The sequence below is a fragment of the Limnohabitans radicicola genome (assembly GCF_014837235.1).
GTDB classification, from domain to species: Bacteria; Pseudomonadota; Gammaproteobacteria; order Burkholderiales; family Burkholderiaceae_C; genus Limnohabitans_A; species Limnohabitans_A radicicola.
In genome coordinates, this window is sequence record NZ_JACYFT010000001.1 from 1,020,535 (window position 1) to 1,074,568 (window position 54,034).

A 54,034-nucleotide genomic window follows, 5' to 3' on the forward strand; every position below is an offset into this window, starting at 1 on the left:
CAAGGGGAGGAATTTTTTGTGGCGAGACGTCAGCGCCAGGGAAACCTGCTGCTGCCAGAGGATGAGGCCGACCACCAAAGCGGTGACGCCGCTGCGAAAACTCACCGCCGTGACCACATCGACCCCATGGTTGAAGGCCAAACGGGCCGACACATGGTTGGCGCCCATCATCAGGGCAATCAGCAAGAGGGTGAGGAAGGCGGTGGCCGACAGGGCCGGGCGTGAGGGGGACTCGGTCATTCAGAGAATTTAACCGCCTGCCCCCTGGAGGCGGTGACATGCTGGCGACTGCAGCTTAGCGCCAGCGTTAGAAACGAATCAGGCGCCAGCCCACTCGCGGGACTGGATGTGCTGACGGAAACGCTCGGTGCGCGCCATCGCTTCTTCTTTTTCTTCTTGCTGGATATCACGCACCGTTTTCAGATACAGCGCCAAAACCACCAAAGACAACAAGACAACCACAACAACAGACATCCACATGATTTTTCTCCTCTGACCTCGCGTTTTGCGATGTCGATGGCTGAATTATTGCAAAAACCAGTTTTACTGTCTATTAAAGAATCTTATTTAAAATGGTGATTTTAGATTTTTTAACAACACATATGTACTAATTTTGTAAATTTTTAACGAATACCCGAGTTAAACCCATCAAAGCGTCGGTGAATGGCGTGTGGACACCCGTCATTTGCCCCAATTCGCGCACCGCGCCCACCAAAGCATCCAGCTCAATCGGCTTGCGGGCCTGAACATCCTGGAGCATGGAAGTCTTGAAAGCCCCCAGTTTGCGGGTCACGGCGTGCCGGTCTTCCGGGCTCTGATCGATTGGGATGCTGATGCGCTCGCCAATGGCCTTGGCTTCGAGCATCACGCTCGAAATGAAACCGCGCACCAGTGCGTCGTCTAGGATCTGGTCGGTGGTGGCCCCAGTGATGGCGCTGACCGGGTTGACGGTCATGTTGCCCCAGAGCTTGTACCAAATGTCTTTTTGAATCTGTGGTGAGAGCGTGGCATTGAAACCTGCTTGCTTGAGCAAGGCATGCAAGGCCTGCGCGCGTGGCGTGGCTTGCCCGGAGAGCTCACCCACGATCAGGCCATCGCCAAAGTGGTGGCGGATCACGCCCGGTGCATCGACCGAGCAGCTGGCATGCACCACGCAGCCGATGATGTGCTGCGCGGGCAAGGCGCGGGAAATGGTGCCCTCGGGGTCCACGCACTGGAGCGTGCGACCCGCCACCGGCCCGCCAAAGCCTTGCAAAAACCACCAGGGCACACCGTTCATGGCCGTGAGCACGACGGTGTCCGGGCCGATCAGCGGCCCCACCTGTGCGGCCACCGAAGACAGCGCAGGGGCTTTGACCGAGATCACCACCAAGTCCTGCACGCCCAAGACGGCCGCATCGTTGGACGCCTTCACCGACACCGTGTGCAGGGTGCCGCCCTGGTGCAGTTGCAGACCGTGCTGTTGCAGGGCCGCCAGGGTGTCGCCACGCGCCAGCACGCTGAGCTGCGCGCCTGTGCGTGCCAAGTGCACCCCCATCCAGCCGCCGATGGCGCCCGCGCCGACGATGGCGATTTTTTGAAATGCCGGTGTGCTCATGCGCGCCACCCACTGTCGATGCGATCCACCTGACGGACCAAGGCATCGAACACGTCTTGCCCCGCCCCGTGGTTGGGGTTGAACTGCAACGCATCGCGTGTGCACTTGGCAGCAATGGCTTCAGGCACCGGGATCGGCGCACCCATGCTTTGTGTGGCCAGCTGAATCTCGCAGGCACGCTGCAGCGTCCACAGGATCGCAAATGTCTGCGGCAAAGTGGTGCCCCAGGACAACAGGCCGTGGTTGCGCAGGATGACGGCGGGCTTGTTGCCGATGCTTTGCAAGACACGCGGCCCCTCTTCGGCATGGATGGTGATGCCCTCGAAGTCGTGGTACGCCACCATGCCGTGCAGTTGCGCCGAATAAAAGTTGCTTTGCGAGAGGCCGTCTTTGAGACAAGCCACCGCCACACCCGCGGTGGTGTGGGTGTGCATCACGCAGTGCGCGCCCTCAATGCCGCCGTGCAGCGTGGCATGCACCACAAAGCCAGCGGGGTTGACCTTGTGGGACGAGCCGTCCAGCACATCGCCTTGCATGTTGATCTTGACCAGATTGCTGGCGGTGACTTCGCTGTAGTGCAGCCCAAAGGGGTTGATCAAAAATTGCTTGTCGCCACCGGTCACGCTGTCGGGCAGGCGCAGCGTGATGTGGTTGTAGATCATCTCGGTCCAGCCGAGCATGGCAAACACGCGGTAGCAACTGGCCAGCTGGAGCCGCGCCTGCCATTCATCGGGGTGCATGTGTGCAGGTGCAGGGACATGGGTGGACGCGGGTTTCAAAACGGCATTCATGGCGCGAACTCCAGACAGGATCAAAGACTCAAGCCTCGGCGGTGAAGCCGATGGTCTTGACGATGGGTGCCCACTTGGCGGTGTCCTTGCGAATCAGCTCGGACAATTCGGCAGGGGTGCTGGACAGGGCTTCCAGACCGAAGGTGGCCAAACCGTCCACCACGTCCTTGGAGGCCAGTGCGGCCTTGACCGCGGCGTTCAGGCGCGCCACCACATCGGGCGCAGCCTTGGCGGGCAGGAAGAAGGCGAACCACTCGCTGTGCACCATGTCCTTGAGGCCCTGCTCGGCGTAGGTGGGCACATCGGGGGCAAAACGGTTGCGCTTGGCGCCCGACGTGGCCAAGATGCGCACCTTGCCCGTGGGCAGGTGTTGAGTGATGTCACCAATGGGGCCACTGACGGCCGCGATCTGGCCACCCAGCAAATCGAGCATGGCCGGCTGTGTGCCGCGGTAGGCCACATGCTTGATCTCGACACCCGCGTGGCGGCCCAGCAAAGCACCCACAAAGTGCGGTGTGGAGCCTGCGGCAGGCGAGCCGAAGTTGGCGAGTGTGGGGTTGGCTTTGGCCCAGGCCATGAAGTCGTTGAGGTTCTTGACGCTTTCAGGCACGGCAGGGCCCACGGCAAAGCCGAAGTCGAACACGCAAGCGATCGACACGGGGCTCAGGTCGGTGGCTGGGTCGTAGCTGAGCTTTTTGTAGATGTGCGGGTAGATGGTCAGCATCGAGGTGGGCGTCTGCAGCATGGTCGCGCCGTCAGCCGGTTGGCTCTTGACGAACTGGATGGCGATCTGCCCCCCTGCGCCGGTCTTGTTTTCAACCACTGCAGCCTTGGCGTAGCTGCCGGTCAATCGCGCAGCCACACGGCGGCAGGTGGTGTCCGAGGTGCCGCCAGCGGCAAAGCCAGTGACGATCTTGAAGTTCTCGATCTGGGCCTGGGCCATGACCTGCTGGCCCAAGCTGGCCAGCAAAGCGCCAGCGCTGGTGGATTGAACGAATTGACGACGGGAAATGCTCATGGAAGTCTCCTGGTTGAAGTTGAAATACACGCTCACAAATCAAGATTCATCGCGCAGCCAATGGACTGCGCCCGAATGGGTGACCGCCCCCTGGTGGCTGGGGCGGACGGTCAAAGCATACTTTTCCAGCAGGCCCCCGCGCTGCGCTGCAGCGAACGGGGACCAGCGGGCCAGCCGCTGCGCCAGTTCGGCGTCGCTCAGCTGCACGGCAATGCTGCGGGCCTCGGGGCGGGCGTCGATGGTGATCAGGTCACCATCGGGCAGCGCGGCAATCGGGCCTCGGTCTGCCGCTTCGGGGCCCGCATAGCCAATGCACAAACCCCGCGTAGCACCAGAGAACCGTCCGTCGGTGAGCAAGGCCACCTTGTCGCCCATGCCCTGCCCGTACAGCAAGGCGGTGATGCCCAGCATCTCGCGCATGCCGGGGCTGCCTTTGGGGCCTTCGTTGCGAATCACGATCACATCGCCCGGCTGGTAGGCCATGGCCTGCACGGCGGCCTGGGCTTGCTCTTCGGATTCAAACACCCGCGCAGGGCCCTGGTGCACCAAGGTCTTGAGCCCGGCGGTCTTGAGCAGTGCACCGTCAGGGCACAAATTGCCCTTGAGCACCGCCAGGCCGCCGTCCAGCGACAAGGCTTGCTCCACCGAGCGCACCACCTGGTCATCGGGCGCGTTGGCCGTGGCGAGTTCCTGCGCCAGCGTGCGGCCGGTGTAGGTCAGCACATCGCCATGCAGATGGCCCGTGCGCAGCAATTCGCGCAGCACCACACCTGCGCCACCGATGTAGAACATGTCGCGCGCCAGGTATTGGCCGCCGGGGCGCAAATCGGCAATCAGCGGGGTACGCGCAAACACCTCGGCCACATCGTCCAGATGAAAGCGGATGCCCGCCTCGTGGGCAATTGCCGGGATGTGCAGCGCCGCATTGGTCGAGCCGCCCGTGGCGGAGACGATGGCGCAGGCGTTTTCGAGTGCTTGGCGCGTGACGATGTCGCGCGGCAGGGGTGCGTCGCCCATCACCGCCGCCATCAGGGTTTTGGCGGCGCGGCGCAGCAAAGGCGCCCGCTCGCTGAAGACCGCAGGCACCATGCTGGAGCCAATCGGGGCCAGGCCCAGCGCCTCAGACACCATGCCCATGGTGTTGGCCGTAAACTGCCCGGCGCAAGCACCCGCTGTGGGCAGGCAGGCGCGGCTGATGGCGTCGAGTTCGTCCTGTGTGGCGTCACCGGCCAGCACCTTGCCGATGGTTTCGTAGGTGTCGACCACGTTCAGGTCGCGGCCATGCACACCTGGGGTCTGGCCAGGCAAGGCCGAGCCCCCGTGCACAAACACGCTGGGCACATTGCAGCGCACCATGCCCATCATCAGGCCCGGCAGGTTCTTGTCGCAGGCCCCAATGCCAAAGATGCCGTCCCACTGGTGGCCACGCACCGAGGCCTCCACACTGTCAGCGATCAGCTCGCGCGAGATCAGCGAAAAACGCATGCCCGAATGCGCCATGGTCAGGCCATCGGACACCGACACCACCGGGCATTCGTGCGGCGTGCCGCCTGCGGCATAGATGCCGGTCTTGGCATGCTGGGCCTGCTCCCGCAGGTTGAGGTTACAGGGACTCATCTCCCCGCCCGTGTGGAACACGCCCACATGCGGGCGGGCGATGTCTTCCTCGTCCTGACCCAGGGCATGCAAAAAACTGCGCGTGGTGGCGCGGATCGTGCCTCCGTAGATCGTGGCCGATCGGAATTTTCGGGGCGGCTGCTCGTTGCTCATGGCCGCATCAATAGGTTTGACCCGGGGTGGCCGCAGGCACGACCACTTGCTTGAAATGCGCGGCCAGGTCGGCGGTCTGGCGCATCAGGATTTGCGTGTCCAGACCCACGGCCACAAAAACCGCCCCCAGCTGCAGGTACTGCGCAGCCAGTTGCCGGTCGGGCGTGAGGATGCCGGGCGCCTTGCCCGCTTTGAGAATGCGCGCAATGGCATCGGCAATCGCCGCCTGCACCTCGGGGTGCGCCGCATTACCCACGTGGCCCATGCTGGCCGACAAATCGGCAGGCCCAATGAACACGCCGTCCACACCCGGCGTCGCGGCGATCGCGTCCAGGTTCTTCAGGGCTTCGAGCGACTCGACTTGCACCAGCAGGCACACCTCTTCATTGGCACGCTGGAAGTAGTCTGCGTAATGGCCCCAGCGCGACGCACGGGCACCGGCCATGCCGCGCACACCGCCCTGGCCATCGTTTTGCGGGTAACGCATGGCTTGCACCAGCTGGGCCGCCTGCTCAGGGGTGTCAACCATGGGCACCAGGATGTTCTGTGCGCCCAGGTCCAGGTACTGCTTGATGAGCGCTGTCTCACCCACGGGCACGCGACACACGGCATGGCTGCCCGGGTAGGCGGCCAGGGTCTTGAGCTGGGCCAGGATGCTGCTCAGGCTGTTGGGCGAGTGTTCGCCATCGATGACCAGCCAGTCGAATCCGGCCAGCGCACAGATTTCGGCGCTGTAGTCACTGGCCAGGCCCATCCACAGACCGATCTGGGGACGGCGCTCGCGCAGAGCTTGCTTGAAGGTGTTGACAGGGGTTTGCATGGCGTAGCTCTCAGACAAAACGGAATTGAAGTTGGCCCAATGGCCCATAGTCGGCATCAAACACATCGCCCACCTTGGCGGGCGCGGGTTTGGTGAAGGAGCCGGCAAGGACGATTTCGCCCGCCTGCAAATGCTCGCCCCAAGGCGCGAGCTTGTTGGCCAGCCAGGCGATGCCCACGGCCGGGTGCCCCTGAACGCCCGCTGCCAGACCGGTTTCTTCGACCACGCCGTTCTGGCGCAGGATGGCGCCGCACCAGGGCAGATTGGTGGTCAATGGATCAACCCGCTGGGCCCCCAGCACGATGCCTGCATTGGCCGCGTTATCGCTGATGGTGTCGAACACTTTGCGCATGACCTTGGTGTGGCGGTCGAACTGTTCGATGCGAGAGTCGATGATCTCGATGGCGGGCGTGACGTATTCGGTGGCATCGAGCACTTGCTCCACCGTCACGTTCGGGCCGCGCAGTGCCTTCTTCAGGATGAAGGCCAGCTCCACCTCGACGCGTGGGGCGATGAAGTTCTGGTGCGGGATGTCCAGCACCTGACCGGGTGTGCAGGTGTAGAGCATGTCGTCCAGCAGCGTGCCGTAGTCGGGCTCGTCGATCTGGCTGGACACCTGCATGGCGCGACTGGTGAGGCCAATCTTGTGGCCGATCATGGTGCGGCCCTCGGCGAACTTGATCTGCATCCAGGCGCGGTTGATGCGGTAGCCGTCTTCGATGGTCATGCCCGGGAAGCGTTTGGAAAAGTGCTCGATCTGCACACGCGATTTTTCGGACTGGTTGAGCTCTTGCGCGAGCTGCTGGATCTGGTCTTCGGTGAATATAGACATGGTTTGACTCTTGCGGGCGTTTCAGAAATGGGGGTCAGAGCCCGAGTTTGCTGGCGCGAAATCGGGATCCGACCCCTATTTCTGAAACAAGGGATGGAGGTTGCTGTGCTTGGCGTCGAACACCTCAGGCCCGACGTCGATCTGCAGCGTGATGCCGATGTGGCGCTGCGCCATGACGGGCGCAAAAAAGGTTTTGGCCACTTCGAGCAGGGTCTGCCCGGCGCGCTGTTGCGTGGCTTCGGTGCGACCACGGCCCATGCGCACATTCAGGTACACAAAGGCGTAATCGCCCGTGCCCCCGGCTTCGCGCCCTGCTGCGCCGCCATCGGCGACAGCGTAGTGCGGCGCGGGATAGGCCAGCACACGCGTGCCGCCTGTGGGGAAGACCTGTTTGTCTTGTTCGTCCCGGACGGTGAGCATGGCGTCGGCCATCTGGCGGCAGAGCGTGGTCATGTTGACTTCAGCGTCCAGCTGGCCGGTGTAGAGGATCACGAGATGGGGCATAAGTTCCTCTCCGAATCACAAACGGGTGCTGATAGCGGTGTAGCCCTCGGCGCTGCTGGCCACCGGGGCAGGCACCTGCGCGCCGTCCTGCGGTGTGACTTCAAAAATCGCGTTGAGCTGGCCCGTACCGCTGGCCCCGAAGTACGGCGTGACCATGTCCACACCGCCGTCATAGGCCGTCCAGCCCAGAGCGCCCATCAGCATGGCGGTGTCGTGCATGAAGCCTTCGCCGTGGCCCTTGCTGGCGTACTCGGGCAGCATCTCGCAAAACGCCTTCCACTCGCGGTTCGACCACATGTGCAACACCTGCTTGTCGAGCTGCTCCAGAAACGGGCTCCAGATCTTGTGGGCAAACTCCGGCGCCAGGCCGTTCTGGGCAAAGCGGTGCGACAGCGAGCCGCTGGCCAGAAAGGCCACCTTGCCGTCGTAATGTTTTTCCACCGCTTCGCGCATGGCCCAGCCCAGGCGGGCGCTGTCATTGAGGTAATGCACCATGCACAAGGCCGAGACCGAGACCACCTTGAAATGCTGGTCTTCGTTCATGTAGCGCAGCGGCACCAAGGTGCCGTACTCGGGGTCGAGCGTGGTGTTGTCGTGCGCCAGTGTTTCCACGCCGTGTTCATTGGCCACTTTGGCCAGCAGGTGCCCCAGCGCGGGGTTGCCCGGCGACTCGAAAGTCATGTGGTTGATGAAGTGCGGCAGTTCGTTGCTGGTGTAGCTGCCCTTGAAGTGCGGCGCGCAGTTGATGTGGTAGTTCGCGTTGACCAGCCAGTGCGTGTCAAACACCACCAGCGTGTCCACGCCCATGGCGCGGCAACGGCGGCTGATTTCCTTGTGCCCGTCGATGGCGCTTTGGCGTGTGCCAAAGCGGGGGCCAGGAATTTCGCTCAGGTACATGCTGGGCACGTGGGTGATTTTGGCGGCGAGGGCGAGCTTACCCATAGCGAGCACTCCTGGTATTTTCGAGTTGTCCCATTTGCGTGTTTCCTTGTCAGCTCTCGGCCGTGATGCCCGCCTTGCGGATCACCTGCGCGTATTTGTCGGTCTCGCTGCGGATGAAGGCGGCAAAGCGCTCGGACGTCCCCGCCAGCGACACAATGCCACCATCCGCAAAGGCCTGCACCACAGCGGGTGCCTGCAAGGCCTTGTTGATTTCAAGGTTCAGGCGCTGCACCACCGCATCGGGTGTGCCGCTGCGTGTGAGGATGCCGTTCCACGAATTGGATTCGATCGCCAAGCCTTGCTCGGTCAGCGTCGGAATCTGCGGTGCCAAGGGCGATCGTTTGGCCGTCGCCATGCCCAAAGCGACGAGCTTGCCGCTTTGCACATGCTGGCGGAACTCGGGCCAGTTGCCGAACATCACCGTGACCTGGCCACCAATCAGGTCGTTGAGCGCCGGGGCCTGGCCTTTGTAGGGCACGTGGATCATCTCGATGCCGGCTTGCGCTTCGAGCATGGCCCCCGAGATGTGGGCCGAGGTGCCCGCGCCAAAAGAGGCGTAGCTGAGCTTGCCGGGCTGCTTTTTGGCGGCTGCGATCAGGTCAGCCACGGTCTTGAGGCCGCTACCGGGGTGCGTGGCCAGCACATGCTCGGACATGCCCATGAGGCCGACCGGGCGCAGGTCGCGCTGACCGTCGTAGGGCAGGTTTTTCACCAGCGTCTGGTTGACACAGAAGCTGTTGGCCACGGTGACCAGGGTGTGGCCATCGGCTGGCGACTTGGCCGCCAGGTCCACGCCCAGCACCGTGCCCGCGCCTGGCTTGTTGTCCACCACCACGCTCTGCCCGAGTGATCTGGTGAGCTCGGCGGCGATCAGCCGCGTGACCACGTCGGTGGTGCCCCCGGGCGGGAAAGGCACGATCAGGCGGATGGGCTTGGCGGGCCACGTCTGTGTCTGGGCCTGCCCAGCCCAGGGCAAGGCGGCCACTGCGGAAAAGATCAATGCGCGACGCTGCATGGCCAGTCCTGTCTGGATGGTCATCCCATCAGCTGCAACAAGGTCAAGCCCCACACCACCCAAAGCCCCAGCAAGACCAGCATGCTGGCCGCGAAGAGTTTGAAGCGTGTGAACACCACATTGCGGCCGCAGTGCACCACACTGTGGCCCACCCTCAGCAATACATAGAGGCAGGCCAGCACCAACGCGCTGACACTGACCGTTTGGGTGACATACAGACCGATGCACGCCACATAAAACATGACCGGCGTTTCGAACAGGTTGGAAAAATTGTCTGCACAGCGGGTGTCCTTGAGGGTGGCTGCAAACTCACCACGGGTGGACACCTTCTGGGGATGCACGCGCAGCGCCTTGAATTGGCGAACACGCTCACGGAATGTCAGATACGCCACCACCAGCACCAAGGCCATCATGGCAAACACCGGCACCCAAATGGCCAAAGGGTTCACTGTCATCGTCATCTCCTGTATCAACTGTGTTGCACTCAAACACCCCAATGCGGGATGTGGTGACCACCGAGGCTGACCGCCACGTTCTTGGGTTCGCAGAACACTTCGTAGCTCCAGGTGCCGCCCTCGCGGCCGGTGCCGCTGGCCTTGGTGCCACCAAAGGGCTGACGCAGGTCGCGCACGTTCTGGCTGTTGACGAAGCACATGCCCGCCTCGATCGCAGCGGCCACACGGTGGGCCTTGCCCAGGTTCTCGGTCCAGACATAGCTCGACAAACCGTATTCGATGTCGTTGGCTTTCTGGATGGCGTCAGCCTCGTCCTTGAACGGGATCAGGCAGGCCACGGGGCCAAAGATTTCTTCCTGCGCGATGCGCATGCGGTTGTCGACATCGGCAAACACCGTGGGCCAGACGAAGTTGCCGTTTTGCACATGGGCGGGCAAGTCGGTGGCATATGACGGCTTGTCCAGGCCACCGCAGAGCATCGTCGCGCCTTCTTTGGGACCCAGCTCAATGTAGCTGCGCACTTTGGCCAGGTGGTTTTGGCTGATCATGGGGCCGACGATGGTTTTCTCGTCGAGTGGATCACCCACGGTGATGCGCTTGGCGCGCTCTGCAAACCTGGCCGCAAAGTCGGCATAAATGCTTTGCTGCACGAGGATGCGGCTGCCTGCGGTGCAGCGCTCGCCGTTGTTGCTGAAGATCATGAACACGGCCGCATCGAGGGCGCGGTCCAGGTCGGCGTCTTCAAAGATCACAAAGGGGCTCTTGCCGCCGAGTTCCATGCTGAACTTTTTCAGGCCCGCGCTTTGCACGATGCGGTTGCCGGTGACGGTGGAGCCGGTGAAGGAAATCGCCCGCACATCGCGGTGCGAGACCAGCGGCTCGCCCGCCTCCTTGCCGTAGCCGTGCACCAGATTCAGCACGCCCGCAGGCACACCCGCCTCCAGCGCCAGCTCGCCCAAGCGTGCGGCCGTGAGGGGCGACAGCTCGCTCATCTTGAGCACGGCGGTGTTGCCAAAAGCCAGGCAGGGCGCGACCTTCCAGGTGGCGGTCATGAAAGGCACGTTCCACGGGCTGATCAGCGCGCACACGCCCACGGGGTGGAACAGGGTGTAGTTAAGGTGCGTGGGCGTGGGGTAGGTGTGGCCATCCACGCGGGTGCACATCTCGGCAAAGTAATGGAAGTTGTCGGCCGCACGGGGCACCAGTTGCTTGCCCGTCTGGCTGATGGTCTGGCCGCAATCCCTGGTCTCGGTTTCCGAAATCTCGGGCACGTGTTTCGTGATCAGGTCGCCCAGTTTGCGCATGATCTTGGCGCGCTCGGTCGCGGGTGTGGCGGCCCATTTTGGGAAGGCTTCCTTGGCGGCCGCCACGGCAGCGTTCACTTCCGTCTCGCCGCCCGAGGCGACTTCGGCCAGCACCTCTTGCGTGGCCGGGTTGATGGTTTCAAAGTAGTCGCTGCCCGCGACGCTCTTGCCGTTGATCAGGTGGTCGATTTTCATGTTCATGCTTTCACGATGGTGTTGGTCAAGGCGCCAATGCCTTCGATCTCGGTGACGATCACATCGCCGGGCTGGCAATCCACAATGCCGTCGGGCGTGCCCGTCAGGATCAGGTCACCGGGGTGGAGCGTCATGAAACTGCTGAAGTACTCGATCAGCGTGGGCACGTCGAAAATCATGTCGGCCGTGCTGCCGCTTTGCGTGACCTGGCCGTTGACGGTGGTCTGCAATTTCAGCGCCATCGGGTTGGGGATGTCGGCGGCATCCACCAGCCAGGGGCCGATGGGCGTGCAGGTGTCGCGGTTCTTCACGCGCAGGTTAGGGCGGTACCAGTTTTCGAGGTAGTCGCGGATGGCGTAGTCGTTGGCCACGGTGTAGCCCGCGATGAAGTCGCACGCATCGGCTTTTTTCACATGCCGTGCAGTGCGGCCCACCACCACGGCCAGCTCACATTCGTAGTGCATGTACTTCACATCAGCGGGGCGCTTCGTGAAGGCCTTGTGCCCGATCAGCGAGGCCTGGCTTTTCATGAAGGCCAGCGGTTCCTCGGGCGCCTTGAAGGCGAGTTCCTTGGCGTGGTCGGCGTAGTTCAGGCCCAGCGCGATCACGGTGCGCGCCTGCGCGATGGGCGCAAGAGGTGGCAGCCAAATGACCTCGTCAAACGACACGCGGCGACCGGCGTGCGGACCTTGCGTCAGGAGCAGTTGGCCATCGGACTCCATGGCGTCGTGGATGGCGCCCGACCAAGCGATGCGTGCGTGTTTCATGCAGCGGCTCCCACGGTGGTGACAACAGAGGCCAAACCAAGGGCGGAAATCTCCACCTTGTCTCCGGCTTTGGCCCGCGGGCGTGTGCCGTCAGGCAGGCAGTCGGTGCCCACCATCAACACATCCCCGGGTTGCAGCGTCATGAACTCGCCCACATCGGCCAGCAGCGTGGGCAAATCGCGCATCAGCTCGCGCAGGTCGAGGGTCTGCACCAACTCGCCATTGCAGCGCACAGCGATTTGCAACCCAGCCCAATCCTGCGCCTGACCAGGAGTCACCTGCTCAGGCAACGCCAGAAAACCATCGCGGCAGCGGAACTTGACCGGCGGGCGGTAATAACTGGTGTGCGGGACGCTCCAGTCATTGAGCAGCACCGCGCCCACGACCTGCGCCTGTTGGCCGATCACCAGCCCCAGCGTGGCGCCGATGTCCACTTCGCTCACGCCGTCCTGCAGCAGCAAGTCCTGCCCAGCGAGGCTGAAGGTGTTGGCCGTCTTGACGTAGAGCACGGGCGCTTGGGGCGCGGCCTTGTGCGGGTCTTGCGTCATGCGCGCAGACCACAGGTCCCACTCGCGGCGGAAATTGAGCAAGGTGCCGTACACCGTGCCATTCGGGGTCCATGTGGACATCCTCGGATTCATCGTTCTTCTTCCTCGGCCAGCTCCTCTGGCGTTTCGGTTTCTGGGGTTTCGAGCGCAATCACTTCGTCAAGCAGTGCGTACAACTGGCCCAGTTTGGCCTTGCCCAGCTGTTGCTCCATCCAGCTGTAGTGCGCCTCGATCGTTTGCGACAAGGCCTGCACTTTGCGCAGGCCCAGCGCGGTCGCACGCACCACAGTGCGGCGGGCGTCTTGCGGGCAACGCGCACGCTCGATCAGGCCATCGCGCTCCATACGCGAGAGCACGCCGGTCAGGCTGGGCCCGAGCAGGTAGGCCTCGCGGGCGACACGCCCAGTTTCTGTGCCCGCCGGATCCTCGGCATGCTCGCCCAGCACACGCAGCACCCGCCACTGCTGGTCAGACAGCCCATGCTCGCGCAGGCTGGGGCGCGTGTGAGCCATGACGGCTTCGCGCGCCTGCAGCAGCAGACGCGGCAGGTTGCGGTGGACGAAGGGAGTGGATGCGCTCATTTATTTAACATGTTAAATGATTAAACCCCAACAGAGACTCAGGGCAAACCATTACAGTGAAGCCATGGACGCATTTTTTGACCGGTTGGGGCTTGCTGCCCCCATCATCCAGGCCCCGATGGCGGGTGCGCAAAACCACCGACTGGCCGCCGCCGTCTGCGAGGCGGGCGGTCTGGGCTCTGTGCCCGCCGCCATGCTGAGCGCCGAGGCGCTGCAGGCCGAACTGACCGCGCTGCGCTCTTTGACGCAGCGGCCTTTCAACGTGAATTTCTTTTGCCACGCCACGCCTGCCCCCGACGCCGTGCGCGAAGCCCACTGGCACGAGGCACTGGCCCCGTATTACGCCGAGCTGGGGCTGGATGCCACCGCCATCCCGAGCGGGCCGGGCCGAGTGCCTTTCAACGACCAAGCCGCCGATGTGCTGGAAGCGTTTCGCCCGGCGGTGGTGAGCTTCCACTTTGGCCTGCCTGCGCCGGAGCTGCTCGCACGCGTCAAAAGCTGGGGCAGCCTGGTGTTGTCATCGGCCACCACCGTTGAAGAAGCCTTGTGGCTGCAGACGCATGGCGCGGACGCCGTGATCGCGCAAGGCCTCGAAGCCGGTGGGCACCGGGGCATGTTCCTGAGCGATGACCTGAGCACCCAGATGGGCACCTTCGCCCTGCTGCCGCAGATGGTGCAGGCGGTGAAGCTGCCGGTGATCGCGGCAGGCGGCTTCGCCAGCGACGCAGGCGTGGCTGCGGCCCAGGCTTTTGGGGCCGCTGGGGTGCAAATGGGCACCGCCTATTTGTGCAGCGATGAGGCCACCACCAGCGCGCTGCACCGGGCGGCATTGCAGTCCGGCGCGGCGCGACACACGGCTTTGACCAATGTGTTCACCGGTCGCCCGGCGCGGGGCATCGTGAACCGGTTGATGCGCGAGCTGGGGCCCATCAGTGCCGCCGCGCCCGCCTTTCCGCTGGCCACAGCGGCCATCGCACCGCTGCGCGCTGCGGCCGAGGCCCGCCAGTCGAGCGAATTCACGCCCTTGTGGGCCGGGCAAAACACCAGCGGCTTGCGCGCAGAACCGGCTACCCGCATCACCCAGGACGCCATTGAGGCCTGGCACCGCTCAGCCAAAGAAAAAGCCGCTTGAAGCGGCTTTTTCTGGGGGAGCGATCAGCAGATCAATAGCTGCGGTTGTCGCGGTAGCCACCACCGTAACCGGTGCTGGGTTCTTTGGGCTTGGAGATGTTGACCACGATGGCTCGGCCACCCACGGACATGCCGTTCAGGCCAGCGATGGCGGCTTGCGCTTCTTCGCCGCTGGACATTTCGACAAAGCCGAAGCCTTTGGAACGGCCGCTGTCGCGGTCCATCATGACCTTGGCCGAGACCACACCACCGTAGGCTGAGAAGTTCTCGCGCAGGTTGCTGTCGTCGATGGAATAAGGCAAGTTGCCCACGTAAATTTTGCTGCTCATGTCAGAGCCTTTCAGAGAGAATGCGCCCGGGCCTACTTTGAAACACCGAAACGCAGGGAGAAGCGATTTCCAAAAGGAAACCGCAGAGATGGGAGTGAACTTGTGAAACAGCCGGGGGATTCGACCCACGGTGTGGCGCTGGGGAGGAAGATGAATTGTCTGCAGCGCCGCAGAGCAATGGATTCGAGGTCAGTCGATGCATGGTGCAAGCCGATGAAGGCTTGCTATCAGTGGTTGGAGCCGGACATCCAGCTCAAGCACTGCCGCAAGTATATTTCTTAAAGAAATATTTGTCCAGCAATTTATTCCAATCAGTTGTAAGCAAATGATGGGGTGCGCCCGGCAGTGCCGTCACAATCCATGGCCATGGCCAAAGACAAATCGATTTACACCTGCACCGAGTGCGGCGGCACCAGCGCCCGCTGGATGGGCAAGTGCCCCCACTGCAACGCCTGGAACACGCTGATCGAAAGCGCGGCCGAAGCGGCCAGCGGCGGCAAAAACCGCCTGGGCTCGGCGCAGTACCAGGCCCTGGCCCCCTCCAGCGAGGTGCTGCCTCTGTCGCAAATTGAAGCGGCCGATTTTGACCGCCACCCCACCGGCATCGACGAGCTGGACCGCGTGCTCGGCGGTGGCATGGTCGAAGGCGGCGTGGTGCTGATCGGCGGTGACCCAGGCATCGGCAAGTCGACCTTGCTGCTGCAGGCGGTCGACGCGCTGCAGCGCGGCGGCATGAACACGCTGTATGTGACGGGCGAAGAAAGCGGCGCGCAAGTGGCCATGCGCTCGCGCCGTCTGGGCCTGCCCGACTCGCAGGTGCCCGTGCTGCCCGAGATCCAGCTTGAAAAGATCCTGCACACCCTGCAAACCCGCCAGCCCAACATCGCCATCATCGACTCGATCCAGACGGTGTACTCGGACCAACTGACCAGCGCCCCCGGCTCGGTGGCGCAGGTGCGCGAGTGCGCGGCGCACCTGACCCGCACCGCCAAAGCCACGGGCACCACCATCGTGCTGGTGGGGCATGTGACGAAAGAAGGCGCGCTGGCGGGCCCCCGCGTGCTGGAGCACATGGTGGACACGGTGCTGTACTTTGAGGGCGACACGCATTCCAACTTCCGCCTGATCCGCGCCATCAAGAACCGCTTTGGCGCCGTGAACGAAATTGGCGTGTTCGCCATGACCGAAAAAGGCCTCAAGGGCGTGAGCAACCCCAGCGCCATCTTCTTGAGCCAGCACAGCGAGCCCGTACCCGGCAGCTGCGTCATGGTCACGCTCGAAGGCACGCGGCCCATGCTGGTCGAAATCCAGGCTCTGGTGGACTCGGGCGGCCCGAGCCCCCGGCGCCTGTCGGTGGGCCTGGAGCGCGACCGCCTGGCTATGCTGCTGGCCGTGCTGCACCGCCATGCGGGCGTGGCCTGCATGGACCAGGACGTGTTTGTGAACGCGGTGGGCGGCGTGCACATCCGCGAGCCCGCCGCCGATCTGGCGGTGATGCTGGCCATCACCAGCAGCCTGCGCGGCAAGCCGCTGCCCAAAGGCTTCATTGCGTTTGGCGAAGTGGGCCTGGCGGGTGAGGTGCGCCCCGCACCACGCGGTCAAGAACGTCTGAAAGAAGCCGCCAAACTCGGCTTCAAAACTGCCGTGGTGCCCAAGGCCAACATGCCCAAAAAAGGCGACAAGGCCTTTGAGGGCCTCACCGTCTACCCGGTCGAGCGCATCGAAGAGGCCATGCAGGTGGTGCGGGGGCTGGACTGACCCGGCACAAGGCACAATCTCGCCCCATGAACTTCAACAAAATTCTGGTTCCCATCGCGGTCATTGTCATGACCATCGGTGCCTGGCGTGCCATGGGCTGGCCGGGCATTGCCCTGGCTGCAGGGGGCGTGGTGATGTGGATTCTTTTGCACTTCACCCGGCTGATGACCATCCTCAAAAAAGCGGCCAACAGCCCGGTGGGCCATGTGGGCAGCGCCGTCATGCTCAACGCCAAGCTGAAAAAAGGCCAGACCTTGATGCATGTGATCGCCATGACGCGTTCGCTGGGGGCACTGCAAACACCCAAAGACGAGCAACCCGAGGTCTTCACTTGGACCGACGCCGGGGATTCCAAAATCACCTGCACTTTCATCGGTGGCAAGCTGAGCGAATGGGTGTTGGAACGTCCCAGCGCAGAGACCGCCCAAGGCACCGATATCAGCGCATCGACCTGAACAGCCCATCCGCCTCCACCGAGACCGGTCCAGCCCGTAAAATGGCTTTTTGACAGGTTGCAAACCTCCCACTTTCAAGGACACTTCGATGAGCGTAGTCATCCCCTCCATGTCTGACCGCGACGGCAAAATCTGGATGGACGGCCAGATGGTCGATTGGCGCGAAGCCAAGATCCATGTGCTGAGCCACACCCTGCACTACGGCTGCGGCGCTTTTGAAGGCGTGCGCGCGTACAAGACCGACAAGGGCACGGCCATCTTCCGCCTTCAGGAACACACCGACCGCCTGTTCAACAGCGCCAAGATCCTGCGCATGGCGATCCCCTTCACCAAAGACCAGGTCAACGAAGCCCAGCGCGCCGTGGTGCGCGAGAACCAGCTGGAGAGCTGCTACCTGCGCCCCCTGACCTGGATTGGCGACAAGAAACTGGGCGTCAGCCCCAAGGGCAACACCATCCACCTGATGGTCGCCGCCTGGGCATGGGGTGCCTACCTGGGTGAAGAAGGTCTCAAGCGCGGCATCCGCGTCAAGACCAGCAGCTACACCCGCCACCATGTCAACATCACCATGACGCAGGCCAAGGCGGTGAGCAACTACACCAACTCGATTCTGGCCAACATGGAAGTGACCGACGAAGGCTACGACGAGGCCCTTCTGCTGGACTCTTCGGGCTTTGTGTCCGAAGGCGCTGGCGAAAACATCTTCGTCGTCAAGGACGGCGTGATCTACACGCCCGACCTGTCAGCAGGCGCCTTGAACGGCATCACCCGCAACACCATCTTCCACATCGCCAAGGACCTGGGTCTGGAGATCGTGCAAAAGCGCATCACGCGAGACGAGGTGTACATCGCCGACGAAGCCTTCTTCACCGGCACCGCCGCTGAAGTCACACCCATCCGCGAACTCGACCGCATCCAGCTGGGCGCGGGCAGCCGCGGCCCGATCACCGAAAAAATCCAGAATGCGTTCTTTGACATCGTCAATGGCCGCAACCCGCAATACGCCCACTGGCTGACTCTGGTTTAAGGAAAAAAAGATGAGCAACACCGTTGAACTGCTGGCCGCTGATCTGAACGCCCAGGGCGGCGTCTTCTGCCCCAGCCCCAAAGCCGACATGAAACTCTGGAACAGCCACCCCAAGGTCTACCTGGACGTGGCCAAGACCGGTGAAGCCAAGTGCCCTTATTGCGGCACGGTTTACAAACTCAAGGCGGGTGAGGTGGTGGGTCACCACCACTGAGATCCACGGGCCCGGCAACGGGCCCGTCGTTTTTCAACCCTTGCTCACGCCCATGAACACCTCCGCCAGCCGCCCCAGCCTCTGCATTGGCATCCTCACACTCAATGAAGAAAAACGGATCGCCCAATGCATCCGAAGCGCGCATTTCGCCGACCAGATCCTGGTCATCGACAGTGGCAGCCAGGACCAGACACAAGCTCTGGCCCGAGAAGCCGGCGCCGAGGTGCATGACTACCCTGACTGGCAGGGCTTTGCCGAGCAACGCAACCGCATGCTCAAGCACTGCCGTGGCGATTTCATCTTCTTCCTGGATGCCGACGAGGAAATCACGCCTGCACTCGAAAAAGAAATCCTGCAGGCCATGCAGTCGCCTGACGATGTGATCTGGGAAGTCATGTGGGATCAGGTGGCTTATGGCCGGGCGCTCAGCCGCATGAAAACGACCGGCGGCGTGCAACGCATGTTCCGCAGCGCCAGCATCGATCGGTTTGAAGGCGTGGTCCACGAAGGCGCCAAGATGAAGGCCGGCAAACTGCCTGTACGCACCTTCAAGGCACGCTTGCTGCACCATTCGCGTGAAACCATCTATGCCAGCATCCAGAAGCTGGCCCAATACTCGCAACTGGGCGCAGCCAAGCGTGCCCAAAAGGGCAAGAGGGGTGGCATCCTGCGGGGCTTCGCATCCGGCGTGGCCAGCTTCATTCAGCTCTACATTTTCAGGCGGGGCTTCCTGTGTGGCCCCGAAGGATTCCTTTACTGCCTGTTTGTGGCACTGGAGGCTTTCTTCCGCTATGCCATGCTGCGCTACGACCGTGAGCATCTGGACAAGATCGTCAAGCGCTGAACGCCATGCACATCCTGTTCGTCAATCGGGCCAGCATCCCCGTTTTCGCTTACGGCGGCACCGAGCGGGTGATTTGGGATCTGGGTCGTGCGTTGGTGGACATGGGTCACCGCGTCAGCTACCTGGTGCCTGAAGGCTCCAGTTGCCCGTTTGGTCAAGTGCTGCCGATCGATGACAAAAAAGACTGGGCCAGCCAGATTCCCGATGACGTGGACCTGGTGCATTTCCAGTTCAACCCGGGGATGGATCTCAAGCTGGATTTGCCCTGGTTGATGACCCAGCACGGCAACTCGCAAGTGGGTGAAACGCTGCCTCTCAACACCGTGTTCGTCTCGCGCAACCATGCACAGCGGCACGGCTCGGCATCCCACGTCCTCAACGGACTCGACTGGCGTGCATATGGCCCGGTGGATCTGTCAGTCACCAAAGATTCTTTCCACTTTTTGGGAAAGGCGTCATGGCGGGTCAAGAACGTTCAAGGCGCCATCGACACCTGCTTGCTGGGCCATCAACAATTGATGGTGCTGGGCGGCCATCGCCTGAATTTCCAGCGGGGCTTCCGATACACCTGGTCGCGGCGCATCCAGTTCGCCGGCATGGTCGGTGGACAAACCAAACTGGACTTATTGCAAGGCTCTCGGGGTCTGGTTTTCCCGGTCCGCTGGCACGAACCCTTCGGGCTGGCAGTGATTGAAAGCCTCTACTTCGGTTGCCCGGTCTTTGCCACGCCTTACGGTGCACTGCCTGAGTTGGTGCCACCTGAATGTGGTGTGCTGTCCAACGAAAAAGCCGCGCTGGCGCAAGCCCTGACAAAACCCTTTGATCGACAAGCCTGCCACGACAGGGCTGTGACGCTGTTCAGCGCAGCTCGGATGGCGCAGGACTATCTGCATGTCTACCAGCAATTGATGCAAGGCACGCCACTGAACCCCGTGAACCCTTGCATGACCGAAGCCGCTTCCCCCCTGCCATGGCACCAGCATCGCAGATGAGTCGCTACGGCCTTCTGCCTTCACTGGCTTGGGTTTTATTGGTACTGAGCCTCAGTCAGACCAAATTGGGCGGACTGCTTTGGGTGATCTTATGCCTGTGGGGTTTCGCACTGGCACTCCGTCACCCTCCGCAAGTCCCGACCTCCGCACGCCATGCGGCCCTGCGGTGGCTGGCAGCTTGCAGCATCACATTGGCAAGCTGGTTGCTGATGTCAATTTACTGGAAAGAGCCCTGTTGCACACCCTCCTCGGAGCTGAATGCCGGTTTGCGCTTGTGGCTAGGTGCTCTTGCTGCCCTCCTCTGGGCCCAGTATTGGCCCGTCAAGCCAGAATGGCAGTGCCGAATCAACGAAGGACTGGCACTGGCTTGTATCACGAGCCTGGTCATGGCGATCGTTTTGATGAGAGGGCAACTGCCCTCTCACCCCATTCCTTGGTCTGCCGCCGTCGCAATGCTCTTGGTGCTGCTGTTTCCACAAGCACTGGACTGCGCCCAGAACACTGCCCAGCGCAAATGGTGGTTGTTTTGCAGCATGTTGGGACTGGCGGCAGTCCTGCTCAGTCAATCCCGCGGCACATACCTTGTGGTGGGCTGGTTGATTTATGTGTGGGTCAGGTCACCATCCCATGCGCAGGGACGCATCAAGCCCCTCCAAATCACCATCGCCGGCGTGATGGTGGCTGCCGTGATGGGCTTGACCTCCGGATTGCCTTCAGACCCGCTTCGCATTCGCGAAGGCTGGAACGACTGGACGAGTGCAAGACAGGCAGAAAACCAAAATACTTCGTTGGGCGCTCGTCTGGCACTCTATGAACTGGCCAAAAAGACGATCTCCGAATCACCATGGGTTGGTGTGGGCGGCAAAGAGCGGCTGCATCGCATCCACAACTTAGGGCAAAACCTGCCCGAACAAGAAGCCAGCAAACTGGCACATGCACGCACGCAGGGCCATGTCCATAACGGCTACCTGCACAGCGCCATGGATGGCGGCGTCATCGGTCTCATCGGTTTTTTGGCGTCAATCATTGGCTTGGTTTGTGCCGCCAGAGTTTGGCAGCATGGCCAGCCTGCTGCCCGATTGCAAATGCAAGGCCTTGCCTTTGTGCACGCCACCACGGCATTGAGCAACGTCAATCTGGCACACAATTACTATGCGGTGATGTTGTCTCTATGCGCCATGCTGGTGATCATTCAGGCGCGCGCACAAGATCCATCGACCTGAGGCGCTGCGTTCAGGGTGCTTTTGCGAAGCCCATCTTTTCGCGGGGATGGAAGTGCACGGAAAAACACGCGCCTCCGCCATCACGGTCTTCGCAACGTACCGACGCACTGTGCCGCTCGGCAATTGACTTGACCAGTGACAACCCCAACCCTACACCGCCGACACGCTCACTGGCACCCGGCAAGCGGAAAAAAGGCTCAAAAATGCGTTCGCGCCACTGAGCAGGCACACCTGGGCCCCGGTCACAAACGCGCAGTTGGATGCCTGAGGGAGCCTGTACCAGCGACAGCACCATGGCATCTCCAGCACCAGAGATATCGCCATAGCGCCTGGCGTTTTCCAGCAAATTGCGAACCATGCGCCGCAGCAGCTTGCCCACACCCTGCACTTCCAGCGCATGCAAGCCTTCAGGCACGTCCAGTACAGCGCCAACACGGGCGCACTCTTCAGCGCACAAACCGACCAGATCGACTGGCTCTACAGTGCCCAAATCAGCCTCACGCGCATCCAATCGACTAGCCAACAGGATTTCATCAATCAATTGATCCAGCTCGGCCATGTTGCGCAGAATTTCATCGCGTGTGCGCTGGCGAGCGGACTCCTCGACCTCTGGCACATCGATCAGTTCCAGCCCCATGCGGATGCGGGCCAGAGGGGAACGCAATTCATGTGAGGCATTGGCCAGCAACGATTTTTGCGCCGCCATGAGGCCCTCAATACGCGTGGCAGCGGCATTGAACCGTTGCGACAAATCCGCCACTTCGTCATTGCCTTGCACGGGCACACGAACTGACAAATCACCATCACCCCAGAGCTGCACCCCCCTTTGCAAGCCTTCAAGCCGCTGAGTCAGTCTCCTCACCACCGGGTACAAGCCCAAAGCAACGGCCACGCCAATCAAACCCAACATCCAGAAAAAACCATAGGGAGGCGTCACCCACCATGGCGGCTCACGGCGCATGCGTGGCGGTGGCCGACCATCTTCCCATTGGCGCTGCATTTGCAGCTGCACTGGGTGCCCGTTGGGCAGTTTGAAGTCAAAGTGGAGCGGCGTGCCAGGCTCACGCCGTGGTGCCGATGTTCCCAAAACTTCACCTTGAGGGGTCATGACCACCCAATCCCGTGGCATGGGTGGCTGTGTATTGTGTTCCACAGACACACGCCAGGCCCACCCGACGACCAGCATCAGCACCGCGACACCCACCACCACCGCCAACCAGATGCGCAAGTACAAATGCCGGGACACCGCTTTCAACCACATGGCTCAGTCCTGCTGACGCGCAAACACATAGCCCACGCCCCGCACGGTCAGGATGCGTTGCGGGTTTTTCGGGTCGACTTCGATGGCGGCACGGATGCGCCCCATGTGCACATCGATCGAACGGTCAAACGCTTCGAGTTCACGGCCGCGCACAGCCTCCATGATTTGGTCACGCGTGAGTACTCGGCCGGCGCGCTCTGCCAGTGCCACCAGCAAGTCGAACTGGTAAGACGTCAAATCGCAAGGGTGACCCTTGACGCTCACACGCCGTGCGTCCCGATCGATCTCCAATGAGCCGAATTGCAGGACTTGGCCACTGCTCGCACCTGCAGACTTGCGCCTCAAAATCGCGCGGATTCGGGCCAGCAATTCACGCGGCTCAAACGGTTTGGGCAAGTAATCGTCCGCACCCATTTCCAGCCCGATGATGCGGTCCATCGGGTCACCCTTGGCCGTCAGCATCAGCACCGGCACTTGCCCCAATGTCCCGGGCAAAGCACGGATACGCTGGCACACCTGCAAGCCATCCATGTCAGGCAGCATCAGATCCAGAATCACCAAGTCCACGCCCGCAGATTGCAAACGAGACAAACCCGTTTGCGCATCGGTTGCATGGCTGACAACAAAGTCAGAAGCGCCAAGGTAATCCGAGACCATGCCTGCCAGGCGGGCATCGTCCTCAATCATCAATAAATTGCTCATGTCTTGATCATCACCTGCATAACTGACATGGATGCATCAACCCGGTAAAGTTCGGTAAATGCACAGCCAGGGCTCACTGTCCGTCGAGCTTATGCATCAATGCCATGACGCCCACTTTAATTTCAGCAACCTGAAAGAGCGGTAAATCAATCGCGTCAGCTCCAAAAACAGTCTGAAAGGAAAGACCGTGAGGTATTTGCCCATGCCTTTGATCTTGATTTGCGCCAGGTCCTGCTGGATTTGCGTCTCAAAATCACTTTTTTGGCTGACAGGCATCGGGTAAATGCCCAGAGTCTTGAACCCTAAAAACCATTCCAGGTCAAACGCAATGTCCCACGCCAGCCTCATTGGCAGCAAATGCCGAACCATCTGGGCGGCAGCATGGCGATCCACCATATAACCACCTGCCCCCTTTTCCCGGGTCAAACAAACGGCCAAATTGAATTCATCACCCAACTTGATCACGGGCCACCATTTGCCACTGTTGACCGTGCTGAGCCTGAGCAAGTTCCATGCATGTCGGTGTTTCAAGGCTGAGTCGATCAGACTTGCAAGACCATCATTCAATGTGACGTCATCTTCCAAAATCAAAGCAAAATCAGCGTCGGATTCAATGAATTTTTTCAGGCATTCGACATGGCTCAAATAACAGCCCAACTCTCTGGGAGCCCACAATCTGCCATGCAGGTATTTGTATGACCAGTCCGAAAAGTCCGGATGGGGCCGCTCAAGTTCAGCACCAATCACACCAACCTGCCTGACATACGGAATACCGAGCCGATCGAGCTCAGCCTTCATGTAGGCCATGCGATCTGGCGCACTGTCCATGTTGATCACATACGTGGCAATCTTGAAATCACTGTTTTTCACAAGATTCCTTCATGATCCAGGCCGCACCCGACTGGCCAAAGCCACCAACAGCAGCACGGGTGCCCCCAGCCAGGCCGTGGCATGGAAGAAGGCACTGTAGCCATAGGCGTTGACAAAGTCGCCCGAGAACCCGGCGATGAACTTGGGCAGGAGCAGCATCATCGAACTCAGCAGCGCGTACTGCGTGGCCGAGTAAGTGATGTTGGTGAGTGACGACAGGTAAGCGATGAACGCCGCCGACGCTATGCCGCTGGCCAAGTTGTCGGCCGAGATCACGAAGATGAGTGAAGTGACATCGTGCCCCACACCACTCAACCAGGCGAACAGCAGGTTGCTGGCGGCACTCAGCACCGCGCCCAGCATGAGGATGCGCATCACGCCAAAGCGGCCTGACAGCACGCCGCCCACAAACGCCCCCACCAGCGTCATGACCACGCCGTAGACCTTGGTGACCGCGGCCACCTCGTCCTTGGTGTAGCCCATGTCCACATAAAACGGGTTGGCCATGATGCCCATGACCACATCGCTGATGCGGTAGACGGCGATCAGCGCCAGCACCAGCGCTGCCTGCCAGCGGTAACGGCGCCAGAAATCTGCAAACGGGTCGATCAATGCACCCCGCAACCATTCGCCCAGGTTGCGCGCTCGCGGCACAGGCACGGCCTGCGGCTCCGCACTGGCCAGCACCGTGACCACACCCAACAACATGCTCAGCGCCATCGCCAGGTAAGCGGTTTGCCAGGCCGCATGGGCATAGCCCACAGCGTCTGCCCCCTGAGCACGGGCCGCGATCCACAGCACCCCGGCCCCGGCCCAGATCATGGCCAGCCGGTAGCCCGTCTGGTAGCTTGCCGCCAGCGCGGCCTGTGCGTTCATTTCAGACGACTCGATCCGGTAGGCATCCAGCGCGATGTCCTGCGTGGCCGATGCAAACGCCACCACCAATGCGCAGCCCACCAGCGGGCCCAGCACCTGCGCCGGGTCATTGAAGGCCATACCGACCAAGCCACCCATGATCATCAGTTGCGACATGAGCAACCAACTGCGCCTGCGCCCCAGGCGGCGCGTGAGCCAGGGGATGGGCATCCGGTCCACCAGCGGCGCCCAGACCCACTTGAAACCATAGGCCAGACCGACCCAGCTCAAGTAGCCGATGGTGCTGCGGTCAATGCCCGCTTCACGCAGCCTGAAACTCAGCGTGCCCAGCACCAGCAAGAGCGGCAGCCCGGCTGAAAACCCCAGCATCAGCATGCGCAAGCTGGCCGGTTGCAGGTAAAAAGCCAGGGCTTCGCGCCAGGTGCGCTCTGCTCTCGCCGTGGAATGCTCGGTTTCGGTCATGGCCTTGATTATCGGGGGCCGCCAAGCCCCCCTGGTTCATGGCTATCATTGCCCCCATGTGCTGGCTTTGCGATTTCAAAACCTCACCTCTTGACACGCCTGAAACGACCCACCGTTGGCAGGCAAGGCGCGGCTTTTTGCTGACTGCGGGTGCGATGGTGGCCACGGGGGCATTGGCCCAGGTGGATGTGGGAGCCGCCTCCGGCATTCGCAAGCTCGTGCCCGCAGAAAGCCTGGAAAACGACGCCCGCCAGCAGTACAACCAGGTGCTGGCCGATGCCCGCGCCAAAAACGCCCTGGCCCCTGACGGTCACCCCCAATTGCTGCGCTTGCATGCGATTGCGAAACGACTGATCCCGCACACCACGGCCTGGAACCCGCGCGCGCGCGACTGGCGCTGGCAGGTCAACCTGATCGGCAGCAAACAGCTCAACGCCTGGTGCATGCCCGGCGGCAAGATCGCTTTCTACACCGGCATCCTCGATCAATTGCAACTGGACGACGACGAAGTCGCCATGATCATGGGCCATGAAATGGCCCATGCCTTGCGCGAACATGCGCGTGAGCAAGCCAGCAAGAACATGGCCACCCAGGGTCTGTCGCGCATCGGTGGTGCTGTGGCGGCCAGCGTGTTTGGCATTGACCCACGGGTCACCGACCTGATCGCCCGCGGTGGTGCCAACCTGCTGTCACTCAAGTTCAGCCGCGACGATGAAACCGAGGCCGATCTGGTGGGTCTGGAGATCGCAGCACGCGGCGGCTACCGCCCCGAAGCCAGCGTCGAACTCTGGAAGAAAATGCTCGCGGCCAATGGCAACGGCGGTGCCTCTTGGCTGTCCACCCACCCCAGTGGCACCAACCGCATCCACCAGCTCGAAGCCAACCTGCCCAAGGTGCAGCACCTGTACGAGCAAGCCCGGCAGGACCGTTAAGCCATTCTGCAGAAGCAGCGCCCTCGCCACGATGAGGCCCAGGTTCGCTCAGGTCCCACCCACATAGGGATTGCTCTTGCGCTCACGCCCAAATGTGCTCTCAGGTCCGTGCCCCGGAATGAACACCGTGTCGTCGCCCATGGGCCACAGTCGCTGCACGATGGCGTTGATCAGGTCTTCGTGGTTGCCCATTGGAAAGTCCGTGCGGCCAATGCTGCCCGCGAACAGCACATCCCCCACGAAGGCACGCTTGATCTCGGGCGAATGAAACACCACATGGCCTGGCGTGTGCCCCGGGCAGTGGCGCACCTGCAAGGTGTGGCTGCCCAAGGTCACCGTGTCGCAGTCCTGCAGCCAGCGGGTCGGCGTGAACGCCGTGGCGGGCGGAAAGCCATAACTTTGCGCAGATGCAGCCAGACGATCGATCCAGAACTGGTCGCCCGGATGCGGCCCGATGATCGGCAGACCCAGACGCTCGGCCAGCTCGGCCGTGCCTGCGGCATGGTCCACATGGGCATGGGTGATCCAGATCTGCTCCAGCTTCAGCCCCAGTTTGGCCACAGCGTCCAGCAACACCTCCAGATCCCCGCCGGGGTCCACCACGGCCGCCTGCAGGCTCTGGTCGTCCCAGATCAGGGAGCAGTTTTGTTGGAACGGGGTGACAGGAATGGTGAGGTACTGAAGCATGTACCCAATGGTAGAGGAAATACAGGCGGGCCCCGTCCAACCACCGCCCAGATGCGCTGTTTCTGCCGAAGCCATACCGGGTATCCCCTAATTTCACATAGTTTCCAATGGAAACAAAATAATTTCCACGAGAAACTACTTGGAGACAACGCAATGAAACGACATCTTTTTTCAAGCATGGCCACAGCAGGCGCGCTGGCGCTGCTCAGTGGCTGTGGTGGTGGCTGGAGTGTTCAACAACTGGCTGCCGCACAGCCAGGCAGTTTTGCAGGTGATTGCGCCACTTTGGCAACCTCCATCACAGGCCTGACCGGCACAGTGATCACAGGCGCATCGACCGTGGCTGCAGGCACACTGGTTTCCAACATCAGCATGCCCGAGCATTGCCTGGTCACCGGCAAGATGAACGAGCGGGTGAGCACCGTTGACGGAGCGACCTATTACATTGGATTCCAGATGCGCTTGCCCAAGAACTGGAACGGGCGATTCTTCTACCAGGCCAACGGCGGCACGGACGGTGCCGTGTCCAATGCTGTGGGCGCGCTGGGCGGCGGCCCCATCACTTCGGCCCTGTCCAAAGGCTTTGCCGTGCTCAGCTCGGATGCTGGGCACCAATCACAAACCACCCCCTTCTTTGGCCTGGACCCTCAGGCCCGCATCGATTACGGCTACAACGCGGTTGGTCAACTGACGCCCATGGCCAAGGACCTGATCAAGAAGGTCTATGGCAAGGCACCTGACCGCTCTTACCTGGGTGGTTGCTCCAACGGGGGCCGTCATGCACTGGTGGCGGCCACACGCTACGGCGACATGTACGACGGCATCCTGGCTGGCGCGCCCGGCTACAACCTGCCCAAAGCTGCTGTGGCCCAGTTATGGGGTGTGCAGCAGTACGCCACAGTGGCTACGGCAACACTGGCCACAGACAAAACCGCCTCGGGCACCGTGGTCACACTGCCTCAGCCCTTGCCAGATGTGTCTACCGCGTTCACACCCGCAGAGCGCAGCATGATTGGCTCCAAAATCATCGCCAAGTGCGACGCACTCGACGGCGTCACCGACAACTGGGTCGGCGATGTCGCCGCTTGCCAGCAGACATTCAGCGTCAGTACCGACATCCCGACTTGCACGGGCGCCCGCGATGGCACTTGCCTGACCACCGCCCAAAAAACCGTGCTGACCAATGTGCACAGCGGTGCCAAAAACACCGCAGGTGCTGCTTTGTATGCCAGCTTCCCCTATGACGCAGGCATCTCATCTTCTGGGTGGGCCTCCTGGAAATTCAGCAACTCCACAGGCGTGGGCCGCGACCCCGGTGCAACCGCCTTCATCTTCATGACGCCCCCCAAGACAACAGACACCGCCAACTTCCTGGGCCTGCCGTTTGCCATGGGCTTCAACGTGGATGTGGATGCCCCCAAAATCTTTGCCACCAGCGGGATTTACACCGAATCGGCCATGTCTTTCATGGCCCCCAAGGACACCAGCAACTTGAGCACCTTGCGTCAACGCGGTGGCAAATTGATGATCTATCACGGTACAGCCGATCCGGTGTTCTCGTACAACGACACGGTGAGCTGGATGGACAAAGTCAAGACCGATTTCAATGATGCCGGCTCTTGGACAAAGCTCTACCCGGTCCCGGGCATGGGTCACTGCTCGGGCGGCCCAGCAGCCGATCAATTCGACATGATTGAGCCCTTGGTCAACTGGGTGGAGAACGGTTCTGCGCCAGCAGCCGTGCAGGCCAAGGCCCGTGGCGCCGGCACCAGCACCATCGCGGCACTGATCAACGCCGAAGTGCCAACAACCTGGGCTGCAAGCCGCACACGCCCTCTGTGCCCTTACCCCCAAGTGGCCCGTTACAACGGCACCGGTGACGTCGACAGCGCCAGCAGTTTCACCTGCAAATAAGCGTCCCAGCCGCTGCCTGCAAAACCCGACTTCGGTCGGGTTTTGTCGTTTGGACGTGCACAATAGCCCCCCATGCCTTCCAAGTTAACCACCGAGCCTGCATGCGAAAACGTTGACAGCAGCTTTCTGCGCAGCCTGCTGGGCTACAACACGCGCCGCGTGACCTTGAAAATTTTCGACATCTTTGCCGCTCGAACACGCGCCTATGGATTGAAACCTGTTGAGTTTTCGGTGCTCAACCTGATTGGCCACAACCCCAACATCTCTCATGGTCAGTTGTGCGCAGAGCTCGCCTTGCTGCCCCCCAACCTGACCAAGATACTCCAAAAGCTCACCAAGAAACACCTGATCCAGCGCTTCCGACCCGAATCAGACAAAAGGGCGGTGTACCTCAAGCTGACCGAGACGGGCCAGCAGCAATTGCACGAGCTTGAAATCGTGATCACCAAGCTGGAGCGCGACTCAGCGTCCAACTTGAGTGACGAGGAACTCGAGCAACTGATCCAGTTGCTGCAAAAAAATTACGGCAAGACCGCTTGAATCAATTGGAAGAGTCCGAGGACGTGGCTCGCGCAACGCGCGCGTATTCGGCAGCCGCGTTGGACATGGCCACAGCGTGGGCAGCCGCTTCGGTGGCCAACTGAGTGGCGTTGGCCGCATCGGCAGAGGCTTGGGCCGAGGCGTCTTCTGCGTGGTGTGCCACGGCCATGGCGGTCGCGGCGGCGGCTGAGGCGGCAGACGCGGCCGCCTCCATGGCCGCCTGGGCAGATGCATTGGCGGCCTCTGCGGCCATCTCAGCCGCAGCCACCACAGAGGCTTGTGCCGCCTCTTTGGCAGCGTTTGCGCAGCAGGTCGAAGCACGGGCTGCGTTTTCTGCTGCTTTGACCGCACGCTTGGCGGCTTCCGAGGCGTGCAGGGTCAGCCCCTTGAGGGCGATCAAGGTGTCGGCGTAACTCAAATGCAGGTTTTTGTAGCTGAGCTTGAGCCCACTGACCTCTTGCTGAAGTGCTGTCAGTTCCTTGCGAAAACCACTGATGTCTTCAGGCATGCTCACCTCGTTGGGGTCGCCAAGTGTTGAAAAACAAGGTCTTTCATGAGGCGATTTCCTCAGGAAGCAGCCGATCAAACTCGTCTTTGACAATTTTATAGCACTCACATGCGAGCGCCTCAATGCCGGCGCGGTCCAGCACCGTGATGCTGCCACGCGTATAACGGATCAACCCGGCCGCCTGCAGTTTCTGCGCAGCCACAGTGATGGCCTCGCGGCGTACGCCCATGGTGCGGGCGATCAGCTCCTGCGTCAGTGTCAATTCGCTGGCCTGTGTGCGGTCCAGACACAGCAAAATGATGCGGCACAACTGCTGGTCAATCGAGTGGCGGCGGTGGCACACCGCCCTTTGCGAAGCTTCCGTCATCATGGCTTGCATGTAACGCAGGATCAAGCGCCGGAATGCGCCCGAGTGGTTGAACTCGTCCAACAACAAATCGGCGTTGAAACGGTAAGCCATGCCATCGCGAATCACGACCGCGTTGCTGATGGTCGAGCGCGTGCCCATGAAAATGAACACCCCCACCACCCCTTCATTGCCGGTGAGCGCAAACTCTGACGAAGACCCGTCCTCCAGATCGCACTGCAAAGACACGATGCTGGTGACCGGAAAGTAAACATGGCTCAGCGGGCGACCATGCTCAAAAAGCACCTGCCCGACCGACAATGCCACCCGCTCAAGTCGGGGCAGCCACCGAGCCCAATCTGCGTGTGGCAAAGCAGAGAAAAGTCGGTTGGATTCCTTGGGAACTGAGGGCTCGGCAAGTGGCATGGGCAGCGCTGCACTGGGCAGTCGACGTGAAACACCCTGTCAGTATGGGTGCAAGCCACACCCTGCGCTGGCTTTATTTATTTGCGTTTCATCCCCGGCGCTCACAAGACAACTTTCATCGACACCTTCGCCCAAAGGTGACCCGTTTGATGCGCACAAGCCACCAAGCGCCGCCATCACCGGGTTAACGATCAGCAACACCCCTGCGTTTGTGTGCGCCAGCGCACAGACGCGGTCGTTGTCCCCACTTTGCTGCCTCAGGGTCGCGCCAACCACCCCAAACCCTTGGCATGCAGACTCTGGATGTAGAGCCGGTCGGCGGTTTCCGTCACGCCCGTGCTTTCGGGGTACTGACCACTCGGGTCTTGCAGGTCATGCACCACTTGGCCGTCTTCGGTGAACGCGATCACATGACCGTAGGCCTTGGGGATGGGCCACAGGGCGCGAGGCAGGCGCAGCGTGACTTTGCGCATGAAAGGCTTGGCCGCCAGATTGTCGATGGTTGGGTTGCGGGGCTTGGCAAAGCCCAGCCAGATCCTGCCGTCCCGCCCACGCATCAGGTTGTCGGGGTAGCCCGGCAGGTTGTCGAACAGCACGCGGGCCTGCGCGCCACCCAGGGTCACGTCCAGATCCCGGGCGTTGACATCGATCTTCCAGACGCGGTACTTGCCGGTCTCGTTCACAAACAGGTGTTTCTCGTCCTGACTCAGCGCCACGCCATTCGCAAAGCTCAGGCCCCGGGCCACCACGCGGGTTCGGCCAGTGGCCGGGTCAAACTCCAACACACGGCCCGTGGCCGCCTGCTCCAGGATGTCGAGCACGCTCGCCTCGAAGGTGCCACCCCAATCCTTGGGCGCAAAGCGGGTGGAGGCATCGCTCAGGTACATCTTGCCGTTTTTGGCCACCACCACCGCATCGGCGTATCGGATCGGGTCGGGCTGGCCGTTCATATCCACCTTGTCGGTCAACAGCTGAATCGACTTGTCGGGGGCGATGGACAGCAGGCCTTTGACCGCATCGGCCGCGATCAAATGGCCTTTGGCGTCAAAGTCAAAGCCCAGCACCCGGCCGCCCGTCTGGGCAAAGACTTCCTGCTGCGAGCCGTCGGGCTGCATGCGCAAGATGCGGCCACTTTCCACCGTGGTGTAGAGCTTGCCGTCCGGCCCGATGGCGATGTGCTCCGGCCCGGCCTCGGCGCCGAGGTCGATGATGTGGAGCTTGGCCAGTTTGTCGTTGACCACATGCGGCCCGACATAGCCTGGCGCGACAGGTGCGTCCCAGCTGACGGGCTCGATCGGGATGGGCCAGAGGCAGAAATACGCCAGCCCCGCCAACACCAAACCACCCAGAACACCGAACAGCTTTTTCATCATGCCTCCGTCTGGCCCCACCAGGGGCTGCGCAGACATTGAAACAGCTTCAGGCTGTCATGGCCTCAGAGCAAACCCTCGTAAGTGATGGTGATCGGCGCGTGGTCCGAAAACTTCTCGCCTTTGTAGATGTGTTCGGTGCGGGCCTTATCGGCCACAGCGGGCGTGGCCAGGTGGTAGTCCAGACGCCAGCCCACGTTCTTGGCGTAGGCCTGCCCGCGGTTGCTCCACCAGGTGTAGCAAGCGTCGGTGGTGTCGGGCTGCAGACGGCGGTACACGTCGACGATGCCGCCTTCGGTGGTCAGCTGGGTCATCCAGGCGCGCTCTTCGGGCAGGAAGCCGCTGTTCTTGAGGTTGCCCTTCCAGTTCTTGAGGTCGGCTTCCTTGTGCGCGATGTTCACGTCGCTGCAGACGATGAAATCGCGCTCGGCCTTCAGGGCCATCAGGTGCGGGTACATCTTGTCCAGAAAGCGGTACTTGGCCTCCTGCCGCTCGGGGCCTGAGGAGCCGCTGGGGAAGTACACGCTGATGATGGACAGCTTGCGGCCAGGCTTGTCAAAGCGCGTTTCCACATAACGGCCTTCGGCGTCGAACTCGCCGCCGTCAAAGCCGATGAGCACATCGCTGGGCTCGTGGCGGGTGTAGACGCCCACGCCGGAGTAGCCTTTTTTCTCGGCAAAGTGGAAGTGCCCTTTCAAGCCCGCCAATTGTTCAAACTTGCCTGCCACGTCAGGTGCCTGGGCTTTGACCTCCTGCACGCAAATACAATCGGGTTTCTCTTGCGCCAGCCAGGCTTCGACCCCTTTGGTCGTGGCCGAACGGATGCCGTTGAGGTTGAGGCTGGTGAGTTTGAACAAGGATTTCCCCATGGTGACAGGACAGGCAAGCGGCGCCGACACACAGGCGCTCGCTCAGGAGTTTGTGCAATTTGCGGTCGACTCGGGCGTGCTGCGCTTTGGCGAATTCAAAACCAAAGCCGGGCGCATGAGCCCATACTTCTTCAACGCCGGTCTGTTTGACGATGGCGCCAAGCTCGGCCGACTGGCGCAATTCTATGCAAAAGCCCTGCTGGCCAGCGGCATCGAATTCGACATGATCTTTGGCCCCGCCTACAAAGGCATCCCGCTGGGCGCGGCCGTGGCCATCGAGCTGGCCCGCCTGGGAAAGAACGTGCCCTTTGCCTACAACCGCAAGGAAGCCAAAGACCACGGCGAAGGCGGCTCGCTGGTGGGCGCGCCGCTCCAAGGCCGCGTGCTGATCGTGGACGATGTGATGAGTGCAGGCACCGCTGCCCGCGAGTCCATCGAACTCATCAAGGCTGCCGGGGCCACGCCCCACGCGATCGCGATTGCCCTCGACCGCCAGGAAATGGCCACCGAGAAGCAAGCCGACGGCACCGTCAAAGATGTGCCCCACAGCGCCGTGCAATACGTTCGCAACACCCTGGGCATGGGCGTATGCTGCATCGCGCAACTGTCCGACCTGCTGGCTTACCTGTCCGCACAAAGCGGCAACGAGCTGGGACAACACCTGCCCAAAGTGCAGGCTTATCGGGACCGGTACGGGGTGTAACTGCCCCTGTAGAAGCTGCGCCCTCGCGGCGATTTTTCAGCTCTGCAAACCCCTGTGAAGCGTAAAAAAACCGTTTGCGCTTCACATTTGAAGCGCAAACGGCCGAAGAGGGCAGCAGGTCTTGGGTCAGCCCATTTTCTTCATCAGCAGCGCATTGACCTGCGCCGGATTGGCCTTGCCCTTGCTGGCTTTCATGATCGGACCCACCAGGCCATTCAAGGCCTTGGCATTGCCCGCCTTGAACTCTTCCACGTTCTTGGGGTTGGCGGCCAGCACCTCGTCGATGATTTTTTCCAGCTCACCGGTGTCGTTCATCTGCTTGAGGCCTTTGGCTTCGATGATGGCGTCCACTTCGCCTTCGCCGTTCCACAGACCTTCAAACACCTGCCTCGCCGCGCTGTTGCTGATGGTGCTGTCGCTGATGCGACCGATCAGGGCAGCCAGTTGCGCGGCGCTCACCGGGGCTTGTTCGATGGTCATCTCGCCTGCGTTCAGGCGGCGTGACACTTCGCCCATGATCCAGTTGCTGGCCAGCTTGGGCTGGCCGCAGGCTTTGGCCGTGGCTTCAAAGTAGGCGGCCATGGCCTTGCTCTGGGTCAGCGTGGTGGCGTTGTACTCGGGCAGAGCGTAGTCCTTGACGAAGCGCTCGGCCATCACCCGCGGCAGCTCGGTCATTTCGCCTTTGACGCGCTCCACCCAGTCGCGGCCAATCACCAGCGGCGGCAGGTCGGGGTCGGGGAAGTAGCGATAGTCGGCCGAGTCTTCCTTGGTGCGCATCGCGCGGGTCTCGCCCGTGTCGGGGTTGAAGAGCACCGTGGCCTGCTGGATCTTGTGGCCGTCTTCGATCTGCTCGATCTGCCAGCGCACTTCGTAGTCGATGGCTTGCTGCATGAACTTGAACGAGTTCAGGTTCTTGATCTCGCGGCGCGTGCCCAGCGGCTCGCCGGGCTTGCGCACCGACACGTTGGCGTCGCAGCGGAATGAGCCTTCTTGCATGTTGCCGTCGCAGATGCCGATCCAGGTGACGATCTTGTGCAGCTCTTTGGCGTAGGCCACGGCCTCTTCGCTGGAGCGGATGTCGGGCTGCGTCACGATTTCCAGCAGCGGCGTGCCTGCGCGGTTCAGGTCGATGCCCGACTGGCCGATGAAGTCTTCGTGCAGCGATTTGCCCGCATCTTCTTCGAGGTGGGCGCGCTCCAGGCGCACCGTTTTGTGTACGGTTTCCTTGCCTTCTTCGAGGAAGAACGACACCTCACCGCCCTGCACCACCGGGATCTCGAACTGGCTGATCTGGTAGCCCTTGGGCAGGTCGGGGTAGAAGTAGTTCTTGCGCGCAAAAATGCTGCGCTCGGCCACATGGGCGTTGACGGCCAGGCCGAACTCGATGGCGCGTTCGACGGCGCCTTTGTTCATCACAGGCAGCGTGCCGGGCAGCGCCATGTCGAGTGCGCAGGCCTGCGTGTTGGGCTCGGCGCCAAAGGCGACGCTGGCGCGGCTGAAAATCTTGCTGTTCGTGGACAGCTGGGCGTGGGTTTCGAAGCCGATGACGACTTCGTAGCCTTGGACAAGTTTGCTCATGTTCTTAAACCCCCATTGGTTTGCGGAGGTGGAAATCGGTGGCTTGCTGCAGGCGGTGCGCCACGTTCAGCAGTTGGGCTTCCTTGAAGTAGTTGCCGATCAGCTGCAGGCCCACGGGCATGTTGTGCGCGCCAAAGCCTGCAGGCACGCTCATGCCGGGCAGACCCGCCAGCGAAGCGGGCAGCGTGAAGATGTCGGCCAGGTAATCGGCCACCGGGTCGTTGGCGTTCTCGCCCAGCTTCCAGGCCACCGACGGGGCCACGGGGCCAGCGATCACATCGCAGTCCTTGAAAGCGTTCTGGAAGTCGTCGGCGATCATGCGGCGGATCTTTTGCGCCTGCAGGTAGTAGGCGTCGTAATAACCATGGCTCAACACATAGGTGCCGGTCATGATGCGGCGCTTGACCTCGCTGCCAAAGCCTTCGGCGCGGGTTTTTTTGTACATGCTCTCCAGGTCGGTGTAGTCCTTGGCGCGGTGGCCGAACTTCACGCCGTCAAAGCGGCTCAGGTTGGAGCTGGCTTCGGCCGGGGCAATGATGTAGTACACCGGGATCGACAGCTCGGTGCGCGGCAGGCTGATGGGCACGAGCTTGGCGCCCTGCTTTGTCAGCTCGGCCAGCGCGGCGTCCACCGCAGCGCGCACGTCGGCTTGCAGGCCTTCGCCAAAAAACTCTTTCGGTATGCCGATGCGCAAACCGTCGATCGAGCCGTTGATCTGCGCGGTGAAGTCTTCGGCAGGCACGTCCAGAGAGGTGGAGTCGCGGTCGGGGTCGGGGCCGCACATGGCGCTCAAAAGCAGCGCGCAGTCTTCGGCGGTGCGGGCCATGGGGCCCGCCTGATCGAGGCTCGACGCGTAGGCGATCATGCCGTAGCGGCTGGTGCGGCCATAGGTGGGTTTGATGCCCGTGATGCCGCAAAAGCTGGCAGGCTGGCGGATCGAGCCGCCCGTGTCGGTACCGGTCGCGGCCGGGGCCAGGCCTGCGGCCACCGCCGCTGCACTGCCGCCCGACGAGCCGCCAGGCACGCGGGCCGTGTCCCAGGGGTTTTGCACGGCGCCATAGGCCGAGTTTTCGTTGGCCGAGCCCATGGCGAATTCGTCGCAGTTGAGCTTGCCCAAGGTGACCATGCCCGCCGTGCGCAGGCGCTGCACCACGGTGGCGTCAAACGGGGAGCGATAGCCGCTCAGGATTTTGGAGCCTGCGGTGGTCGCGAAATCCTGCGTCACGAACACGTCTTTGTGCGCCACAGGCACGCCTTCGAGCGGGCCGGCGGTGCCGTTGGCCAGTTTGGCGTCGGAGGCTTGGGCCTGCGCCAGCGTGGCTGCGCTGTCGATGTCCAAAAACGCGTTGTGCGGGTTACCGCCCATGCGGGCCAAAAAGCGGGTCGCCACTTCGACGGCGCTGACTTCCTTGGTCTGGAGCAGGGTGGCCAGCGCTTTCACGCTGAGGTTGTGCAGATCACTCATGGCTTACTCGATGACTTTGGGAACCAGGAACAGGCCGCGCTCGACGGCCGGGGCGCTGCGCTGGTTGGCCTCGCGGTGGTTGGGCTCACTCACCACGTCTTCGCGCAAGCGCAAAGCGATGTCCTGGATGGCCGCCACGGGGTGCGCCAGCGGCTGCACGCCCGAGGTGTCGACCGCCTGCATGGCTTCGACGATGCCAAAAAAGCCGTTGATTTGTGCGAGCATGCGCTCACTTTCTTCGGGTTTCAGTTCCAGACGGGCCAGGTTGGCGATCCGGTCAATATCCTGCGAGGTCAGGGACATGGGTTCAAAAGGGTTGTTGGCGACAAATATTTACCCCGCTGTGCAGGCGGCCAAGCCGCCTCGGACAGGGGTGATCGGGTATTATCCAGTGTTTGCTTCAGGCGCCTGCAAGCAACACCGCAAGGCCATCGCAAACCGCTGATTTTTGACCGCTGTGCCCAGCTCTCACCGCCCGGATTGTGGCCGTCAGACTGCACCCAAAGGATTCCCGCATGTTTTCCTCTTTCCGTCGTTATTTTTCGAGTGACCTGGCCATCGACCTGGGCACCGCCAACACCCTGATTTTTGTGCGCGACAAGGGCATCGTGCTGGACGAGCCTTCGGTGGTCGCCATTCGCCACGAAGGCGGCCCTCAGGGCAAGAAGACTTTGCAGGCCGTGGGCCACGAGGCCAAGGCCATGCTGGGCAAGGTGCCGGGCAACATCGAAGCCATCCGCCCCATGAAGGACGGCGTGATCGCCGACTTCACGGTCACAGAGCAGATGCTCAAGCAGTTCATCCGCATGGTGCACCCCCGCAGCACCTTCCGCCCCAGCCCCCGCATCATCATTTGTGTGCCCTGCGGCTCGACCCAGGTCGAGCGCCGAGCCATCCGTGAGTCCGCGCTGGGCGCAGGCGCCTCCGAGGTGTACCTGATCGAGGAACCCATGGCCGCGGCCATCGGCGCAGGTCTGCCCGTGTCGGAGGCCTCGGGCTCCATGGTGGTGGACATCGGCGGCGGCACCACCGAAGTCGGCGTGATCTCGCTGGGCGGCATGGTCTACAAAGGCAGTGTGCGTGTGGGCGGTGACAAGTTCGACGAAGCCATCATCAACTACATCCGCCGCAACTACGGCATGCTGATCGGTGAGCCCACGGCCGAATCCATCAAGAAGAACATCGGTTCGGCCTTCCCCGGCAGCGAGGTCAAGGAGATGGAAGTCAAGGGACGCAACCTGTCTGAAGGCGTGCCCCGCAGCTTCACCATCAGTTCCAACGAAATCCTCGAAGCGCTGACCGATCCGCTCAACCAGATCGTGTCAGCCGTCAAAACCGCGCTGGAACAAACACCGCCCGAGCTGGGCGCCGACATTGCCGAGCGCGGCATGATGCTCACGGGTGGTGGCGCTCTGCTGCGCGACCTGGACCGTCTGCTGTCCGAAGAAACCGGCCTGCCCGTGCTGGTCGCCGAAGACCCGCTGACCTGCGTGGCCCGTGGCTGCGGCATGGCGCTGGAGCGCATGGACCAGCTGGGCAGCATCTTCACCAGCGAATAAAGCCGCCCCTCAGGGTGGCCCGAGTTGGGCCACCTTTTTTTGCCCTTCACAGACTTCAGCAACCGGCGCACGCTTCATGGCCTTGGACACCCTGGACCGCAGTCCGCCCCCCATCTTCAGGCAAGGCTTGTCCAGCTTGTCCAAGTTGGTGCTGCTGGGTCTGTTGGCCATCTTGCTGATGTCGGTCGACAAACGGCTGAACATCGCGCAACCCATCCGCTCCACCGTCAGCATCCTGCTGACCCCGCTGGAGTGGCTGTCGCTGCAGCCGGGGCGTGCAGCCACCGCCATGGGCGCGTATTTCAGCCGCGTCGACGAAGCACGCGATGTGGCGCTGCAGTACCAGACCCGCACCATCGGCCAGGCCCAACGCCTGCAGCAGGTCGAGCAGCTGATGCAGGAAAACGCACACCTGCGGCAACTGCTGGATTTGCGCAGCCAGACGGCCAGCCCGGCCAAGGCCGTGGAGGTGCTGTACGAAACGGCTGACCCCTACACGCAGCACATCGTGATCGACAAAGGCCAGCTCTCTGGCATCGCCAGCGGCTCGGCCGTGATGGATGTCGCAGGCGTGGTGGGCCAGGTCACGCGGGTGTATCCGCTCGTGAGCGAAGTCACCGTGCTGACCGACCGCGACCAGAGCATCCCTGTGATGAACGCACGCACAGGCCAGCGCTACATTGCATTTGGCGACCCGGTCACGCTGGGCGGCTCGCTGGAGCTGCGTTTCGTGCCAGCCAGCGCAGATGTGCAACAAGGCGATTTGCTGACCACCAGCGGCATTGATGGCATTTACCCAGCGGGCTTGCATGTGGGTCGCGTGCAGCGCATTGACCGCCGCATCGACACCGCATTCGCCAAGGTCTACGCCACCCCCATGGCCAGCGCACGTGGCAGGCATTTGCTGATCCTGCCCCCTGTCAAGGACATGCCGGCCAAACCACCCGTTGAAGAAGCCGCACCGCGCAAAAAAGCCCCCAAGGCACAAGCCAGTGCGCCACAAGCCGCAGCGTCCGCAGCAGGAGCCAAGCCATGATCATGCCCGCAGGCAAACCGCTGCTGCTGCCCGCCAACCCGAAATTCATCGCCGCCAGCCTGGTGCTGGCGCTCTTGGCCAACATGCTGCTGGGCCTCACTGGACAGGCCTGGCTGCCCGATGTGCTGGCTGTGGTGCTGGTGTTCTGGACTGTCTACCAGCCGCGCCGCGTGGGCATGGTCATCGCCTTCCTGCTGGGGCTGGCACTCGATGTCCACGAGTCCGCCCTGCTGGGCCAGAACGCACTGTCTTATGTGTGCATCAGCTACATGGCGATCTTCATCCACCGTCGCATCCAATGGTTCCCCTTGCGCGAGCAAACCCTGCAGGTGCTGCCCCTGTTTGTGGCGGCAGCAGCATTGGAGTGGACCACCCGCTTGATCGTGCAGGACGCATGGCCTCACTGGAGCCAGTTGCTGGCGCCTTTGCTGCAAACAGCACTGTGGCCCTTGCTGGGCGCTGTACTGCTGGCCCCCCAACGCCGCCCGTTTGAACGCGACAACATCCGGCCGCTCTGACCATGGCGCTGAGCATCCCTTCGCTTGCCGAACTGCGCGACAGCCAGGCTGAAATCCAGCGCTTCCATAACCGGGTGCTGGCCATCCAGCTGGTGGTGCTGGTGTGCTTTGTGCTGCTGCTCAGCCGCCTGTTTTACCTGCAAGTGGTCCGCCACGATGACCTGCTGGAACAAGCCGAAGACAACCGCACTGCCATCTTGCCCACGGTGCCGCCGCGCGGCACCATCATGGACCGCAACGGTGTGGTGCTGGCCAGCAACTACTCGGCCTACACGCTGGAGATCACGCCGGCCAAAGTACCCGACCTTGAAGCCACCATCGACGAACTGGCCACGCTGGTGGACATCCAGCCCAAGGACCGCAAGCGCTTCAAGCGTTTGCGCGAAGAATCCAAGAGCTTTGACTCGCTGCCGATCCGCACCCGCTTGAGCGACGAAGAGGTGGCGCGGTTTTCTGCACAGCGTTACCGCTTCCCGGGCGTGGACATCAAGGCCCGCCTGTTTCGCCAATACCCCTATGGCGAGCTGGCCAGCCATGTGATCGGCTACATCGGCCGCATCAATGCCAAGGACAAGGAACGCATCGAAGACGACGACGAAGACGGCAACTACCGGGGCACCGAGTACATCGGCAAGCTCGGCGTCGAGCAAAAGTACGAGCGCGAGTTGCATGGCATCACCGGCGTGCAGGAGGTCGAGACCTCGGCAGGTGGCCGGGCCATCCGGCGCCTGTCGAGCCGCCCGGCCATTCCCGGGCAGAACATCGTGCTGTCGATCGACATCCAGCTTCAAAAACTCGTAGAAGACCTGTACGGCCCGCGCCGTGGTGCCCTGGTGGCCATGGACCCCAAGACCGGTGAAGTGCTGGCCTTTGTGAGCAAGCCCACTTTCGACCCCAACCTGTTCGTGGAAGGCATCGACGTTGAAAACTGGCAGGCCCTGAGCGAGTCGATTGAAAAACCCCTGCTCAACCGCGCGCTGCGCGGCACTTACCCGCCGGGCTCGACCTACAAACCCTTCATGGCCCTAGGCGCCCTGACCACCGGCAAGCGCAGCGCCAGCACCATCGTCAACGACAGCGGCTCATGGACCTTCGGTGGCCACACCTTCCGCAGTCACGGAGACCATGGGCTGGGCCCTGTGGACATGGTGCGCTCCATCGTGCTGTCGAGCAACGTGTACTACTACTCGCTGGCCAACGAGTTGGGCGTGGACGCCATCCACGACTTCATGAAACCGTTGGGCTTCGGCCAGATCACCGGCATCGACCTGCCCGGCGAAGTGCGCGGCGTACTGCCCAGCACCGAGTGGAAGCGCAACACTTACAAACGACCCGAGCAAAAGAAATGGTTTGCCGGCGAAACCATCTCGCTGGGCATTGGCCAGGGCTACAACGCTTTCACCATGCTGCAGCTCGCCACAGCCACCACCATCCTGGCCAACGGCGGCCACAAGTTCACACCCCGCGTGGTGCAGGCCACGCAAGACGCGCTGACCCATCAGCAGCAGCCCGTGGCCTCGGCACCCTTCACTTCGCTCGGCTACAAGCCCGAACATCTGGAAGTGGTGCGCAATGGCCTGATCGGTGTGGCCACCTCTGGCACCTCGGCCCAGGTGTTTGCGGGCGCTGCGTACCAAAGCGCGGGCAAGACCGGCACGGCGCAGGCCGTGACCATTGGCCAAAAGGACAAATACAACGCGGCCAAGCTCTCGGAGCACCAACGTGATCACGCGCTCTACATGGCCTTCGCTCCGGCCAATGACCCGCAAATTGCTCTGGCTGTGATCGTTGAAAACGCGGGCTTTGGCGCCGCACACGCCGCCCCCATTGCCCGGCGCGTGTTCGATTACTGGCTGCTGGGCCAGTACCCCAGCGAAGAAGACATCGCGGCCACCCAACTGGGCCAGACCAGCCGCCCGATCGGCCTGCCACGGGCCAGAAAAGACGTGCCGCTGGCAGCGGTCAGTCGCACACGCAACTGAACGCTAAGAACCGGACCCCCAACAAAAACGCCACCTCAAGCGGTGGCGGGTTTGCATTTGGTGCGGCTGGCGGGGATCGAACCCACGACCCTTGGCTTCGGAGGCCAATACTCTATCCACTGAGCTACAGCCGCATCATCCGTGCAGGCGCAAATTATCTCACGCATTCCCGGGGCGGCGGGTTGCTGCAAGGTGGGTGAAGGGTGGGCCGCTATAATGCCCTGTTGATTCCGGTCAAACTTCGGTTCCAGGCGAACCTGTCCAACAAGAGGATGTCATGAGCGACAACAGCCACGATCAAGCACACGAAGCCCACACAGGCCCTATCAAGAACGCCAAGCAGCTCGTCTGGGCCAGCATTGCTTCTTTCGTGGTGCCCGTTTTCATCATCATTGGCCTGGTGAACTATGTGACATCGGCCAACAAGGAAGCTCCTGGCAGCACGGACACAGACAAAGCTGTGGCCGTGCGCATCCAGAAAATCGGCGCTGTGGAAGTGCGTGATGCCAATCGCCCTCTCAAGTCGGGCGAAGAGGTCTACACCGCACAATGCGCGGCTTGCCATGCCTCTGGGGCTGCGGGTGCGCCCAAGTTGGGTGACGCTGGCGCCTGGGGCCCTCGCATCAAGCAAGGTCTGGACGGCCTGACCACTTCTGCCCTCAAGGGCAAAGGTGCCATGGGCGCCCAAGGCGGCGGCGATTTCAGTGACATCGAAATCTCCCGCGCTGCAGCCTACATGGCCAACAAGGGCGGTGCCAAATTCGAAGAGCCCAAGGCACCTGCGGCTGCCGAAGGCGAGAAGAAGTAATCCCTCTCTTCACCACAAAAAACCGACCTTGGGTCGGTTTTTTTGTGTCTGCACCGGCCACTCAAGGCCTTAGCCACTACAACGCTGCGGCTTGCGCCTGCGGGCTGAGGACAAAACCGTAACGCTGCGGCAATGCCTCTGCATCGCATTCTTGCAGTGTCCATGCCCCGGCCTCCAACGCCTGCGCAGCCAGGCCCACGTCCAGCGTGTGCACAAGCCCCAGGCCCAGTGGGGTGTGCAGGTACACGCGGCCATGCTGGTCCATCAGGCAGGCCTGCACGCTGGTGCGCTGACCATTGTGCGTGAGCGGCACATGGTCTGCCCCCAGTCGCCAGATCCAGGGGGCGGCTTCGAGTTCCACAAAAACACGCTGTGGCCCATTTTGGAAATACCAGCGTCCTTGAGCATCGGCCTCGTAGTTGCGCTGGATGAAGTCGATCAGTTTTTCGTGCCGCAGCACCGAGCCTTTGGCACCCGGCACACCGCTTTGAAAAGCCCCCAGCGCCTGCACACGGTCATCGCGCATGTGCCACTGACCGCGGCTGTCCAGGCCCAACCAACCCACACAGGCGGGCACATTGGGCCACTTGCTCATGGCCTGGCGAACGATGTCATCCATGGTGCGAAACCTCTGCTGCTGCAGTCACCCCTGCCGCCTCAAGCAACCAGCCCCCCACAGCGTCGGGCAAGCCACGCACATGCCCGGGCCAATGGCCTTGCGCAAAGCCCACATGGCCTCCATGCAGCGGTTGCCACAGCGCCACGTGGCGTGACACTTCGGCTGCGGTAGGCAAACTGCTGGCGGGCACAAAGGGATCGTTGCTGGCATTGAGCGCCAAAGCAGGCACACTGATTGCCGCCATCACGGGCTTGGCAGAGGCCCTGCGCCAGTAATCATCGGTGTCGCGATAGCCATGCAAGGGCGCTGTGAACACGTTGTCGAATTCGTACAGGTCCCGCGCCGCCACCAGCTTTTGACGGTCAAACAGGCCCGGATGCTGCGCCAATTTGGCCAGGGCCTTGGGCTTCATCGTCCGCAGGAACATCCGGGTGTAGACCTGGCGGTTGAATCCCCGTCCAATGGCTTTGCCGCTTTCGGCCAGGTCCAGCGGCGAACAAATCGAGGCCACCGCATCGGCAGACCGGGCGGCCTGGGCCCCATGTTCGCCGGCCCAACGCATCAAAGCATTGCCGCCCAAGGACACCCCTGCAGCGACCAACTTGTGCCCGCCTGCGGCCAGGTGGTCCGTCCGAAAGCGTTGCAGCAGCCAATCGATTTCAGCATGGTCACCCGAATGGTAGGCGCGTGGTGCCCGATTGAGTTCGCCACTGCACCCGCGAAAGTGCGGCAGCGCCAAATGGATGTCATGCTCCGCAGCCCAGTCGGCGAAGGCTTGCGCATAGTGGCTCTGGGACGAGCCTTCGAGTCCGTGAAACAACACCAGCAAGGGGCGCGAGGGGTGGCTGGCGACTTGCCGATCAACATCGACAAAGTCACCGTCGGGCGCTGTCCAGCGCTCCCGAAGCATGGGCGCGGGGGCATGGAGCCTGCGTTTGGCGTACAAAGCCGGCCAGATGGTTTGGGCATGCCCACCCCACAGCCAGGCAGGGGCACGGTGGTTTTTCAATGCAGCACCGGTGCCTGATGGCCTTGGTCGGCCACATCGTGCTGCGTGCCCGGGCTGGTGTGGTGCGCCACCATGCGCCAGCCCTGCGGGGTCTTGTGGTAAACGTTGGTGGCCAGCACCCAAGCGGTTTGCGCGCCTTGCGGCGTGAGCACGTCGACTTTCTCGACCAGGTGATGCACAGCACTCGCCAGCGACTCGATTTTGTGGATGCGCTCCGGATGGGCCTGCACGCTGCCATTGGAGAACATGGATTCGAAGGCCTGCCTGATGGCCCCTGCCCCAATCAACCTGGGGCCGCCAGGGTGCACACACACGATCTCGTCTTCTTCTGCCCAGCAGGCCATCAGCTGCTGAATGTCGGCGTTGTGCAGGGCTTCATAAAACGCCTGCTCGACGTCATCGGGCGTGCCACCGACCGTGGCGGCTTGGAGTTTGGCTTTTTTCATGAGGCGGGGTACGGGCAAGGGACTCCATTGTGCCGTGTTCAAGGGCTTTGCGCAGTCCCTGTTTACTTGTAGGCTGCGCGGCGTTTTGCAAGCGCCCATGAAAAAACCCGGCCACATTGCTGCGCCGGGTTTGTTCAGAACGGGTTCGCCAAAGCGAACACACGCTCATTTCTTGCGGTATTTGCGCAAGGCAGCCAGTTGGGCCGCCAGCACGGTCAATTCAGCCTGGGCAGAGGCCAGATCCACTTCGCTCTTGGCGTTGCGGAGGGCTTCTTGCGCAGCCTGCTTGGCAGCATTGGCTTTCTCTTCGTCGAGGTCCTTGCCGCGGATGGCGGTGTCAGACAGCACGGTCACGCAGTCGGGCTGCACTTCCAGGATGCCACCGGCCACGAAGACGAATTCTTCGCCACCGTCAGCCGTCTCGATGCGAACAGACCCGGCCTTGATGCGGGTGATCAGTGGGGTGTGGCGTGGGTAAATGCCCAACTCGCCAGACTCACCGGGCAGGGCCACAAACCGGGCTTCGCCCGAGAAAATGGACTCTTCTGCACTGACCACATCAACGTGGATGGTGTTCATTTTTGCTCCAGTTCAAAAAGGGAAAGTGGTTTCAGCGGTGAGGCGGCCGAGGCCACCTCATCGGTCCGCTTAGGCGACTTTCTTGGCCTTTTCGAAGGCTTCGTCGATGGTACCAACCATATAGAAGGCCTGCTCGGGCAGGTGGTCGCATTCGCCAGCCACGATCATCTTGAAGCCACGAATGGTTTCAGACAAAGGAACGTACTTGCCAGGCGAGCCAGTGAACACTTCAGCCACGTGGAAAGGCTGAGACAGGAAACGCTGGATCTTGCGAGCGCGGGCCACAGCCAGCTTGTCTTCAGGAGCCAGTTCGTCCATGCCCAGAATGGCGATGATGTCGCGCAGTTCCTTGTAACGCTGCAGAGTCCCCTGCACAGCACGGGCTGTGGAGTAGTGCTCGTCGCCAACAACCAGTGGATCCAGCTGGCGGCTGGTGGAGTCGAGTGGATCCACCGCGGGGTAGATACCCAGAGCGGCGATGTCACGGGACAACACGACGGTGGAGTCCAAGTGAGCGAAGGTGGTGGCAGGCGACGGGTCAGTCAAGTCATCGGCAGGCACGTAAACGGCCTGGATCGATGTGATGGAGCCCACTTTGGTCGAGGTGATACGCTCTTGCAGACGGCCCATTTCTTCGGCCAGTGTCGGCTGATAACCCACGGCAGAAGGCATACGGCCCAGCAAAGCGGACACTTCGGTACCGGCCAGTGTGTAACGGTAGATGTTGTCCACGAAGAACAGCACATCACGGCCTTCGTCACGGAAGGATTCAGCGATGGTCAGACCGGTCAGGGCCACGCGCAGACGGTTGCCTGGGGGCTCGTTCATTTGACCGTACACCATGGCCACTTTGGACTCAGCCAGGTTGTCGAGGTTCACAACGCCAGAATCGGCCATCTCGTGGTAGAAGTCGTTGCCCTCACGGGTACGCTCACCCACACCAGCGAACACGGACAAACCGCTGTGCGCCTTGGCGATGTTGTTGATCAGTTCCATCATATTCACGGTCTTGCCCACGCCGGCACCACCGAACAGACCCACCTTACCGCCTTTGGCGAAGGGGCAGACCAAGTCGATCACTTTGATACCGGTTTCGAGCAGTTCCTGTGAAGGAGACAGTTCGTCATAAGCGGGCGCTTTGCGATGGATGGGGGCGGTCAAAGCCTGATCCACGGGACCACGTTCGTCGATGGGGTTACCCAACACATCCATGATGCGGCCCAATGTGGCTTTACCCACGGGCACGGTGATGTTGGCGTTGGTGTTGTACACCTGCATGCCGCGACGCAGACCGTCCGAAGAACCCAGGGCAATGGTACGGACCACGCCGTCGCCGAGTTGCTGCTGAACTTCCAAAGTCAGTGCGCTGCCGTCCATTTTGAGCGCGTCGTAGACCTTGGGCATCTGGTCACGGGGGAATTCGACGTCGACCACGGCGCCGATACATTGAACGATATTGCCTAGTGCTTGAGCCATTTTGGTTGCTCCAATCATTTAAATCTTGTGAATGCCGTCAAACGGCCGCCGCACCCGCCACGATTTCCGAAAGTTCTTTCGTGATCGCCGCTTGACGCGTCTTGTTGTAGACCAGCTTGAGTTCGGCAATCACGTTGCCGGCGTTGTCTGTTGCAGCCTTCATGGCCACCATGCGTGCCGACTGCTCGGACGCCATGTTCTCAGCCACGGCCTGATAGACCTGGGCTTCAGCATAGCGCACCAACAGGTCATCAATGACGGCCTGAGCATCGGGCTCGTAGATGTAGTCCCAGGCATGGCCCGAAGCTGCACCTTCTTGCAAGGACTCGGCAGACAGGGGCAGCAACTGCTCCACCACCGACTCTTGTTTCATGGTGTTGATGAACTTGGTGTAGCACAGGTACACCGCGTTGACTTCACCTTTTACATAAGCGTCGAGCAACACCTTGACGGGGCCGATCAGACGCTCCAGATGCGGGGTATCACCCAGCTGCGTGACATGCGACACCACTTTCGCGCCGACGCGACCCAAGAAGCCAAAGCCCTTGTTACCGATCGCCACGGCCTGTGTCCCCACGCCCTGCGCCTGCAGGTCGCGGATTTTGTTGGTCACTGCACGCAGCACGTTGGTGTTCATGCCCCCACACAGGCCCTTGTCGGTTGTGACCACGATGAAACCGGCGCTTTTGGCGTCATTGGTTTGCATGAACGGGTGCACATACTCGGGGTTGGCCTTGCTCAGGTGACCTGCAACGGTACGGATCTTTTCGCTGTACGGACGAGCGGCACGCATCCGGTCCTGCGCCTTGCGCATTTTGGATGCGGCGACCATTTCCATGGCCTTGGTGATCTTCTTGGTGTTTTCCACCGATTTGATCTTGCCGCGAATTTCCTTGCCTGCTGCCATGAAGGACTCCTTCGTTAGTAGCGGGTATTAAGCGAATGTCTTCTTGAACGCTGCAATCGCAGTGTTCAGTTCGGCTTCAGCATCCTTGTCCATCGCCTTGTCGGCTTCCAGCTTGGCCAGCAGCGCAGCGTGCTTGTCTTTGAGGTAGCCGTGCAGGCCGGACTCGAAAGGCAGAACGCGCTTGACATCGATGTCGTCCATGTAGCCCTTGTTCACAGCGAACAAAGTGGCGGCCATGGTGCTGATCGACAGCGGGCTGTACTGGGCCTGCTTGAGCAGTTCGGTCACGCGGGCACCGCGGTCGAGCTGCTTGCGGGTGGCTTCGTCCAGGTCAGAGGCGAACTGCGCAAACGCGGCCAGTTCACGGTACTGGGCCAGGTCGGTACGGATACCACCGGACAGGTTCTTTACCAGTTTGGTCTGCGCTGCACCACCCACGCGGGACACCGAGATACCGGCGTTGATCGCGGGACGGATACCGGCGTTGAACAGGCTGGTTTCCAGGAAGATCTGACCGTCGGTGATCGAAATCACGTTGGTGGGCACGAAGGCAGACACGTCACCGGCTTGGGTTTCGATGATGGGCAATGCCGTCAGGGAACCGGTCTTGCCTTTGACTTCGCCTTTGGTGAAGGCTTCGACGTAGTCGGCGTTCACACGGGCCGCACGCTCGAGCAGACGGCTGTGCAGATAGAACACGTCGCCAGGGTAAGCTTCGCGGCCTGGTGGGCGGCGCAGCAGCAGCGACACTTGACGGTAAGCCACAGCCTGCTTGGACAGGTCGTCATACACGATCAAGGCGTCCTGACCACGGTCACGGAAGTATTCGCCCATCGTGCAGCCGGAGTAGGCCGACACATACTGCATGGCAGCGGATTCGGAAGCGGAGGCGGCCACCACGATGGTGTACTCCATCGCACCGGCTTGCTCCAGAGCACGCACCACGTTCTTGATCGACGAGGCCTTTTGGCCAATCGCGACGTAAACGCAGGTCATGTTCTGACCTTTTTGGTTGATGATGGCGTCGATCGCGACGGCAGTCTTGCCGGTCTGACGGTCGCCAATGATCAGTTCGCGCTGACCGCGGCCCACGGGCACCATGGAGTCGATCGACTTCAGGCCCGTTTGCACAGGCTGGTCCACCGATTTACGTGCGATCACGCCTGGGGCGACTTTTTCGATCACGTCGGTCATTTTGGCGTTGATCGGGCCTTTGCCGTCGATCGGCTGACCCAGCGCGTTCACCACGCGGCCAATGAGTTCGGGGCCCACGGGCACTTCCAGAATGCGGCCTGTGCACTTGACAGTGTCGCCTTCGGAAATGTGCTCGTATTCACCCAAAATCACGGCACCGACAGAGTCGCGCTCAAGGTTCAGGGCCAGGCCGAAAGTGGGGGTGCCGTCGGCCGTTGCCGGGAATTCGAGCATTTCGCCCTGCATCACGTCAGACAGGCCATGCACGCGGACGATACCGTCGGTCACAGACACCACAGTGCCTTGGTTGCGGATATCGGCGCTGGCGGACAGCCCTTCGATGCGGCTCTTGATCAGTTCAGAAATTTCTGCGGGATTGAGTTGCATGACTCTTTCCTTCTTTCTTTAAATTTGTCCGGTCTCGTCCGCTCAAGCGGTGAGGGCCGATTTCATTTGTTCCAGCCGGGCCTTGACAGAGGTATCGAGCACCTCATCGCCCACCACCACGCGAATACCGCCGATCAAGGAGGCATCCAGCTCAACGCTCACATTGAGCTTGCGCGCAAAGCGCTTTTCGAGCGTGGCCGACAGATCGGCCAAAGCCGATGCATCGATGGGGAATGCGCTGTAGACGACCGCATCAGCGGTGCCACCTTGGGCATTCATGAGGACACGGTACTGCTGTGCAACGACAGGCAGCGCGCCAAGACGGCGGTTTTCAATCACCAGGCGCAGGAAATTCTTGCCAGCCTCGGGCAGTGCGGTACGCACCACGCCAGAGATCAGCTCGAAAACCTGCTCGTCGGACACCTTGGGGCTGTCGGCGAACTGCTGCAGTTGAGCGTTGTCAGCGACTGCAGCGAGTTCTTCCAGCCAGGCGGCCGTGCCAGCGAGATCGGATGCCTGCGCCTTGAACAGCGCTTCGGCATAAGGGCGGGCGATGGTAGCAAGTTCTGCCATGGTCTTCTCTGGCTGGAGCTTCTTAAAGCTCGGTCTTGAGGCGGCTCAGCAGATCAGCATGGACGCCTGCATTGACTTCCTTGCGGAGAATCTGCTCGGCACCCTTGACGGCCAGTGCGGCGACCTGCTCACGCAGGGCTTCACGCGCCTTGACCGATTGCTGCTCAGCTTCAGCTTTGGCAGCGGCGATGATCTTGTTGCCTTCTTCGGTGGCTCGTGACTTGGCTTCTTCAATGATGCCTTGTGCACGGCGCTCGGCATCAGCCAGGCGCGAAGCCGTCTCGTTGCGCGACTGGGCCAGTTCGGACTCGACACGCGCATTGGCGTTGGCGAGTTCAGCCTTGGCTTTGTCGGCGGCAGCGAGGCCGTCAGCGATTTTCTGGGCCCGCTCGTCCAGCGCCTTGGTGATCGGGGGCCACACGAATTTCATCGTGAACCACACCAGAACAGCAAAAACGATGGCCTGCAGGAACAGGGTAGCGTTAATGTTCACGGTTAGAGTCCTTCTTCTGCGTGAAGAGGTCCGTGAATTACTTCAGAACGAAGGGGTTGGCGAAGGCGAACAGCAGAGCGATAGCCACGCCGATCAGGAAAGCCGCGTCGATCAGACCAGCCAAGATGAACATCTTGGTTTGCAGTTCGTTCATCAGCTCAGGTTGACGAGCAGAAGACTCGAGGAATTTGCCGCCCATCAGCGCGATACCGATGGAAGCGCCGATAGCGCCCAGACCAACGATCAAACCACAAGCCAATGCCACGAGGCCGAGAATGTTTTCCATGAGATGCTCCTAAAGGTTGGTGGAAAAGTAAAAACGAAATCAGAAAAGGGTTGACATCAATGTGCGTCGTGCGCTTGACCTGTGTAGATCAGCGTCAACATCATAAAGATGAAGGCTTGCAAGGTGATGACCAGGATGTGGAACAGGGTCCACACAGTGCCGGCAATGACATGGCCGATGGCCAGGCCAATGCCGGTGGCAGACAGGGCCCAGCCGCCACCCATCAGGGCGATCAACATGAACACCAGTTCACCTGCAAACATGTTGCCAAACAGTCGCATGCCATGCGAAACGGTTTTGGCAAGGTATTCGATCATCTGCATCAGGAAGTTGATCGGATACAGGGCCCAGTGGTCACCAAAGGGCGCAGCAATCAGTTCATGGGCCCAGCCACCCAGACCTTTGATCTTGATGTTGTAGACCAGGCACACAAACAACACGGAGCACGACAGGCCCAGTGTGGTCGACAGATCAGCAGTAGGCACCACACGCATGTAGTCCTTGAAACCCAAAGCTGGGCCCGCAGAATGCCAGATCTGGGGAATCAGATCCACAGGCAGCATGTCCATCGCGTTCATCAGGAAAATCCAGACAAACACAGTGAGGGCCAGAGGAGAGATCAGCTTGCGGCTCTGGGCGTTGTGGATCACACCCTTGGCCTGGTTCTCCACCATTTCAGACAGGATCTCGACCGCCGCCTGGAAACGGCCAGGCACACCCGAGGTGGCTTTGCGGGCAGCCAGCCAAAGCACAATGCAGCCGACCAGGCCCAGCACGGTCGAGAACACCAGCGAGTCAAAGTTGAACAGGCTGAAGTCCACAATGCTGTGCTGCTCGACGTTCTCGAACGCGAAGTTCTTCTGCAGGTGATGCAGGTGGTGCTGGATGTACTCTCCAGCAGTCGGGGCGTGTGCGCCAGCGTGTTCAGCAGACATAAATCACCAATCCGTCAAATTCAAATTCTTCAGTGCCGACTCAGGTTTGCGCTTTGCGCTGCATCCAGCCCAGCGCCATCGCGAGCCAATACACCTTCATCGTCACCACAAAGCCCGCCACCAGAGCGAGCCAGCTCAAATCAGAGACCACTTTAGGCGCCGCCAAAAGCAGCGCCACCGTCAAGACAACCTTGACCAGCTCCCACACAAACAGACCCACCAAAGCAGCGCCAGCTTGCGATTGCCGCATTTGCCGAGCCAAAGCCCTGGCGAAGACGACACCGGGAACCACCACGGACACAGCCCCCCAAGCCACCGATGCCGCCAGTCGAAACTGGCCACTGACGACACCCGTCAGCACTGCAACAACAAGCCCCACCAACAACTGCAAAACCAGAACCCGCCAGGGCGAGGTCAAAGGGTTGCGCTGACGCCAGGCTGTCGCCTGCTCGGGGGTCAGGGGCTTGAAATCGGGTTCCAGGCCTTCATTTGCGACATCTGCATCCACCCAGGAAACCTCGGCTCTCGGGTTGTGCGCAGTGCCCTGGTCAGAATCGTCGACGATTGTGCTCATCTCAAATTACACCGAGGTTACGCAGCGCAGTTTCGCAAAGCCTTCGATTATACGTAGAAACCCGTGGCTGGCCAGCTATTTCCGAGCTATCGTTGCGTGTTGCAGGGCAAATCAGCTTCACCAACCAGCCGGCAAGCGGCTTGAAGCCCTTACCACATCACACTTTTGAACAAGTTGGGACACCGAAAATGTACGAATGGATCAAATGCTTGCACCTGTCGGCCGGTATCATCTGGCTGGGTGGCATGACTTTGCTGCTCGCCGCAGTGCGGCCTGTGGCCATCGCCCAACTGGCCGCGCCAGAGCGGCTGAGGCTGATGGCGACCGTTTTGGCGCGCTTTTTCACCCTGGTCTGGGCTTCGATTGCCGTGCTCCTGGCCTCCGGTTTCTGGATGTTTGCCAGTGCCGATCTGTCGCTCGCTCCACGCGGCTGGCACGCCATGGCAGGCCTGGGCAGCTTGATGTGCGTCATTTTTGCGCACCTGTGGTTTGCCCCGTTCCGCCGCTTGAAGCAGGCCGTCGCCCAAGCTGACTGGGCAGCTGCCGGACAGGCCCTGGGACAAATCCACCCACTGGTGCTGACCAACTTCACCCTGGGCTGGCTGGCTGTGGCAGCCGTGCTGGTCTGGCGATAATCCCTCCATGAGCGCATCCATCCACCCCCCCTCTGGCAGCGATCCACGCAAGGATTCGCTGATCGAATACCCCAGCATCTTTCCCATCAAGGTCATGGGGGCCGAGCAGGACGGCTTCGTGCACGCAATGGTGCAGGTGGCGCAGCAATTTGACCCCAGCTTCGATGCAGCCACGGTCGAATTGCGCCCCAGCAAAGGCGGCAAATACCTGGGTGTGACGCTGAACATCACCGCCACCAGCCGCGAACAGCTCGACAACCTGTACCGCGCCCTCACCTCGCACCCCATGGTCAAGATCGTGCTCTGATGCTGATCCGCCAGCTCGGGCAGGTGCCCTACCTGCCCACTTATGAAGCCATGCAGGCCTTCACGGCCGGGCGCGAAGCCAGCACCCCCGACGAGCTTTGGCTCTGCGAACACCCGCCTGTGTTCACCCAGGGCCTGGCGGGCCTGGCCGACCACCTGTTGATGCCAGGCGACATCCCGGTGGTCCAGACCAACCGGGGCGGACAAGTCACCTTCCATGGTCCCGGACAAGTGATGGCCTATCCGTTGATCAATCTGCAACAGGCAGGCTATTACGTCAAGGAATACGTTTACAAGCTGGAAGAGTCGGTGATCCGAACCCTGGCCCACTTTGGCGTGACGGGCCACCGCGTAACGGGCGCGCCGGGCATCTATGTTCGCCTGAACGACCCCTTCAGCCATGCTGCACTGACCGGCCCAGCGAACCCCACCAACCCGTTTAAAGGGCTGGGCAAGATCAGTGCCTTGGGCATCAAGGTCAGCCGCCATTGCACTTACCACGGCGTGGCCCTGAATGTGGCCATGGACCTCGAACCCTTTGACCGCATCAACCCTTGCGGTTATGCGGGATTGAAAACCGTCGACCTTTCTACAATCGGCGTTGAAACCACCTGGGACGAAGTGGCCCAGGTGCTGGCAGAGCAACTCGATGCCCGTCTGTGACGGCACGCGCCCGGCCTGAAACGAAAGCACACCATGAGCAACCCCACCCCTGAAAGCCACGTCGTGCGCGAAGCGCAAACGGTCGAAAACTACGATCCGACGGCCAAGCAAAAAGCCGCCGCCAAACTCTCGCGAATCCCCGTCAAGGTCGAACAGGCCGAAGTGCTCAAAAAGCCCGAATGGATCCGCGTCAAGGCCGGCTCGCCCACCACGCGCTTTTACGAAATCAAGGACGTGCTGCGCGCCAACAAACTGGTGACAGTGTGCGAAGAAGCCAGCTGCCCCAACATCGGCGAATGCTTTGGCAAGGGCACAGCCACCTTCATGATCATGGGCGACAAGTGCACGCGCCGCTGTCCGTTCTGCGACGTGGGTCACGGCCGCCCGGACCCGCTGGATGTGAACGAACCCGAGAATCTGGCCAAAAC

The 54,034-nt window shown here is 61.5% G+C and carries 62 protein-coding genes and 1 tRNA gene (2 of these 63 running past the window's edge); 21 read left to right on the forward strand and 42 right to left on the reverse strand.

Features of this window, described 5'->3' with window-relative positions:
* From IC609_RS05000 to hpaR, 16 genes are all read right to left on the reverse strand, one after another.
* Positions 1–240, reverse strand: partial view of a DMT family transporter gene (locus IC609_RS05000; RefSeq protein WP_191818328.1) — the beginning only. 672 nt of this gene lie to the left of the window's left edge; only the first 240 of its 912 coding nucleotides appear in the window; the start codon lies at positions 238–240; the stop codon falls past the left edge of the window.
* A gap of 78 nt (positions 241–318) precedes the next feature.
* Positions 319–480 carry a hypothetical protein gene (locus IC609_RS05005; protein ID WP_191818329.1) on the reverse strand — a complete coding sequence of 54 codons (162 nt, stop codon included), beginning with the start codon at positions 478–480 and terminating at the stop codon, positions 319–321.
* Positions 481–607: 127 nt separating this feature from the next.
* Entirely contained in the window at positions 608–1,597 is a 990-nt protein-coding gene (locus IC609_RS05010) for a 2-dehydropantoate 2-reductase (RefSeq protein WP_191818330.1), read from the reverse strand.
* Positions 1,594–2,388, reverse strand: a complete 795-nt coding sequence (locus tag IC609_RS05015; protein WP_191818331.1) for a class II aldolase/adducin family protein — start codon at positions 2,386–2,388, stop codon at positions 1,594–1,596. Before IC609_RS05015 ends, IC609_RS05010 begins: the two co-directional genes overlap by 4 nt.
* A 28-nt stretch (positions 2,389–2,416) precedes the next feature.
* Positions 2,417–3,406 (reverse strand): Bug family tripartite tricarboxylate transporter substrate binding protein, encoded by a 990-nt coding sequence (locus IC609_RS05020; protein WP_191818332.1) that lies wholly within the window; start codon positions 3,404–3,406, stop codon positions 2,417–2,419.
* 39 nt (positions 3,407–3,445) lie between these two features.
* Positions 3,446–5,176 (reverse strand): dihydroxy-acid dehydratase, encoded by a 1,731-nt coding sequence (gene ilvD, locus IC609_RS05025; protein ID WP_191818333.1) that lies wholly within the window; start codon positions 5,174–5,176, stop codon positions 3,446–3,448.
* A gap of 7 nt (positions 5,177–5,183) precedes the next feature.
* Positions 5,184–5,996 carry an aldolase/citrate lyase family protein gene (locus IC609_RS05030; protein WP_191818334.1) on the reverse strand — a complete coding sequence of 271 codons (813 nt, stop codon included), beginning with the start codon at positions 5,994–5,996 and terminating at the stop codon, positions 5,184–5,186.
* 10 nt (positions 5,997–6,006) lie between these two features.
* Positions 6,007–6,828 carry a 2-oxo-hept-4-ene-1,7-dioate hydratase gene (hpaH, locus tag IC609_RS05035; protein ID WP_225223987.1) on the reverse strand — a complete coding sequence of 274 codons (822 nt, stop codon included), beginning with the start codon at positions 6,826–6,828 and terminating at the stop codon, positions 6,007–6,009.
* Between the two features lie 75 nt (positions 6,829–6,903).
* The gene (locus tag IC609_RS05040; RefSeq protein WP_191818335.1) at positions 6,904–7,332 is read right to left on the reverse strand and encodes a 5-carboxymethyl-2-hydroxymuconate isomerase; all 429 of its coding nucleotides are present in this window, start codon (positions 7,330–7,332) and stop codon (positions 6,904–6,906) included.
* Between the two features lie 15 nt (positions 7,333–7,347).
* Positions 7,348–8,274, reverse strand: a complete 927-nt coding sequence (gene hpaD / locus IC609_RS05045) for a 3,4-dihydroxyphenylacetate 2,3-dioxygenase (protein WP_191818336.1) — start codon at positions 8,272–8,274, stop codon at positions 7,348–7,350.
* 49 nt (positions 8,275–8,323) lie between these two features.
* Complete coding sequence (locus IC609_RS05050) at positions 8,324–9,289, reverse strand: tripartite tricarboxylate transporter substrate binding protein (RefSeq protein ID WP_191818914.1); 966 nt, start codon at positions 9,287–9,289, stop codon at positions 8,324–8,326.
* A 20-nt stretch (positions 9,290–9,309) separates the two neighbouring features.
* Entirely contained in the window at positions 9,310–9,744 is a 435-nt protein-coding gene (locus IC609_RS05055) for an MAPEG family protein (RefSeq protein ID WP_191818337.1), read from the reverse strand.
* A gap of 29 nt (positions 9,745–9,773) precedes the next feature.
* On the reverse strand, positions 9,774–11,243 hold the full coding sequence (hpaE, locus tag IC609_RS05060; RefSeq protein WP_191818915.1) for a 5-carboxymethyl-2-hydroxymuconate semialdehyde dehydrogenase: 1,470 nt from the start codon (positions 11,241–11,243) through the stop codon (positions 9,774–9,776).
* Positions 11,244–11,245: 2 nt separating this feature from the next.
* Positions 11,246–12,010 carry a fumarylacetoacetate hydrolase family protein gene (locus IC609_RS05065; RefSeq protein WP_191818338.1) on the reverse strand — a complete coding sequence of 255 codons (765 nt, stop codon included), beginning with the start codon at positions 12,008–12,010 and terminating at the stop codon, positions 11,246–11,248.
* On the reverse strand, positions 12,007–12,639 hold the full coding sequence (locus IC609_RS05070; RefSeq protein ID WP_191818339.1) for a fumarylacetoacetate hydrolase family protein: 633 nt from the start codon (positions 12,637–12,639) through the stop codon (positions 12,007–12,009). Before IC609_RS05070 ends, IC609_RS05065 begins: the two co-directional genes overlap by 4 nt.
* A gap of 8 nt (positions 12,640–12,647) precedes the next feature.
* A complete protein-coding gene (gene hpaR, locus IC609_RS05075) occupies positions 12,648–13,139 on the reverse strand; it encodes a homoprotocatechuate degradation operon regulator HpaR (protein ID WP_191818340.1) in 492 nt (163 codons plus the stop codon).
* Between the two features lie 64 nt (positions 13,140–13,203).
* Between hpaR and IC609_RS05080 the strand changes: the two genes are divergently transcribed.
* A complete protein-coding gene (locus IC609_RS05080) occupies positions 13,204–14,271 on the forward strand; it encodes an NAD(P)H-dependent flavin oxidoreductase (RefSeq protein WP_191818341.1) in 1,068 nt (355 codons plus the stop codon).
* 31 nt (positions 14,272–14,302) lie between these two features.
* Here IC609_RS05080 and IC609_RS05085 read toward each other — a convergent pair whose 3' ends face one another.
* Positions 14,303–14,599: an RNA recognition motif domain-containing protein gene (locus IC609_RS05085; RefSeq protein ID WP_191818342.1), complete on the reverse strand. Its 297-nt coding sequence runs from the start codon at positions 14,597–14,599 to the stop codon at positions 14,303–14,305.
* 366 nt (positions 14,600–14,965) lie between these two features.
* On the opposite strand from IC609_RS05085, the gene radA reads away from it, so the two are divergent.
* The 7 genes from radA to IC609_RS05120 all read left to right on the forward strand — a co-directional run bounded on the left by radA (position 14,966) and on the right by IC609_RS05120 (position 21,112).
* Entirely contained in the window at positions 14,966–16,357 is a 1,392-nt protein-coding gene (gene radA, locus IC609_RS05090) for a DNA repair protein RadA (RefSeq protein ID WP_191818343.1), read from the forward strand.
* 26 nt (positions 16,358–16,383) lie between these two features.
* Entirely contained in the window at positions 16,384–16,812 is a 429-nt protein-coding gene (locus tag IC609_RS05095) for a glycerate kinase (RefSeq protein WP_191818344.1), read from the forward strand.
* An 88-nt stretch (positions 16,813–16,900) separates the two neighbouring features.
* Positions 16,901–17,839, forward strand: coding sequence for a branched-chain amino acid transaminase (locus tag IC609_RS05100; protein ID WP_191818345.1), 939 nt, complete (start codon positions 16,901–16,903; stop codon positions 17,837–17,839).
* Between the two features lie 10 nt (positions 17,840–17,849).
* Complete coding sequence (locus IC609_RS05105; RefSeq protein WP_191818346.1) at positions 17,850–18,053, forward strand: zinc-finger domain-containing protein; 204 nt, start codon at positions 17,850–17,852, stop codon at positions 18,051–18,053.
* Between the two features lie 52 nt (positions 18,054–18,105).
* Positions 18,106–18,897, forward strand: a complete 792-nt coding sequence (locus IC609_RS05110; protein ID WP_191818347.1) for a glycosyltransferase family 2 protein — start codon at positions 18,106–18,108, stop codon at positions 18,895–18,897.
* 5 nt (positions 18,898–18,902) lie between these two features.
* Complete coding sequence (locus IC609_RS05115; protein ID WP_191818348.1) at positions 18,903–19,889, forward strand: glycosyltransferase; 987 nt, start codon at positions 18,903–18,905, stop codon at positions 19,887–19,889.
* 386 nt (positions 19,890–20,275) lie between these two features.
* Positions 20,276–21,112 carry an O-antigen ligase family protein gene (locus tag IC609_RS05120; protein ID WP_191818349.1) on the forward strand — a complete coding sequence of 279 codons (837 nt, stop codon included), beginning with the start codon at positions 20,276–20,278 and terminating at the stop codon, positions 21,110–21,112.
* Between the two features lie 10 nt (positions 21,113–21,122).
* On the opposite strand, the gene IC609_RS05125 is transcribed toward IC609_RS05120, so the two are convergent.
* The 4 genes from IC609_RS05125 to IC609_RS05140 form a co-directional block, all read right to left on the reverse strand.
* On the reverse strand, positions 21,123–22,373 hold the full coding sequence (locus IC609_RS05125; protein WP_191818350.1) for a HAMP domain-containing sensor histidine kinase: 1,251 nt from the start codon (positions 22,371–22,373) through the stop codon (positions 21,123–21,125).
* A 3-nt stretch (positions 22,374–22,376) separates the two neighbouring features.
* A complete protein-coding gene (locus IC609_RS05130; protein WP_191818351.1) occupies positions 22,377–23,075 on the reverse strand; it encodes a response regulator in 699 nt (232 codons plus the stop codon).
* A 96-nt stretch (positions 23,076–23,171) separates the two neighbouring features.
* Positions 23,172–23,945 (reverse strand): glycosyltransferase family 25 protein, encoded by a 774-nt coding sequence (locus tag IC609_RS05135; protein WP_191818352.1) that lies wholly within the window; start codon positions 23,943–23,945, stop codon positions 23,172–23,174.
* A gap of 9 nt (positions 23,946–23,954) precedes the next feature.
* On the reverse strand, positions 23,955–25,283 hold the full coding sequence (locus IC609_RS05140) for an AmpG family muropeptide MFS transporter (protein ID WP_191818353.1): 1,329 nt from the start codon (positions 25,281–25,283) through the stop codon (positions 23,955–23,957).
* A gap of 56 nt (positions 25,284–25,339) precedes the next feature.
* Here IC609_RS05140 and IC609_RS05145 point away from each other — a divergent pair, with 56 nt between their 5' ends.
* A complete protein-coding gene (locus tag IC609_RS05145) occupies positions 25,340–26,215 on the forward strand; it encodes a M48 family metallopeptidase (RefSeq protein ID WP_191818916.1) in 876 nt (291 codons plus the stop codon).
* Between the two features lie 48 nt (positions 26,216–26,263).
* Here the strand turns inward: IC609_RS05145 and IC609_RS05150 are convergent, their stop codons facing one another.
* On the reverse strand, positions 26,264–26,902 hold the full coding sequence (locus IC609_RS05150; protein ID WP_191818354.1) for an MBL fold metallo-hydrolase: 639 nt from the start codon (positions 26,900–26,902) through the stop codon (positions 26,264–26,266).
* Positions 26,903–27,055: 153 nt separating this feature from the next.
* On the opposite strand from IC609_RS05150, the gene IC609_RS05155 reads away from it, so the two are divergent.
* Positions 27,056–28,816, forward strand: a complete 1,761-nt coding sequence (locus tag IC609_RS05155; RefSeq protein ID WP_191818355.1) for a tannase/feruloyl esterase family alpha/beta hydrolase — start codon at positions 27,056–27,058, stop codon at positions 28,814–28,816.
* Between the two features lie 72 nt (positions 28,817–28,888).
* Complete coding sequence (locus IC609_RS05160) at positions 28,889–29,356, forward strand: MarR family winged helix-turn-helix transcriptional regulator (protein WP_191818356.1); 468 nt, start codon at positions 28,889–28,891, stop codon at positions 29,354–29,356.
* Position 29,357: 1 nt separating this feature from the next.
* Here the strand turns inward: IC609_RS05160 and IC609_RS05165 are convergent, their stop codons facing one another.
* The 4 genes from IC609_RS05165 to IC609_RS05180 form a co-directional block, all read right to left on the reverse strand.
* A complete protein-coding gene (locus IC609_RS05165) occupies positions 29,358–29,864 on the reverse strand; it encodes a hypothetical protein (RefSeq protein ID WP_191818357.1) in 507 nt (168 codons plus the stop codon).
* A gap of 43 nt (positions 29,865–29,907) precedes the next feature.
* The gene (locus tag IC609_RS05170; RefSeq protein WP_333473636.1) at positions 29,908–30,537 is read right to left on the reverse strand and encodes a Crp/Fnr family transcriptional regulator; all 630 of its coding nucleotides are present in this window, start codon (positions 30,535–30,537) and stop codon (positions 29,908–29,910) included.
* A 356-nt stretch (positions 30,538–30,893) separates the two neighbouring features.
* Positions 30,894–32,009 (reverse strand): SMP-30/gluconolactonase/LRE family protein, encoded by a 1,116-nt coding sequence (locus IC609_RS05175; RefSeq protein WP_191818917.1) that lies wholly within the window; start codon positions 32,007–32,009, stop codon positions 30,894–30,896.
* Between the two features lie 62 nt (positions 32,010–32,071).
* Entirely contained in the window at positions 32,072–32,875 is an 804-nt protein-coding gene (locus IC609_RS05180) for an exodeoxyribonuclease III (protein ID WP_225223989.1), read from the reverse strand.
* On the opposite strand from IC609_RS05180, the gene pyrE reads away from it, so the two are divergent.
* Positions 32,874–33,578 carry an orotate phosphoribosyltransferase gene (pyrE, locus tag IC609_RS05185; protein ID WP_191818359.1) on the forward strand — a complete coding sequence of 235 codons (705 nt, stop codon included), beginning with the start codon at positions 32,874–32,876 and terminating at the stop codon, positions 33,576–33,578. The genes IC609_RS05180 and pyrE overlap by 2 nt on opposite strands.
* A 126-nt stretch (positions 33,579–33,704) precedes the next feature.
* On the opposite strand, the gene gatB is transcribed toward pyrE, so the two are convergent.
* Genes gatB through gatC form a run of 3 tightly spaced genes read right to left on the reverse strand, consistent with a single transcriptional unit; the run spans position 33,705 to position 36,924 of the window.
* Positions 33,705–35,156 carry an Asp-tRNA(Asn)/Glu-tRNA(Gln) amidotransferase subunit GatB gene (gene gatB / locus IC609_RS05190; protein WP_191818360.1) on the reverse strand — a complete coding sequence of 484 codons (1,452 nt, stop codon included), beginning with the start codon at positions 35,154–35,156 and terminating at the stop codon, positions 33,705–33,707.
* Between the two features lie 4 nt (positions 35,157–35,160).
* Complete coding sequence (gatA, locus tag IC609_RS05195; RefSeq protein WP_191818361.1) at positions 35,161–36,621, reverse strand: Asp-tRNA(Asn)/Glu-tRNA(Gln) amidotransferase subunit GatA; 1,461 nt, start codon at positions 36,619–36,621, stop codon at positions 35,161–35,163.
* A gap of 3 nt (positions 36,622–36,624) precedes the next feature.
* Complete coding sequence (gene gatC / locus IC609_RS05200) at positions 36,625–36,924, reverse strand: Asp-tRNA(Asn)/Glu-tRNA(Gln) amidotransferase subunit GatC (protein ID WP_191818362.1); 300 nt, start codon at positions 36,922–36,924, stop codon at positions 36,625–36,627.
* Positions 36,925–37,136: 212 nt separating this feature from the next.
* Between gatC and IC609_RS05205 the strand changes: the two genes are divergently transcribed.
* The 4 genes from IC609_RS05205 to mrdA all read left to right on the forward strand — a co-directional run bounded on the left by IC609_RS05205 (position 37,137) and on the right by mrdA (position 41,716).
* Entirely contained in the window at positions 37,137–38,180 is a 1,044-nt protein-coding gene (locus tag IC609_RS05205) for a rod shape-determining protein (protein WP_191818363.1), read from the forward strand.
* 76 nt (positions 38,181–38,256) lie between these two features.
* Positions 38,257–39,216: a rod shape-determining protein MreC gene (gene mreC, locus IC609_RS05210; protein WP_191818364.1), complete on the forward strand. Its 960-nt coding sequence runs from the start codon at positions 38,257–38,259 to the stop codon at positions 39,214–39,216.
* Entirely contained in the window at positions 39,213–39,734 is a 522-nt protein-coding gene (gene mreD, locus IC609_RS05215; RefSeq protein WP_191818365.1) for a rod shape-determining protein MreD, read from the forward strand. The genes mreC and mreD overlap by 4 nt, the downstream gene beginning before the upstream one ends.
* 2 nt (positions 39,735–39,736) lie before the next feature.
* Positions 39,737–41,716 carry a penicillin-binding protein 2 gene (gene mrdA / locus IC609_RS05220; RefSeq protein WP_191818366.1) on the forward strand — a complete coding sequence of 660 codons (1,980 nt, stop codon included), beginning with the start codon at positions 39,737–39,739 and terminating at the stop codon, positions 41,714–41,716.
* A 58-nt stretch (positions 41,717–41,774) separates the two neighbouring features.
* Here mrdA and IC609_RS05225 read toward each other — a convergent pair.
* A tRNA-Arg gene (locus IC609_RS05225) sits at positions 41,775–41,850 on the reverse strand.
* Between the two features lie 143 nt (positions 41,851–41,993).
* Between IC609_RS05225 and IC609_RS05230 the strand changes: the two genes are divergently transcribed.
* The gene (locus IC609_RS05230) at positions 41,994–42,524 is read left to right on the forward strand and encodes a c-type cytochrome (RefSeq protein ID WP_191818367.1); all 531 of its coding nucleotides are present in this window, start codon (positions 41,994–41,996) and stop codon (positions 42,522–42,524) included.
* 76 nt (positions 42,525–42,600) lie between these two features.
* On the opposite strand, the gene IC609_RS05235 is transcribed toward IC609_RS05230, so the two are convergent.
* From IC609_RS05235 to IC609_RS05290, 12 genes are all read right to left on the reverse strand, one after another.
* The gene (locus tag IC609_RS05235; RefSeq protein WP_191818368.1) at positions 42,601–43,143 is read right to left on the reverse strand and encodes a DUF2946 family protein; all 543 of its coding nucleotides are present in this window, start codon (positions 43,141–43,143) and stop codon (positions 42,601–42,603) included.
* Positions 43,136–44,152 carry a YheT family hydrolase gene (locus IC609_RS05240; protein ID WP_225223990.1) on the reverse strand — a complete coding sequence of 339 codons (1,017 nt, stop codon included), beginning with the start codon at positions 44,150–44,152 and terminating at the stop codon, positions 43,136–43,138. The genes IC609_RS05235 and IC609_RS05240 overlap by 8 nt, the downstream gene beginning before the upstream one ends.
* Positions 44,149–44,598, reverse strand: coding sequence for a YybH family protein (locus IC609_RS05245; protein ID WP_191818369.1), 450 nt, complete (start codon positions 44,596–44,598; stop codon positions 44,149–44,151). Before IC609_RS05245 ends, IC609_RS05240 begins: the two co-directional genes overlap by 4 nt.
* Before the next feature lie 165 nt (positions 44,599–44,763).
* On the reverse strand, positions 44,764–45,177 hold the full coding sequence (locus IC609_RS05250) for a F0F1 ATP synthase subunit epsilon (protein WP_191818370.1): 414 nt from the start codon (positions 45,175–45,177) through the stop codon (positions 44,764–44,766).
* A gap of 69 nt (positions 45,178–45,246) precedes the next feature.
* Positions 45,247–46,653: a F0F1 ATP synthase subunit beta gene (gene atpD, locus IC609_RS05255; RefSeq protein WP_191818371.1), complete on the reverse strand. Its 1,407-nt coding sequence runs from the start codon at positions 46,651–46,653 to the stop codon at positions 45,247–45,249.
* Between the two features lie 37 nt (positions 46,654–46,690).
* The gene (gene atpG, locus IC609_RS05260; RefSeq protein ID WP_191818372.1) at positions 46,691–47,560 is read right to left on the reverse strand and encodes a F0F1 ATP synthase subunit gamma; all 870 of its coding nucleotides are present in this window, start codon (positions 47,558–47,560) and stop codon (positions 46,691–46,693) included.
* Between the two features lie 27 nt (positions 47,561–47,587).
* The gene (atpA, locus tag IC609_RS05265; protein WP_191818373.1) at positions 47,588–49,141 is read right to left on the reverse strand and encodes a F0F1 ATP synthase subunit alpha; all 1,554 of its coding nucleotides are present in this window, start codon (positions 49,139–49,141) and stop codon (positions 47,588–47,590) included.
* A 42-nt stretch (positions 49,142–49,183) separates the two neighbouring features.
* Positions 49,184–49,714: a F0F1 ATP synthase subunit delta gene (locus tag IC609_RS05270; protein WP_191818374.1), complete on the reverse strand. Its 531-nt coding sequence runs from the start codon at positions 49,712–49,714 to the stop codon at positions 49,184–49,186.
* Positions 49,715–49,736: 22 nt separating this feature from the next.
* Positions 49,737–50,207, reverse strand: coding sequence for a F0F1 ATP synthase subunit B (locus IC609_RS05275; protein WP_191818375.1), 471 nt, complete (start codon positions 50,205–50,207; stop codon positions 49,737–49,739).
* Positions 50,208–50,244: 37 nt separating this feature from the next.
* Complete coding sequence (gene atpE, locus IC609_RS05280; protein WP_019429175.1) at positions 50,245–50,493, reverse strand: F0F1 ATP synthase subunit C; 249 nt, start codon at positions 50,491–50,493, stop codon at positions 50,245–50,247.
* Between the two features lie 56 nt (positions 50,494–50,549).
* On the reverse strand, positions 50,550–51,428 hold the full coding sequence (gene atpB / locus IC609_RS05285; protein ID WP_191818376.1) for a F0F1 ATP synthase subunit A: 879 nt from the start codon (positions 51,426–51,428) through the stop codon (positions 50,550–50,552).
* 40 nt (positions 51,429–51,468) lie between these two features.
* Positions 51,469–52,002, reverse strand: coding sequence for an ATP synthase subunit I (locus tag IC609_RS05290; protein WP_191818377.1), 534 nt, complete (start codon positions 52,000–52,002; stop codon positions 51,469–51,471).
* Between the two features lie 188 nt (positions 52,003–52,190).
* Between IC609_RS05290 and IC609_RS05295 the strand changes: the two genes are divergently transcribed.
* The 4 genes in view from IC609_RS05295 to lipA are tightly spaced (at most 33 nt apart) and all read left to right on the forward strand, a layout consistent with a single transcriptional unit that may run on beyond the window.
* Positions 52,191–52,637 carry a DUF4149 domain-containing protein gene (locus tag IC609_RS05295; protein WP_191818378.1) on the forward strand — a complete coding sequence of 149 codons (447 nt, stop codon included), beginning with the start codon at positions 52,191–52,193 and terminating at the stop codon, positions 52,635–52,637.
* Positions 52,638–52,644: 7 nt separating this feature from the next.
* The gene (locus tag IC609_RS05300) at positions 52,645–52,944 is read left to right on the forward strand and encodes a DUF493 family protein (protein WP_191818379.1); all 300 of its coding nucleotides are present in this window, start codon (positions 52,645–52,647) and stop codon (positions 52,942–52,944) included.
* Positions 52,944–53,606: a lipoyl(octanoyl) transferase LipB gene (gene lipB, locus IC609_RS05305; RefSeq protein ID WP_191818380.1), complete on the forward strand. Its 663-nt coding sequence runs from the start codon at positions 52,944–52,946 to the stop codon at positions 53,604–53,606. Before IC609_RS05300 ends, lipB begins: the two co-directional genes overlap by 1 nt.
* A 33-nt stretch (positions 53,607–53,639) precedes the next feature.
* Positions 53,640–54,034, forward strand: partial view of a lipoyl synthase gene (gene lipA / locus IC609_RS05310; protein ID WP_191818381.1) — the beginning only. The gene runs 607 nt beyond the window's last position; 395 of the gene's 1,002 nt are visible here — the first part of the coding sequence; it begins with the start codon at positions 53,640–53,642; its stop codon lies off the right edge, out of view.

Bases quoted from the DNA above. Each gene is read 5' to 3' on its own strand.
- IC609_RS05155 (WP_191818355.1), top strand. From the start codon at position 27,056: ATGAAACGACATCTTTTTTCAAGCATGGCCACAGCAGGCGCGCTGGCG.
- atpD (WP_191818371.1), bottom strand. From the start codon at position 46,653: ATGGCTCAAGCACTAGGCAATATCGTTCAATGTATCGGCGCCGTGGTC.
- gatB (WP_191818360.1), bottom strand. From the start codon at position 35,156: ATGAGCAAACTTGTCCAAGGCTACGAAGTCGTCATCGGCTTCGAAACC.
- IC609_RS05250 (WP_191818370.1), bottom strand. From the start codon at position 45,177: ATGAACACCATCCACGTTGATGTGGTCAGTGCAGAAGAGTCCATTTTC.
- IC609_RS05270 (WP_191818374.1), bottom strand. From the start codon at position 49,714: ATGGCAGAACTTGCTACCATCGCCCGCCCTTATGCCGAAGCGCTGTTC.
- pyrE (WP_191818359.1), top strand. From the start codon at position 32,874: ATGGTGACAGGACAGGCAAGCGGCGCCGACACACAGGCGCTCGCTCAG.
- IC609_RS05085 (WP_191818342.1), bottom strand. From the start codon at position 14,599: ATGAGCAGCAAAATTTACGTGGGCAACTTGCCTTATTCCATCGACGAC.
- atpA (WP_191818373.1), bottom strand. From the start codon at position 49,141: ATGCAACTCAATCCCGCAGAAATTTCTGAACTGATCAAGAGCCGCATC.
- IC609_RS05020 (WP_191818332.1), bottom strand. From the start codon at position 3,406: ATGAGCATTTCCCGTCGTCAATTCGTTCAATCCACCAGCGCTGGCGCT.
- mrdA (WP_191818366.1), top strand. From the start codon at position 39,737: ATGGCGCTGAGCATCCCTTCGCTTGCCGAACTGCGCGACAGCCAGGCT.
- IC609_RS05080 (WP_191818341.1), top strand. From the start codon at position 13,204: ATGGACGCATTTTTTGACCGGTTGGGGCTTGCTGCCCCCATCATCCAG.
- IC609_RS05245 (WP_191818369.1), bottom strand. From the start codon at position 44,598: ATGAAAAAAGCCAAACTCCAAGCCGCCACGGTCGGTGGCACGCCCGAT.
- mreD (WP_191818365.1), top strand. From the start codon at position 39,213: ATGATCATGCCCGCAGGCAAACCGCTGCTGCTGCCCGCCAACCCGAAA.
- IC609_RS05015 (WP_191818331.1), bottom strand. From the start codon at position 2,388: ATGAATGCCGTTTTGAAACCCGCGTCCACCCATGTCCCTGCACCTGCA.
- hpaR (WP_191818340.1), bottom strand. From the start codon at position 13,139: ATGAGCGCATCCACTCCCTTCGTCCACCGCAACCTGCCGCGTCTGCTG.
- IC609_RS05295 (WP_191818378.1), top strand. From the start codon at position 52,191: ATGTACGAATGGATCAAATGCTTGCACCTGTCGGCCGGTATCATCTGG.
- hpaD (WP_191818336.1), bottom strand. From the start codon at position 8,274: ATGGGTAAGCTCGCCCTCGCCGCCAAAATCACCCACGTGCCCAGCATG.
- IC609_RS05095 (WP_191818344.1), top strand. From the start codon at position 16,384: ATGAACTTCAACAAAATTCTGGTTCCCATCGCGGTCATTGTCATGACC.
- hpaH (WP_225223987.1), bottom strand. From the start codon at position 6,828: ATGTCTATATTCACCGAAGACCAGATCCAGCAGCTCGCGCAAGAGCTC.
- IC609_RS05140 (WP_191818353.1), bottom strand. From the start codon at position 25,283: ATGACCGAAACCGAGCATTCCACGGCGAGAGCAGAGCGCACCTGGCGC.
- hpaE (WP_191818915.1), bottom strand. From the start codon at position 11,243: ATGAAAATCGACCACCTGATCAACGGCAAGAGCGTCGCGGGCAGCGAC.
- IC609_RS05130 (WP_191818351.1), bottom strand. From the start codon at position 23,075: ATGAGCAATTTATTGATGATTGAGGACGATGCCCGCCTGGCAGGCATG.
- IC609_RS05145 (WP_191818916.1), top strand. From the start codon at position 25,340: ATGTGCTGGCTTTGCGATTTCAAAACCTCACCTCTTGACACGCCTGAA.
- IC609_RS05065 (WP_191818338.1), bottom strand. From the start codon at position 12,010: ATGAAACACGCACGCATCGCTTGGTCGGGCGCCATCCACGACGCCATG.
- radA (WP_191818343.1), top strand. From the start codon at position 14,966: ATGGCCAAAGACAAATCGATTTACACCTGCACCGAGTGCGGCGGCACC.
- atpG (WP_191818372.1), bottom strand. From the start codon at position 47,560: ATGGCAGCAGGCAAGGAAATTCGCGGCAAGATCAAATCGGTGGAAAAC.
- IC609_RS05030 (WP_191818334.1), bottom strand. From the start codon at position 5,996: ATGCAAACCCCTGTCAACACCTTCAAGCAAGCTCTGCGCGAGCGCCGT.
- IC609_RS05110 (WP_191818347.1), top strand. From the start codon at position 18,106: ATGAACACCTCCGCCAGCCGCCCCAGCCTCTGCATTGGCATCCTCACA.
- IC609_RS05100 (WP_191818345.1), top strand. From the start codon at position 16,901: ATGAGCGTAGTCATCCCCTCCATGTCTGACCGCGACGGCAAAATCTGG.
- IC609_RS05070 (WP_191818339.1), bottom strand. From the start codon at position 12,639: ATGTCCACATGGACCCCGAATGGCACGGTGTACGGCACCTTGCTCAAT.
- IC609_RS05150 (WP_191818354.1), bottom strand. From the start codon at position 26,902: ATGCTTCAGTACCTCACCATTCCTGTCACCCCGTTCCAACAAAACTGC.
- IC609_RS05160 (WP_191818356.1), top strand. From the start codon at position 28,889: ATGCCTTCCAAGTTAACCACCGAGCCTGCATGCGAAAACGTTGACAGC.
- IC609_RS05010 (WP_191818330.1), bottom strand. From the start codon at position 1,597: ATGAGCACACCGGCATTTCAAAAAATCGCCATCGTCGGCGCGGGCGCC.
- IC609_RS05040 (WP_191818335.1), bottom strand. From the start codon at position 7,332: ATGCCCCATCTCGTGATCCTCTACACCGGCCAGCTGGACGCTGAAGTC.
- IC609_RS05115 (WP_191818348.1), top strand. From the start codon at position 18,903: ATGCACATCCTGTTCGTCAATCGGGCCAGCATCCCCGTTTTCGCTTAC.
- IC609_RS05105 (WP_191818346.1), top strand. From the start codon at position 17,850: ATGAGCAACACCGTTGAACTGCTGGCCGCTGATCTGAACGCCCAGGGC.
- IC609_RS05005 (WP_191818329.1), bottom strand. From the start codon at position 480: ATGTGGATGTCTGTTGTTGTGGTTGTCTTGTTGTCTTTGGTGGTTTTG.
- IC609_RS05230 (WP_191818367.1), top strand. From the start codon at position 41,994: ATGAGCGACAACAGCCACGATCAAGCACACGAAGCCCACACAGGCCCT.
- mreC (WP_191818364.1), top strand. From the start codon at position 38,257: ATGGCCTTGGACACCCTGGACCGCAGTCCGCCCCCCATCTTCAGGCAA.
- ilvD (WP_191818333.1), bottom strand. From the start codon at position 5,176: ATGAGCAACGAGCAGCCGCCCCGAAAATTCCGATCGGCCACGATCTAC.
- IC609_RS05120 (WP_191818349.1), top strand. From the start codon at position 20,276: ATGGCGATCGTTTTGATGAGAGGGCAACTGCCCTCTCACCCCATTCCT.
- IC609_RS05180 (WP_225223989.1), bottom strand. From the start codon at position 32,875: ATGGGGAAATCCTTGTTCAAACTCACCAGCCTCAACCTCAACGGCATC.
- gatC (WP_191818362.1), bottom strand. From the start codon at position 36,924: ATGTCCCTGACCTCGCAGGATATTGACCGGATCGCCAACCTGGCCCGT.
- IC609_RS05055 (WP_191818337.1), bottom strand. From the start codon at position 9,744: ATGACAGTGAACCCTTTGGCCATTTGGGTGCCGGTGTTTGCCATGATG.
- atpB (WP_191818376.1), bottom strand. From the start codon at position 51,428: ATGTCTGCTGAACACGCTGGCGCACACGCCCCGACTGCTGGAGAGTAC.
- IC609_RS05235 (WP_191818368.1), bottom strand. From the start codon at position 43,143: ATGGATGACATCGTTCGCCAGGCCATGAGCAAGTGGCCCAATGTGCCC.
- IC609_RS05300 (WP_191818379.1), top strand. From the start codon at position 52,645: ATGAGCGCATCCATCCACCCCCCCTCTGGCAGCGATCCACGCAAGGAT.
- IC609_RS05175 (WP_191818917.1), bottom strand. From the start codon at position 32,009: ATGATGAAAAAGCTGTTCGGTGTTCTGGGTGGTTTGGTGTTGGCGGGG.
- atpE (WP_019429175.1), bottom strand. From the start codon at position 50,493: ATGGAAAACATTCTCGGCCTCGTGGCATTGGCTTGTGGTTTGATCGTT.
- IC609_RS05290 (WP_191818377.1), bottom strand. From the start codon at position 52,002: ATGAGCACAATCGTCGACGATTCTGACCAGGGCACTGCGCACAACCCG.
- IC609_RS05165 (WP_191818357.1), bottom strand. From the start codon at position 29,864: ATGCCTGAAGACATCAGTGGTTTTCGCAAGGAACTGACAGCACTTCAG.
- lipB (WP_191818380.1), top strand. From the start codon at position 52,944: ATGCTGATCCGCCAGCTCGGGCAGGTGCCCTACCTGCCCACTTATGAA.
- IC609_RS05050 (WP_191818914.1), bottom strand. From the start codon at position 9,289: ATGCAGCGTCGCGCATTGATCTTTTCCGCAGTGGCCGCCTTGCCCTGG.
- IC609_RS05205 (WP_191818363.1), top strand. From the start codon at position 37,137: ATGTTTTCCTCTTTCCGTCGTTATTTTTCGAGTGACCTGGCCATCGAC.
- IC609_RS05125 (WP_191818350.1), bottom strand. From the start codon at position 22,373: ATGTGGTTGAAAGCGGTGTCCCGGCATTTGTACTTGCGCATCTGGTTG.
- gatA (WP_191818361.1), bottom strand. From the start codon at position 36,621: ATGAGTGATCTGCACAACCTCAGCGTGAAAGCGCTGGCCACCCTGCTC.